Below are 57671 nucleotides of genomic sequence, written 5' to 3' on the forward strand. Positions count from 1 at the left end.
ACTTCTTGATGAAACTGTTCAGTAGACATTCCAGAATGGGTTGCCATAACAAGCTTCATTACACCTTCGAGTCCTTGTTTACCAATCCCCTCCATGTCACCTTTTAATGCGGAAGCAAAGGGTTCGGTTGTCTTCCAATCAGGATGCTCAGAGGCCATTTCTTTTACTCTATCGATCGCAAAAAACAACTGTAGATAAACAGGCTTTTCTGCCCAAAGTGTTCCATCATTATCAAACGTCGCGATTCGTTGGCTTTCAGGAACATAGGAATCCGAACCTTGGGTCGTTGTTTTCGTAACAAACGCCATAATAGCTTGCTTAGCGTCAGTGTTGTTCCATGACGGAAGTGGATCTTGCATATCAGCAGCAACAGCGTAACTAGACAGAGCAAAACCTGTTGCTAAGACAATCGTCTTTAACTTTATAGCCATCTTAATTCCTTATATTGAGGTGCTAGGTGCGAATCCAATCAAAAGTATAGTTCAATTGAAACAGGCGCATATTGAACTGACATATCCAACGGTCACCAAAGAGTGACACCGTCACAAAATTGGTTCACTATTTTATTGAAATAGGAACATGGAATTTACCGATTAGAGTTTAAATTCATTGGCTTCAACTGATGTAGAGGCACTTTTACGTCCCTTTTTCTGATTGAGCTCTTCAATAACATAGTCGGGAGCGACCTTCGTTAGCTCTGTTAAACAGTCATCCGTTTTAGGGTTGCCGTATCTAACATAGATGTCACACACGGCATACAATTGTTCTGGAGCACCGGATATCAAATACGCTTGCTCAAAAGCGTTGACAGACTTCTTCAAGTCTAACTCTTCTTGCAGAACACCACTTAAATACCAAAAGTAACTGTTCGTCTTTGCCATCGTCGCAGCTTTGTCTATTTCAAACGCCGCTTCTTTCTTTTTGTCTAATCTAACCAAAGCGAGAGATTTAGAATAATGCAGCGAGGCATCTTCTGAATTTAGCTTGATACCCTCGTCAAGCACGTTGATAGCTTTTTGGTCTAGCTGTTGCGCTCGGAAGTTGTCTGCATAGCTTAACCAAACTTGAGGGTTGTTTGGCTCAAGCTTAGTTAACTCTGGGTATATCAGCGCCGCTTTATCCCAATCACGATGCCAACGGTAAACGTCTGCAAGTAATAACTTGGAAACATTATCGTTCTTACTGGACAAGTGTGCTGTCAGCTCTGAAACAGGCCCCTCAAGTGACTGCTGTTGCTCCGAACTCAAATTGGCGTAATCTCGAACGAGGTTAATCGCTGCTGTAATTCGCACCATGGCGGCGTCATCACTCAATAATGGTGAAATCAAACGCCAACGGTGCTCAATCATATATGGCTGTGCTCCCACGATCGCAGCTTCGCGAATACCTGCATCTTCATCCTGCAACCCACGCGCAACTGCAACCAATGCATTTTGGCTTGGATAGTTGGCTAACTCACGTAAAGCATCAATACGTTTTTCTGAAGACAACTTTTTATTTTGCGCATCATAAGACAGCTTTTCGACTCGTTGCGCCGGTGTCATTTGAGCTTCTTGTGGAGTGACAACCGTTGTCGGCGATACCTGGTCTGGGTCTAGCAATGTTGTTTCTTGTGCCACTGCTGTTTGACTCGCAGCAATGCCGATCGAGATCACGAGTAATGATTTAGAGAGCAGCTTAATTTTTTGCATTCAATAACCTATATTCTTTCATTTCCGGGCCTGTAGCAGGCGTAGTGACTACCTTAAAACTTCGCTTCAAACACAGACTGTGTTTGAGTAGCTTGCTGGCGTAGAATCTGGTCACTGTATTTACCGTGAACCACTGGGTTACCTGTCGCTCGTAAGATGTACGCCATCGACTGATCAACATGGGTAAAAAACTTCTTCCAACCCGCGCAGAGATAATTAAGACCAGGCTCACCTTGCCTAGTACGGATAAAACGGTTTTTGGGACATTCTCCAAAACATGCAAATTGATAATCACATTGAAGGCACTGTTGGGGCAGCGTACGACTTTTAGCAAACCCAAATTTCTGCTGCTCAGAGCTATAAGCGAGCGTATCGAGCTTTTCGTGATGAATGTTTCCAACCTTATATTCTGGGTACACGTAATGATCACACGCAAACACATCACCATTAGGCTCCATTGCTAAGCCCTTCCCGCAGATTTCACCTAACGTACACAGTGGGTTTTTTCTGCCCATCCAGGTTTCGATACTGGCTTCAAAGTACTGCACAAACACGTTGCCGATATCGTGTAAAACCCATTCATTGAAAATCGCGATCAGAAAATTTCCCCATGCTTCATCCGCAACGCAAAAAGGCTCAATAACGGCATCTTTATGACCTGGGATCAACCGTTTATCTCCTTGCTTTAGTTGCTCGTTTGGCTCCCAAGTTTGAGGGGCGGTTGTTCTGAATGTTTTCTGCTCAACTATTGGAATAAACTGCATTTGAGGGGAGCGTACTTCATCTCGCAAGAATCGGTACACTTCAAGTGGGTTACGGCTGGTCAAGTTGTTAACACAAGTGAGCGTAGCAAACTTTACTTCGTGCTTATGTAATAATTCAACCGCATTCATAACTTGCCGGAATGTGCCTCTACCAGCTCGGTTTGTTCGGTAAGCGTTGTGCATCATTTCTGGGCCATCAATGCTTAAACCGACGAGAAAGTTGTTCGCCTTTAAAAACTCACACCATTCATCGTTAAGCAGTGTGCCATTAGTCTGGAGATCATTGGAGATCGTAATGCCATCGGGACGGTATTTATTCTGTAGATCAACAATTGTCTTGAAATAATCCAAACCTAGCATTGTCGGCTCACCACCCTGCCAAGAGAAAATGATTTCAGGTGTATTCTGTCCCGCTATATATTGACGGATATAGGTCTCTAGCGTCTCCTCATCCATGACTGGTGAGCAGCCTGGCTTGTACTCAAGTAAATCTTGTTTGCTTAGGTAATAACAATAGGTGCAATCGATATTGCACACTGCACCGATAGGTTTCGCCATGACATGTAATCGCTTGGATGCTTTTCCATTGAACTGCGGACCTTGAGTTATGTGCATTCATCACCTTCTTAGTTGCTAGCCTGTGCCCAACGGCGTTAAGACTAATCATTAAGTTAATCGCCTAGTGTGATGATAATGTTCAATTATTCGTGGCGCTTGTTATAGTGTGTATAACTGTTTTTCATAGACTTGCCTGATAAAATTCTTTGATCATAAATGTTGATGGAGCTCCCCTATGAAGCATTCCAAAAGTAATACTCTTTACCTTGGTGCCGCTATTTCGATTTCGCTAATTATGACTGGATGTGCAACAACACAACCTAACCCTCTTGCTCAAAAAATCGATCAAGATATGGTTCTTATTGAAGGCGGACAATTTACGATGGGCTCGGATAATCCATCAGCAAATAAATCCGAGCGCCCGGCCCGCACCGTTCGCGTGGAAGATTTCTATTTGGCAAAATTTGAGGTAACCCAAGAGTTATTCGAATCGGTTACAGGATCTTCTCTGAGCTATTTTAGAAACCCAAATACGCCCGTAAATAACATTAGCTGGCAACAAGCCAATTATTTTATAAAGAAATTGAATGAAAAAACGGGAGAGCACTATCGTTTACCCACCGAAGCAGAATGGGAGTTTGCTGCGAAAGGGGGGAATCTAAGTCAAGGATTCACTTACGCGGGGTCTGATGATATTAACGACGTTGCCTGGTATGCCAGTAACTCAAACAATAAAGCACACAAGGTAGGTCAGAAAAAACCGAATGAGCTTGGCTTATACGATATGACGGGTAATGTTGGTGAGTTTGTTATTGATGCCTTTGATGAAGGCTATTACAAATCGGCACCAAGTGATAATCCGGTAAACGCAAAAGATGAAAAAGAAAGCCTTGCACACAAGTCTGTACGAGGTGGTAGCTTTGCCTATGATGCTGACGAATCCGAAAACTATCGTCGCGATTTTGCTAGCCAGTCAGTCATCATGTCCGACATGGGGCTGAGATTAGCGAAAGACGCTGATTAAACTAAGTAAGAAAAAAAGTGGAGCGATAAAAGCTCCACTTTTGGTAATTAGCTCCTATTGACCCCAACAATAGAGGCTTTAAGCTGATCAATAGCTTGTTTAGGTGCATAGTGACTAAGCTCTTGTATGCACCTATCGAAAGCAAAAGCGACAGCACCTTTTTTATGATTTCTCGCTAGAACCTCGCATTGAGCAAACAAGTGTTGTGGATTGCCACCAACTTCAAATGCTGTATGCAACGCTTTACTGGCTTCTAGAACATCGCTTTTTTCTAAAGCTAGACCGTACACGTACCAATAATGCGCATTAGTTTCACCAACTTTTGCGGCGCGTCTAAGTAGCTTTTTCGCATCATCAGCTTTGCCTTGACGCAACAAAGAAAGACCTGCGCTGTATGGTAACGTGCTGGATTTAGGTTGAGCTTTCATCCCTTGTTGTAGCACCGTGAGCGCAGCTTCTTCTTTACCTAGGTGACGATACAAATCTGCTAGGTTAACGTAGCTATTTTCGAAATAGGGTTCGATGCTGATCGCTTGTTTATACAGCTCGGCCGCTTTGTCGATTTCACCTAAGCTGCGGTACACATTCGCCAAATTGGTTCTTCCGAAACCACGATCGGCATTAAACTCTTGAATTTCCATGTACTCTTCTAAAGGTGATTTAATGATATCTTTTTGTAAAGGGGTCATTTGTGCGTAGTTCGCTACCAGCACCGAGGCAGCTTCCGCTCTCACTGAAAGCACCGGGTCACCAAGCAATGGCTCTAGAATCCGCCACCGATCATGAAATTCATAACCAGACGAGCCTGAAATTGCCCCTAATCGAACCATTTCATTCTCATTCTTAACGGCCCTAGCCAAAGATACTGTTGTATTTTGGTCAGTGTTGCCCCCCATTCTCTCCAGGGCTGAGGCGCGAATAATGTCTTTTAAAGACGAATCCTGAGCAGAGTATGCCAACGCATTTGCTGCTCCTTGATGACCAATTGAATCCGCATAAAATGCGACAGCAAAATGTTGCTGATTACGATACTTCGAATTCGGGTACCATTCTGCTATCTGTTCATCGGCCCATTGATTGCTTTTATCTTCATGGCATGACATGCAAACATTGGGCGTTCCAATATGTTTGCTCAAATCCGGTCGTGGAATATGCCAACTGTGGTCTCTACGAGGATCGACTTGCATGTAAGTCGTTTCTGGCATGTGACAGGTCGTACATTGCGATGCTTCAGATCCAGCCTTATGAAAGGTATGCTTTTCAGGTGTATATTCATATGCAATATGGCATTGCGAACATACTGCCTCTTCTGGGATCGTTAATTCTGCCGTGTGTGGATCATGGCAATTAGTGCACGTGACCCCCTTCTCCGCCATTTCAGATTGAAGAAACGAACCATAAACATAATCTTCGTCGTAAATCTGTCCATCATGATAGTAGAGTTCAGGTGTTATAAGACTTAAGCGATATTTATCAAAAAAGGAACCTTTAACATGATCACCTGTTTCATTTAACTGGGTTCGGCGACTATGGCATTGAGCGCATGTTTGCACTTGATTGGTTGCTTCAATTGATTTCGGCTGTAACGTACTATGGCCTTCCTCAAACACCCAATCCGACACTGCTTTAGACAAATTTCGATCAAAGCCATAATGGCTGTCATGCTCAAAAGAAGTGCCAGCATTTTTGTATTTCTTGGCCAGTTCTATGTGCTGACTAGCGGGACCATGGCATGCTTCGCATCCCACATTAATCTCTGACCATGAGCTGTTGTAAGTGTTTTTGTCAGCGTCGTAATTCTTCTTTAGGTTCGTTGAATGGCAATCAGCACACATGAAGTTCCAATTTTGCCCGGTATTGGTCCAATAGAATTCATCCGTTGTTGTCGTTTCTGGATAAAGATGAAACCAACGCTGTCCCCCTTCAACTTTAGCTCTTGTGTCCCAAGCAAAAGGAATAAGCTGCACGCGGCCATCTTCAAACTCGACCATGTACTGCTGTAATGGTTCCCAGCCAAATGTATAGCTGATCTTATAGTCATGCCATTGCCCGTCAGAGCCTTGAATGTTGACCCAATATTCGCCGCCTTTTTTAAAAAAACGATTAGGCATTCCTTTGTGTGTTACAACATGGTTATCAAAATTACCACGCACAGAGGTTGTACTTGCATGCTTCATGGCCATATCGTGATGTGACCCTTTCCAGGCCGCTACCTCGTTTTGGTGGCAACCTATACAAGCTTGTGTGCCAGCATATTCCGGATTTAAGCCTGAAGGAATATTTGGTTTCTCTATTAATAACTCTTGAGAAAAAGCCATAAAACTGACAACAACGTTGACCAGCAATAAAATGCGAAACCGGCCTGCCCACTGACTCATAGATATCCTTATATTTATAATGTACAACCTAAATCAATATAGACACTAAATCACTGGTTATACAAATAATTACAAGCAATACATAACGACTTTAGTATTGCTTTAGGACCGTAAAACAAGCGAGCATCCTATTGTTTTTCATTTCCATCCCCTCTTCTACTACGCAATAAAAATAAGGCTCTTCAGTGATCTAAATCTACTTTACGAATCTCTACAAACTAACAGGACAACCCTATTTCTTCTTAATTAACAAATGGTTACTACCTAGCAATAACTTATGGTTATATCGAGTATAAGAGGATTTTTCTATATACATCATTAACTTATGCAGCAACTAAGCATAAGGCTCACTTGTGCTTATCTTTACTCTCAACAATCTGGAGTTTTTATGGCAAATCAATTGAGCAAAATCGCTGTAGGCGCAGGACTGTTAGCGGCGTCCAGTGCTGCTATGGCAGCCGACAAACCGAATATTCTGGCAATTTTTGGTGACGATATCGGCTACTGGAATATCAGCGCATACAACCAAGGTATGATGAGTTACAAAACGCCAAACATCGACCGTATCGCGAATGAAGGTGCGTTGTTCACAGATCACTACGGACAACAGTCTTGTACTGCTGGTCGCGCTGCCTTTATTACGGGTGAAGAGCCATTTCGTACGGGTTTGTTAACAATTGGTATGCCAGGATCTGACCACGGCATACCTGATTGGGCGCCAACCATTGCAGACCTGTTAAAAGAACAAGGTTACATGACGGGTCAATTTGGTAAAAACCACTTAGGTGACCAAGATAAGCACTTACCGACAAAACACGGCTTTGACGAATTCTTCGGTAACTTATATCACCTAAACGCAGAAGAAGAGCCTGAAACTTATTACTACCCTAAAGACCCAGAGTTTCGTAAAAACTATGGCCCTCGTGGTGTCATTAAGTCTTATGCCGACGGTAAGATTGAAGACACTGGCCCGATGACACGAAAACGTATGGAGCACGCAGATGAAGAGTTCCTAGAGAGCTCTTTGGCATTTATGGAAAAAGCAGTTAAGGCGGATAAACCCTTCTTTATTTGGCATAACGCCACTCGTATGCACGTTTGGACTCGCTTGCAGGAAAAATACCAAGGTAAATCAGGCGTAAGCATTTATGCCGATGGTATGCTGGAACACGATGATCATGTAGGTGTTTTACTCGACAAGCTGGATGAGCTAGGTGTTGCAGACAACACTATCGTTATCTACTCAACGGACAACGGCGCAGAAACCATGACTTGGCCAGATGGTGGCGCAACACCATTCCATGGTGAAAAAGGTACAACTTGGGAAGGCGGTATGCGTGTTCCTCAACTGGTTCGTTGGCCAGGCGTAATTAAGCCAGGAACCAAGATCAATGAAATGATGGCACACCAAGACTGGTTGCCTACATTATTGGCAGCTGCTGGCGTACCTGATGTAAAAGAAAAACTGGCAGAAGGCTACAAAGCAAATGGCAAAGAATGGCGTGTGCATTTAGATGGTTACAACTTCATGCCATACTTTGAAGGTAAGGAAGAAAAAGGCCCTCGTGAGTCGCTGCTTTACTTTACGTCTAATGGTGAATTAAACGCTGTCCGCTGGAATGACTGGAAACTTCACTTTGCAACGCTTGAAGGGAACCTAAGTAACGCAGTTCGTTTTGCTCCGAACTGGCCTAAAATCATCCACCTACGCGCTGACCCATTCGAAAAAGGCCCAAGCGAATCACAAATGTACTTGCGTTGGATGGCTGACAACATGTGGCTATTTGTACCTGTACAAGACGTTGTGGGAGAGTTCTTTAAAACACTTCCAGAATACCCAATGCAACGTGGCACAGCGATGAACCCTGCTTCACTAAACTACGACTCTCTAAAAATGCAAGAGAAGCTGCAACAACTAGACAAAGTTGAACAAGAAATCAGCAAGTTTAAGTAAACTAAGTTAACGTTAGTTAATCAGTAACATAAGCCAGCAGACCATTCTGCTGGCTTATGTGTATCGCCACATAGGAACTTACTTAAATCGCCTGTTTAGCCTATACAAAGTGGGCATTGTGAGTACAAACTGAAAAACAAAAAAGGAGAGCTAACCTGCTCTCCTTTGTATTTTAACCGTGGATAAACTAAGCCACATTAACCGATTTAGCTAAACTGCTACTTTGGAAAAACTCATCATGCAATGCGCAAATCGCGTGCTGGTATTCCTTATCACCGACAACAAATTGAACATTTACATTTCTCAATGATGAGTGCAGTGCAACTGGCGTAACGCCATTATTCATCAATGCAAGCACACCTTTCGCCAACGTCTTGTTGGTATCAATTTGAGAACCGATGGCTGAGATAAGCGCGACCATACGACCTTTAATCGAGGCATTCGGATAACGTTTCTCGGCTTTATACAATACTTTGTTTAAGCTATCAGTACTGCCACCTAGATAGTAAGTAATAGAGTTAGCGTTCATCTCTTTACCAACCAAACTTACACGAGCATCGGAGATGATTTCCATCAATTCGTAACTAACGTTATCGGCTTTTCCTACCATTGCTTGGTCAAACAAATGCAGTGCAAATACTTTTTCTTTACCTGCGATGATCTCGACTTTGTCTTCTTCTGGGCGGTAGCTTGAAGAGATCAAAGTACCTTCGTGTTCAGGTTCGAATGTATTTTTAATCTGTAGCTCAATACCACTTTCACGTAAACCCGCAGCGGCATTTGGGTGAATCGCTTCCATGCCAAGGTTAGCAAGTTGGTCTGCTACGTCATAGTTTGTACTACCAATTGGTAATACTTTTTCAGGGCCAACAACGCGTGGGTCCGCTGAGCTCAAGTGGTACTCTTTGTGAATTACTGCTAAATCCGCTTTTGTTATTGCTGCAATTCGGCTAAATGTCATCTCACTATAACCTCGGTCATAAGTGTGCATTAGGCCCTCTTTACAGTAAGCATAACCTGTCACGATTGGCAGTTCTTTTGATACATCGATATCAGCAAACGCGTCACTGATCGACTCATCAAGGCTTCTTGGCGCTTGATTATCCCAACCAGACAGGTCAACGAACTTAGCGTTAATACCCATATTTTTTAGTTTTAGTGCTGTGTTGTAAGCACTATGTGCCTCACCGATAGACGAGAGAAACTCTCGAATTTGAGGCAAGTACTGGCGCAACGAAAATTGACCGTACTGACAGGTTTCTAAAATATTCGCGATACAGTTTTTCGCTTCAGCAATGCGGGAGCGAATGAATTTATCCGCACGGATACGATTCATTGGGTCCGCAAAAATATTTTCATTGGTCAGCAACATACGGCTTTCAACGTACGCTAACGCTTCTTCCCATTTGTCGTCGCGTTTCGCGATAAGCTGATAAACGCCTGGTTTACTGGTTTTTTTACACTCGAGCAGCGCATCGGTCATACCACCGTATGCAGATACGACAAAAATACGATTGTATGGTGTTTTGGGACGAAGAATAATATTGTCGAGAACAGCATCAAATGCTGTCATTGATGTACCGCCGATTTTTTCTACGGTAAATGTCATGATAAGCCTTTTTTGATTGGTAACTTTAAAAAGAAAAAAGAAGAGATAGTAAAGTGTGGGGTGGCAAAGCACCCCACCATCATCTTTTAGTCAACGAGAGGATAAACACCGTTTTCATCGTGCACTTCAGCGCCAGTAATCGGTGGGTTAAACACACACGCCATTACCATTTCTTTATTCTTATAAGCTCTCAAGTAGTGCTCATCGTGTTTATCAAGGATGTATAATGTACCTGGTTTAATTGGGTACGTTTCTCCACCTACAACTTCAATCTCACCTTCACCACTCATACAAAACACCGATTCAAGGTGGTTTTGATAGTGAATATGAGTTTCTGTATCTTCATAAATCGTTGTGATGTGGAAAGAGAAACCCATGTTGTCGTCTTTCAACAACATGCGGACACTTTCCCAGTTATCTGAAACAACACGTCGTTCGCTGTTGCGGCATTCATCTAGAGTTCTGACGATCATAATTAAAATCCTTATTAAGATGCTTGTTTGAAATGTTTCGCAGCGATAGTCTCTACTGCATTTTCAAAGATGCTTAGTCCTTGATCTAGCTCTGATTCGCTGATGGTTAGTGGACAGAAGAACTTCACAACTTCATCTTCTGGACCCGCTGTCTCTATCACCATTCCATTCTCGAAACAGTTTTTCGCAATTTCAGATGCCATGTCACCATTGATACATTCAACACCAACCATCATGCCGCGGCCTTTTTTCTGCACAAACATTTGTGGAAAGCGACGAACACAACGGTCAATCACTGCACTTACCTTGTCTGAACACTGCTTGATGTGTGTTTCAAAATCATCGTTTGCCCAGTAAATTTCTAGTGCTTTTGCAGCAGTAATAAAGGCGTGATTATTGCCACGGAACGTACCGTTATGCTCGCCTGGCTTCCACTGGTCAAGCTCAGGCTTAAGTAATACGACAGCCATCGGCAAACCGTAACCACCGATCGACTTCGATAGCGTCACGATATCCGGTTGGATACCAGACGGCTCGAAACTAAAGAAAGTACCGGTACGTCCACAACCTGCTTGAATGTCATCGACAATCACAAGAATGTCATTGGCTTTACAGATTTTGCTCAAACGTTGTAACCACTCGTTTGAAGCAGCATTTAAACCACCTTCACCCTGCACAGTTTCAAGAAGTACAGCGGCTGGTTTATCCATACCTGCAGAGTTATCATTTAGCATGGTTTCGAACAGCGCAAGACCATCTACGCCAGCGTAACCTTCAAATGGAATACGAGTGACGTTACTTAGACTAGAACCGTTACCTTGTCTGTGATGCTGGTTACCCGTTGCAGCCAGTGCGCCAGCAGTACAACCATGGAAACCGTTAGTAAACGCAACGACGCTGTCGCGGCCTTTTACTTTTTTAGCCAGCTTCAATGCCGCCTCAACAGCGTTAGTACCTGTTGGGCCCGTAAACTGAACCTTGTAATCCAAGTTTCTTGGTTTAAGGATGTAAGTATCCAACGCTTCCAGAAACGATGCTTTCGCTTCTGAGTGCATATCCAAACCGTGAGTAATACCGTCCATTTCAATGTACTCAAGCAACGCTTGTTTTAGTACTGGATTGTTATGGCCGTAATTTAGAGATCCCGCTCCAGCAAGGAAGTCTAAGTATCGTTCACCTTGTTCTGTTTCTAGCCAGCAGCCTTTCGCTTTACGAAAAACGACCGGGAAATTGTTTGAATATGAGCGTACGTTGGATTCCTGCTTTTTGAAAATATCCATGATGAGACCGTTTTTAATTCCTATTGTTTGAGGATTATTTGAGAGGAATGCGATACAAATATTCTGTATCGTGTTTGCCTTTAAAGTGGGCTTCTTCATCCAAAAATGTGCTTACTTGGCCAGAATTGCCGTTCATCGCATCTAACTTTTTGAACAGTGCCCAAGAGGCTTTATTATCTTCCGTGATGGTAGTTTCTACCGATTTAACACCGCCTAATTCCTCTCGGGTGAGAAGTTCTTTCAACATGCGGAATGCTAAACCATGACCTCTAAAGCGAGGTGAGACTGCAACTTGCCAGACAAATAAAACGTCTTGCTCGTCTGGTTTCTGATAACCGGAAATGAAACCTGCGATTTCGCCTTTTTGCTCAACCAAAATACTGGTTTTGCTGAAATGCGTAGACTGTAGGAAATTGCAATAAGATGAGTTCATGTCCAATGGAGGACAGTCTGCAATCAAGCTGTAAATGTCGTCACCATCAGAGATTTCAGGCTCACGAAAAATCCATTTTTTACTTGAGTCTTCTCCAATCTCTGGATAAAGGACCCAAGGTGCTGATGTGATCATGTGAAAATACATATCCTTTGAGGTCTAATTAAATTTCCTTTTTATTATGGGCATCCCTCGCGACTAAAAATCAAATAATCCGCCTTTTTATCGGTATTTTTGTGATTCAAATCACAAAAATAAACCTATTAACCAAAAGTTAAAATAGTTCGAGGTCTAATTTATTAAATAGTCACCTAAATGCACAGTACAAAAAACAACCAGAATAAGACCGTTTTCCATGCTGTTCATTTCTCAGAGAAAAATAGAAATCCAAAAAAAAGCGGCATGCTTTCGCATACCGCTTTTATCAATAATTTAACTGCTGATACTAGTTATTTTGATTTCTTAGAAACCGCCTTTGGACGAGGTTCATCCATCAAACCTTTTATCAAAGATACCGTTGCAACAAGTAAAACAATAGTAAACGGTAAACCAGTCGTCACCGCCATTGCTTGAGCAGCAGCTAGACCACCACCCAACATCAATGCAATCGCAACCAAACCTTCAAACGTACACCAGAACACGCGTTGTGGCGTTGGTGCATCGACCTTACCGCCCGCAGCAATAGTATCAATAACCAGTGATCCTGAGTCAGAAGAGGTAATGAAGAACACCACGACTAAGATAATGCCGACAAAAGATGTTATCTCAGCCAATGGCATAACATCTAACATGGCAAAAAGTTTTAAAGGTAGTTCTGCGTTAAACACCGCCTCGTAGCCATCATTAACGTATTGGCTAATTGCGTTACCGCCAAAAGCCGTCATCCATAACACACAAACTGAAGATGGGATAAGAATAACGCAAATAATAAACTCACGAACTGAACGACCGCGAGACACACGTGCGATGAACATACCCACAAATGGTGACCAAGAAATCCACCACGCCCAGTAAAACGCCGTCCAGCCTTGAGAGTAATTCACATCCTCTCGACCAAATGGCATAGATAAGGCAGGGATATTAGCCACATAGGAAACGATGTTCTCGAAGAAACCAGTTAAAATCGCAATCGTCGGGCCAACAACAATAACAAATAGCAATAGCAGCGCTGCAAGACCCATGTTGATTTCAGATAAGATTTTCACGCCCTTATCGAGTCCAGCCACAACAGAGATTAAAGCGAGCGCAGTAATACCAATAATCAATATAACCTGCGTGGTATTGGTCATTGGGACATCAAACAGGAAGTTCAAACCCGTTGCGGCTTGAGACGCACCGTAGCCTAGCGATGTTGCTAAACCAAAAACCGTCGCTACCACTGCAAGAATATCGATAATATGACCAGTCCAACCCCATACACGCTCACCAAACAAAGGGTAAAAAATTGAGCGCATGGTGAGTGGCAAACCTTTGTTAAATGAAAAGATAGCCAGTCCAAGAGCCAAGAGCGCGTATATTGACCACGGATGAAGTGCCCAGTGGTAAATCGTCGCAGCCATCCCTAATGCCGAAGCTGCAGTTGCATCGCCCTCTGCACCACCTAGCGGTGCCCAGTCAGTACGTACACCATTCTCAACGCTCACGCCACCAATCGCAGAACTAAAATGGGACATCGGTTCTGATACACCGAAGAATACGAGACCAATGCCCATACCTGCAGCAAATAGCATTGCCAACCATCCGGCATAGGAGTAATCCGGTGTTGCTTCAGTACCACCGATTCGCACACGGCCCAATGGTGTGAAGATCAATCCGACACAGACAATGACAAAAATATTACCTGAAGCGAGAAAAAACCAGTCTAAATTGTGTAACAAACCCGCTCGTAGGTCTGCAAAAAACGGCTCTACCTGTTCTCGGAATAATAGTGTTATCACAACAAACATGACGATTGCTAAGCCAGAAATTGCAAAAACACGGTTGTGAATATCAAGGCCAAATGGGCCTACCTTTAGCGCAACGTTATCCTGACCAATTTGATAGTCAGTATCTATTGCGTTTACTTTTCCATCGGGGCGTTGAATGCCACCGTTATTATCGGTGCTCACGGATAATCTCCTTAAAAATACGTGACCAAGTTTAAATTACTTTCGTCGGAGTTCGAGTAATGAAACGTCTTCATCACTACCAAGCACATGTTCATAAAACATTGTTCTTATAAGCGGTTACTCAATCCGCCATCATAATCTTAAAGCCCCCTATCTCTCATTGCATTTTATTGTTTTCACCATAAATAACGCCTATTGCCAAACCGAAGATATTGGCATGTTTCGATTAAAGTGATACTGCAGTTGTGCTTGAAACAGCTCCGCAGTTGCTAACGCATCCGTCAGGGCATGGTGAGGTTGATAAGCAGGGAGGCCATATCTTTCACGAGCGTGCCCTAATCGTACAGAACCGGGTTTCTTGCCTTTCAACTTATTGATAAAACCTCTGCATTCACGGCGTTGTATCGCATACTCAATATCTAACGTATCAACAACAGGAAACTGTATCCCCTCTCCGATGCTATTTAGCAAGGCGTTATTAAAGAACTGCCTTTCAATGTTCTTGTAGTGAACAAGTACCACTTTGCCTGACAACGCATCCAATATTTCACCCAAGATCTGAGACAGCTGCGGCGCGTTTTTAACCTCAGAGTCAGTGATACCGTGAATAATGACAGACTCGTGGTTTAACTCTCTGTTTGGGTTAACGACCCAATGAGCAGAACCATTACATTGAACACGATCAATAGTGAACGGCACAAGTCCGATCGTGAGAATGACATCCTCTTCCGAGTTCAATCCTGTTGTCTCAAAGTCTACCGAGACAAATGGCACTTGTTCAATTGGTGTTTCCCCATTAACCATCGGTGTCGAATAGTAGCGTTTGAGCCTCTCGTCTTTCGCTTCTTTAGCTAGTTGTTTGAACAACATTGACCACTCTAGCGTCTGGGATGTATCCAACAACGGCTGTTCTTTTTCTACTTTTTTTGAGAACCACATTATTTGCTACTTCTCTGGTATCGAAACTTAATGAAGTTCTGAGCGTTACTTAGAATTTGAAATGCTGCTTTTAAGTTTCGACGTTCAAATTCAGACATGTTCTCCGGCTCAATATTGTTGTCTGGCTCTTCTCCATTTTCTATATCAAGGGCTTGGTGACGAATTCGAACCATGTAGATTAGCTCCATCGCATCCCTTAAATCCAAACCTCGACCTTTCGGTAAAATGCCAGCATCATTAATGTCATCTAAACGGTCGAAAGAGTTTTGCGATCGCGAACCGATTGCCAGAGAATGCACCCGTATTAAATCGGCCAACGGAGCCGTCCCCCTTCGCTTCAAGTTAATCGAGTTGCGATGACGACCATCTTTCTCCATCACAAAGTCTTTGAAAAAGCCCAGTGGAGGCGTCCTACGTATTGCGTTATACGCCATACAAGCAAGAAAGCGGTTATTTCTTTTCGCTCGTCTCACAATAAAGCTGCTTAATTGCTCCGCCCATTTCACTCGCCCATGCACACCGAGGAGATCAAAAAAGATATTACTATTTAACAATCTCTCAGGGGTTGGATTGTCTATCCAGTTTCCAAAGCATTCTTCCCATTCTGCACGAGTTTTTCGCCATTCTGGGTTGGTAGCCATAATGTCTCCAGTACAATAAGCATAGCCGCATGCCGCTAAACCATCACAAACAAATTTAGCAAACTTTTCAAAGTACTCTCCGTGAATCTCAACGTCATAACTGTTATCGAGAATAAGGGCGTTATCTTGATCCGTTACAATTAGCTGCTCATCCCTCGCCATTGAACCCATTGCGACTAAACAATAAGGAATGGGCGCTGGGCCGAACTCTTGCTCAGCTAATTCAGCGAGGCGTTGTTTGAAACTACTGCCTATAACCGACATGGCTCGACCAATCATGTGCGCGTTGGCATCTTCATTGACCATTCTTACGAAACAGTCTTTTACTTGTTCAGAAACCTGCTTGAGATCCTCGACACTGGTTTGCTGAAAAATAGAGCTCACTAGCAATAGGCTGTTCTGAGATTCGTAACGAACGATGTCCGTCATGCCAATAATTCCTATCGGCTTTTTATCTTTTAAAATTGGTAAATGATGCACGTTGTAACGCAACATGGTTAACATGGCCTCAAACACATAGGCGTTATAATCCAATGAAACCACGTCATAACTCATGACCTCACTCACTGGAATATTGGTATCAATACCTTGAGCTAGTACGCGAATGCAAAGATCGCGATCAGTCAATATTCCAAGCAGCTGTTCATCATCTTCTTCTGTGAGCTCCTCTGTCGGGCGAATAATGAGCAGAGAGGTGACATTTTCCTCTGCCATTAGTATCGCAGCTTCCTGAATTGAAGCCGTTGCCTCCAGAGTTACTGGATCTCTTGCTAAGATTTTACGTGCCTTAGCGGTGGTAAAGTCATTGCTTTCGGAGCGGCTAGATATTGCGCTTCGCAAACGCGCGCTATCTTCCAGTTCCATGTAGTCCGCAAAGTTTTCAAACTCATCACAAAGTTCATTGAAGATGTTTTCCGGAATACAGTAAACGAGAGTGTCTTCTATCGCTTTGGCTGGCATACGTACGCGGTTGTTCATCAACAATCCCATCTGACCAAACAGTCCACCAGCATCAATCCTGTTGTAAAGTTCACCTTTACGTCGATAAATCTCTACCGCCCCACTTCTCACCATATACAAGTCGCGGATCGTATCTCCGAAGTTAAGGATTTTTGTTCCTTGCCGAAAGTATGCAACCTCGGCATTGAGAGCAATTTTTCTAAGCTGCTCTTCAGGTAGGTCATCAAAAGGTGGGTACTGGCTAATGAAATTGAGCACTTCTAACTGTTCGGCTTCCATTTTTTATTCCATACGTTGCCTAAACTACAGCGATAAATATCACCCTGAGTGAAATCAAGCAATAAATAAATCTAAGGATAACAGTACCTAACCGATTTCACAGGACCAAGCCTTAACCAAAAATTAGAGCTCTAACCTTTTTATATGTAGAGTTCTAAGCTATCACAGCTTATATCTATGCAAGCGAGTTGAGTTGAAATGTACAAAAAAATTCAAAATAAATTCAACCCTACGTCAGGGCAACGTTATGGCGAATAAAAACACATCACAAGCAATTGTTTTAAATATAAAAAAGAAGAATTGAACATACCTTGCTCAACGAATTCTCTATGCACGGCAGAACTAGTTAACCAACCCCCTTTCGTTGAAAGTTGAACTAAAATTAATTAGAGTACAAATCGTTAAACAGTTATAAACACACGAAAAAGGACAGATAACATGGATCCCATACTGGAAGTTAAGGGACTGTATAAAGTGTTTGGAGAAGACCCAGAGAGAGCCTTCTCGCTTATCGACAAAGGCGTCGATAAAGACGGTATTTTTGAACAGACAGGTTTAACAGTCGGCGTAAACGATGTATCTCTCACCATAAATGAAGGGGAAATTTTCGTAATCATGGGCCTTTCTGGCTCCGGGAAATCCACCCTTGTTCGACTTCTTAACCGGCTCATTGAGCCGACTAAAGGTAGTGTTTATCTCAAAGGAAGAGATATCGCCCACATCTCCGAGAATGAACTTCGAGAAGTTCGTCGTAATAATATCTCAATGGTGTTTCAAAGTTTCGCACTCATGCCACACATGACGGTGATTGAAAATGCCGCCTTTGGTTTAGAACTTGCCGGCATCGATGTTAATGAGCGTCAGAAAAGTGCCCTTTCCGCCTTAGAAAGAGTGGGTTTAGACCCTTATGCAGAATCTTTCCCTGACGAATTATCCGGTGGTATGAAACAGCGCGTTGGTTTAGCGAGAGCGTTAGCCTGTGATCCTGACATCCTATTAATGGACGAGGCGTTTTCCGCTTTAGACCCATTGATCCGTTCTGAGATGCAAGATGAGCTTATTCGTCTACAGAACGATGACAAACGCACAATTGTCTTCATTTCTCATGATTTGGATGAAGCAATGCGCATTGGCGACCGTATCGCCATCATGCAAAACGGTGAGGTTGTTCAGGTTGGTACACCTGATGAAATATTACACAGTCCAGCAAATGATTATGTCGAAGCCTTTTTCCGCGGCGTAAACATCGCAAGTGTCTTGACAGCAAAAGATATCGCGCGCAAGAAGCCAGCGGCTGTTTTTAAGAAATCGGAAAATGACGGTCCAGGCTCTGCGATGCAGATTCTGATGGATCACGACCGTGATTACGGTATTGTCGTCGATAAATCTAGCCGATATTCCGGCATCGTATCTCTTGATTCACTACGTTTGGCTCATAAAGAAAACCGTTCGTTAGCCAGTGCTCAATTACCGGATGAAGTTACTCTTCAGCCTGATCAGTCAATTAATGACATTTTGGGTCTGGTTGCTGGTGTTCCTTATGCCGTGCCTGTCGTAGATGAGCAAGGAACTTACTTTGGTGTCGTGACTAAATCACGTCTTCTACAAACACTAGATAAGGATTAACACGATGTCTTCAGAGCAAACTAACAATGATCCCTGGTCAAATACTGCTCCTGCGCAAGATGATCCTTGGTCGCAAGGTACAGAGGCCGCGCCAAGTAATGATTGGCTCAACTCAGAAACTGTAGAGCAAGCGCCATTCGATATTATGAACCCATTCCAAGATGCGGTTTTACCCCTCGATAGCTGGGTAGAATCCGGTTTGAACTGGCTGGTGGAACATGGTCGACCTGTTTTCCAAGCAATACGAGTTCCAATCGACTTTATTCTAACGTCGTTTGAAACTGCTTTGGTGTCTACACCTGCGCCTATAATGGTACTCATTTTATTTTTGCTAGCGTGGCAGTTTTCCAATGTAAAACTTGGTTTTTCTACTCTTGTATCCCTTGTTTTCATCGGCCTAATTGGTGCGTGGTCACAAGCGATGACAACGCTAGCACTGGTGTTAACCGCCGTTTTCTTCTGTTTGCTTATAGGGCTACCAATGGGGATATGGTTGGCAAGGAGCCAAACCGCTGCCAAATTTGTTAGGCCAATATTAGATGCAATGCAAACGACTCCCGCGTTCGTTTACCTTGTGCCAATTGTTATGTTGTTTGGTATTGGTAACGTTCCTGGCGTAGTAGTAACGATCATTTTCGCCCTGCCTCCCGTTGTGCGCCTGACTATTTTAGGTATTCAGCAAGTACCTGAAGAGCTTATCGAAGCTGGCCACTCTTTCGGGGCAAACAAAAAACAGATGCTTTATCGCATCCAGTTACCGTTGGCGTTACCAACTATCATGGCAGGTGTAAACCAAACCTTAATGCTGTCACTTTCTATGGTAGTGATTGCTTCAATGATTGCTGTTGGCGGCTTAGGCCAAATGGTACTTCGTGGTATTGGCCGACTTGATATGGGTCTTGCTGCCGTTGGTGGCTTAGGCATCGTTATTCTTGCGATTTTGTTAGACCGTATCACCCAGGTGTTAGGGGTTAATGCGGGCAACACTAAACTTCGCTGGTATCACACAGGTCCTGTTTCATACCTATTAAAACTGAAAACAAAGACGAACCAAGACGATCTAAAACTTAGGAGAAACATCAATGAATAATTCATGGAAGAAAGCGCTCTCTGTTGGAGCTCTAAGTACTATCGCATTTTCAACTTATGGTGTGGCAAGTGAACTACCGGGTGAAGGTGTCACTGTTCAGCCTGTTCAATCAACCGTTGCAGAAGAAACATTTCAAACGTTGATCGTAAACCGCGCACTTGAAGAGCTTGGTTACGATGTTAAACCGACCAAAGAAGTGGACTACAACGTAGGCTACACCTCTATTGCTAAAGGTGATGCTACTTTCTTAGCGGTTGGTTGGTTCCCTCTTCACGCCGATAAGTACACGATGTCGGGCGGTGATGATAAGTTCTTCCGTAAAGGCCAATACGTAAGTGGTGCTGCGCAAGGTTATTTGATCGATAAGAAAACCGCGGAAAAATATAACATCACTAACATTGGTCAGTTAAAAGATCCAAAATTGGCGAAGCTATTCGATGCAAACGGCGATGGCAAAGCGGACTTAACTGGTTGTAACCCAGGTTGGGGGTGTGAAATGGTTGTTGAGCATCAGTTGGATGCTTTCAAACTTCGTGGCACAGTAACACACAACCAAGGTAACTACGCGGCGATTATCGCTGATACGATCTCACGTTACAAAAAAGGCGATCCGATTCTTTACTACACTTGGACACCGTACTGGGTAAGTGGCGTTTTAGTTCCAGGGAAAGATGTTGTGTGGTTAGAAGTGCCATTCTCTTCACTTCCTGGTGAGCGTAAGGACATTGATACGACACTAGAGAACGGTAAGAACTACGGCTTCGAGATGAACTCTATGCGCATCGTTGCCAATAAAGAGTTTACGGAAAAAAACCCTGCTGCTGCGAAGCTATTTGAAATCATCAAACTAAATATCAATGATGTTAGTGCTCAGAATATGATGATGAGCCAAGGTAAGAACAGCTCAGCGGACATCGAGTCTCATGTAAATGGTTGGATCAAAGCGAACCAGAAAAAGTTCGACGCATGGGTCGAAGAAGCGAAGAAAGCCGCAATGTAATCATGCCTTTATCAACCTCTAGAGCCAGTTGGTGTTATCAACTGGCTCTTTTTTTACACAAACGCCCCTCCCCCTTACATAGACATACCAACACTTACACTACTCGACCATAAACCCACATTATAATTCACGTTTATTTCACGCTTGCTTTGCTAAAAACAACACAACATAACAATTAAACTATTCGAATAAATATGAAAAACTTATCAAAGAGCTCTGTGTGGGGGCCTTTGCAGCCAATTGCTGCCTTTTCTTTGTTTTCGCTTCTATTTCTGTCTATCTCAAGAGTTTTGCTAGCTTTTTGGCAGATTGACCGTATTGACTCTCTAAACGACTTAATTTACATCCTAGGTCAAGGTTTGCGCGTAGATATTGCAACGCTTTGCTGGTTATTTATTCTTCCAGCACTGTTTTCAACCTTCATGCCATTAACCGGTAAGATGGGAGAGTGTTGGAAGCGAATATTACGCATATGGATGGTTTTAGGGCTTTGGGTGCTTGTATACATGGAGCTAGCAACAGCGCCATTCATTCAGGAATACGACCTACGTCCAAACCGCCTGTTTGTGGAATACTTAATCTACCCAAAAGAAGTCTTGAGTATGCTCTGGACTGGCTACAAATTAGAACTGTTTATTGGTGCGTTAGGTACAGTTTTAACCATCACTTTAGGTTGGAAGTGGAGTAAGAAACTGACCGATAAGGCGCAGCAGGTCAACTGGAAATGGCGACCACTATTGGCACTTTTCGTTGTTCTTTTTGGGGTTGCAGGTGCTCGCTCATCTTTAGGTCACCGCCCGCTAAATCCTGCTATGGTCGCCTTTTCTAACGATCCACTGCTTAACGACTTAGCACTGAACTCATCTTACTCATTGTTGTTTGCGGTTAATAGCATGAAGTCAGAAAAGAGCGCGGAGCAGTTCTACGGAAAAATGGACACTCAAAAGATGTTGGAATTAGTTCGCACTTCATCAACAAAGTCCGACTTCACCCCTTCATTACTCCCAACCATGAACAGTAACCCCGCGACTTACCAAGGTAAACATAAAAACTTAGTGATTTTGCTACAAGAAAGCTTAGGCGCCCAATTTGTCGGTGCTTTGGGTGGTTTGCCTCTAACACCAAACCTTGATGAACTCATGAAGGAAGGTTGGCAGTTCACACAAATGTACGCCACTGGTACTCGTTCTGTCCGTGGAATTGAAGCCGTAACCACGGGCTTTCCTCCATCTCCGTCTCGCGCGGTAGTGAAGCTGAGTAAAAGCCAAACGGGTTTCTTTACTATCGCGGACTTACTAAAAGCTCAAGGCTATCACACGCAATTTATTTACGGCGGTGAAGCCAACTTTGACAACATGAAAACTTTCTTCTTTGGTAACGGTTTTGATCAAATAGTAGAAGAAGACGATTATAACAACCCAAGCTTTGTTGGCTCTTGGGGGGTTAGCGATGAAGATCTATATAACAAAGCAAACGAAGAGTTTGAACGCCTTTCAAAAAGCGACAAACCTTTCTTTAGCTTAGTTTTTACGTCAAGTAATCATAGCCCTTATGAGTATCCGCAAGGCAAAATTGAGCCATACGATTCAGAACATATGACGCGTAACAACGCCGTAAAATATTCCGATTACGCTTTGGGCACTTTCTTTGAAAAGGCGAAAAAGTCATCTTATTGGGATGATACCATTTTCATTGTAATTGCAGATCATGATGCACGTGTTTCTGGCGCTAACCTTGTTCCGGTTAAGCACTTTCACATTCCAGCATTGATCCTTGGTAAAGGCATTCAACCACGTAAAGATGACCGCATAGCAAACAACATAGACATGCCGCCTACACTGTTATCTCTAATTGGGGTAGATGCTAAAACACCGATGATTGGTCGTGATTTAACGAAGCCACTGGCTCGCGAAGATGAACGCGCAATGATGCAATACGACAAAAACTTTGGTTATTTAACGCGCGACAATCTCGTTGTGCTTTCCCCTGGTGAAAAGATATCGACCCTGGCGTACGACTTTAAAGACCAAACCATGAAGCCGCTAGAGGTGGACGAGTCTATTATCGAGCGTGCAAAAGCAAACGCATTATTTGCATCTAAAGCGTATCAAAACAACTGGTATTCTTCCAAAAACACTCATTAATACCAATGATTGCGCTGATAAAAAGGAGCTAAACGGCTCCTTTTTCTTATTCTTTCACTTACCTTCGAGAATGTGCTACTGACAACTCCTGTCGTTCCTTTCCGTTAGATTGCCCCTACTATTTCTAATTGATTAAGGAACAAACCATGCTGACTATCAATTCATTCGTTCTCTACGTTGAGGACATCCACATAAGCCAAGTTTTTTATTCGAAACTGTTCGAACGCAAAGTCACGCAGTTGTCTCCAACCTTCGCCGCTATTCCACTGACCGAAGGCTTAACGTTGACACTCAAGCAAAGAGATAATCTTTCACCCTACAGCGGCATTCGAGGTGGTGGTACTGAGTTGTCTTTATCAGTGCCCAACAGGCATACGTTAGAGCGCATTTACAAGCGCTGGAAAGACCTAGGTGTTGAGTTTGTTCAACCACCAGCGACATCAGTGTATGGGTTAAATTTTATGGCTATCGATCCAGATAAGCATCGCATTCGCGTTTTCATAAATGAATAAAAATGCGTTAAAAATGCTTTTTACCCATTCCCAATGTGACTTCAATAAATTAGACTCAAGGAAACATCAAAAGCGGCGTAGTAATAAGAAGGAATGCCCATGAGCTCAAGTATGATCCTTAGCGAATCCCTAATCGAGAGCGGAAGAGATATCCCCCTCAAAGAACTGCTTTATGCAAAGCGCGTGCTGGATAACTACATGGCAGTAGCCAAAGAAAGTAGCCCGCTTGAGCTATTAACTGAGATGAAATCGGCAGCAAAGCAAGTAGAATACTTTACAACGACGAGTAACCCGTGTGAGGCTCGTAATGTCATCAGTCAGATGATTGATAAAATCGACACCGCGGAATCTTTTGCTTCGTTCAAAGCATTAGCAGGTAAGCCATCTCAAGCACTCAATGAACTAATTGAAGATCGAGCTCAGCTGATTAAATACGAACGAGAACTCCTGCTCGCCTCAGGCTATGACGCCTCACGAATCTAATATACGCGACAGGCTAAAAGTCATAGCTAACAACGAAAAAGGAGCTCTTAAAGAGCTCCTTTTGCTTTTCAAAAATCGGATACAAAAGACTTAAAGGCCGATATCTTCCGTTATTGCTTTGATTTGTTTGAGGTCCATTTTATAGACTTCAATCATTTGATCGACCTGACTTAGTCGTGAATTAGCTTCATCATGTTTATCACACGCGTCCGACTTCACGTCCCAAGATTTGCCTTCTAAAAATACGTCACACTCTTTCTTGAGTTTCTCAATCTTAGGTAATAATTTTGACCGTTCTTTCTCGAGAGACTCTAATTCTTGCGAAATTTTTAGCTCTTTCTGGAATACTTCGCGGGACCGCTCAAACATAGTCGCTTGCATATCCGCTTGACGACTCAACTTCTCATTTTCTGACTTCGTCGTGTTGATCTTATCTGCCTGCTGCTTCAATTGAGACTCTAGTGACAAGTTGACCTTCTCGACCTCAGTCAATTGCTTTTGCAACTTCTTAAGTGCTTTCTGATGAGCTTCATCTTTCGCGGCGAGTAACTCACTAACTTGGTTTTGTATTTCTTGGTCGAGCGCCTCTTCACGCACTTTTACTTGAGATGCCAACTGGGTTTTATCTTGCGTTAGTGCTTGATACTTTTCTTCTAATACGTGGTAAGTCGATTCCCACTTGTTCGCAGTGACAACCGATCCAACAAGGCCACCAAATGCCAAGCCTAACACCGCAGCGATTGCGATATAGATATGCGTACGTTTGTCACGCTCTTCAATGACAACTACGTCGTCTTGCTCTTCCATTTTGTTCTGAGAACTCACCGTATACTACTCCAAGGACTCTTTTACTTTGCTAGCGGATCAATTCCGCAAACATAATTGATGCTGTATAAATCAGAAATGCGCCAATTAATGTTATAACGGTCGCTTTTTGGACTTTTTCATTGGTTCGATAACGAAACAGCACAAATGCTACTGCAATCAACACCGCAATGGCTAATAATCTGGTCATACCGCCTCCTTGTCCACTCATGAAAAACTGCCTAGGTCCGTAGACTGTTTCACAAAGATTCATTGTAACCCATTTATACGTACCATAAGGTCAACTTAGCGTAGATTTTAAAATAAGTGCTCCGATTTTAATCAATTTTGTGTCCTTAATTGAATAACTTATGTCGTAACAATCGAAACACATTTATCGTTCTGAAGTATTTTTGGGTTCCATTCCCTAACCCAATAAATTTTATTTATGCCGTGACTCGCACAAAAAGATTGGCAAACATACCTTCATGAAAATTGATGAGGTTATTTCATTGAAAATAAATTGACATAGGGTGTTGAAATGGACCAAAAACATGATAGAGTTCACACGTTAATGATGACCAGCATCATTAACTAACCTTTACTCATTTAATTGAGTAATTGTTCCGATGAAGACTGCAGGAGAGTGGTTATTAATCAAATTTTAACATTTGATTAGCATAACTCGCCGAAGAATTAACTATTTCAGGTGCTACCTAGGTAGCGGGGACTGTAGTTGGAGGAACCTCTGGAGAGAACCGTTAAATCGGTCGCCGAAGGAGCAAGTCTTGCACTCACGCAAGGTGAAACTCTCAGGCAAAAGGACAGAGGAGTGGAAAGTTACAACCTAACTATTTTGCTTGGCCTTCCCGCCTACAACCAATAGCTTAGTTCTTTTAGAGATCGTTGATCTCGTCCTTTCCCTCTTCTCCTTATTAGTTGTTTTATTAAGGGGAAATCATGAACAACCTACAATCTTTACTACAAACCATCGATAATTTTGTCTGGGGTCCACCGCTGCTTATTTTGCTAGTGGGTACAGGTGTTTACTTCACTTTTAGCCTTGGCTTGATCCAGTTTAAACACCTCCCAACAGCGCTAGCGATGGTATTCAGTAAAGATAAGTCATCTAATACTCAAGGTGACGTTTCTAGCTTTGCAGCTCTTTGTACTGCACTCTCAGCAACAATTGGTACTGGTAACATTGTTGGTGTTGCCACAGCAATCAAACTCGGTGGACCAGGCGCTCTATTCTGGATGTGGCTCGCTGCCCTTTTCGGAATGGCGACTAAATACGCCGAATGTTTGTTGGCGGTTAAGTACCGAAGAGTCGATGATAAAGGCCAAATGATTGGTGGCCCAATGTATTACTTGCAATACGGTGTTGGCTCAAAAGCTCTCGCGATCATGTTTGCAGTGTTTGCTTTGGGTGTTGCTTGTTTTGGTATCGGTACGTTTCCACAAGTAAACGCGATTCTGGATGCAAGTGAGATATCTCTTGGTGTTAACCGTGAGCTATCTGCCTTTGTACTAACTCTTTTGATTGCTTTCGTAACTTTGGGTGGCATCAAATCCATTGCTAACGTTGCAGGAAAAGTGGTTCCTACCATGGCTGTATTTTATGTGTTGGCGTGTTTAAGCGTGATCATCATGAATGCAGACCAATTGTTCAATGCCGTTGAATTAGTGCTGGTTTCAGCCTTTACATCAACAGCAGCGACGGGTGGTTTTTTAGGTGCAAGCATCATGCTGGCAATCCAATCAGGTATCGCTCGCGGTGTGTTCTCAAATGAATCTGGTTTGGGTAGCGCGCCTATGGCAGCAGCAGCAGCGAAGACAGACTCTTGTGTTAAACAAGGCCTAATTTCAATGACGGGTACCTTTTTCGATACCATCATTATTTGTACCATGACAGGCCTTGCTCTAATCCTGACTGGTGCATGGCAAAGTGACTTTGCAGGTGCCGCGATGACGACTCATGCTTTTGCGGTGGGTTTAAATGCAGATACATTTGGTCCTATGCTCGTCTCAATCGGTTTGATGTTCTTCGCTTTTACCACCATTCTTGGTTGGAACTACTACGGTGAGCGTTGCGTTGTGTTCCTGTTCGGAACTAAAGCTGTGCTTCCATACAAACTGATTTTCGTCGGCTTGGTGGCATCTGGTGCATTCCTTCACCTCGATATGATTTGGCTACTGGCTGATATCGTAAACGGTCTGATGGCAATTCCTAACCTAATTGGTTTGATCGCACTGCGTCACGTCGTACTGGCAGAAACCAAACTGTTCTTTAGCTCAACATCGCAATCAGGTAAAGTTGAAGCAGTGAAAGCTTAGTGAAACGGCAGGTTTGCGGTCACAAACTGTCAGTCACAGAGAGCAAGACACATTAGAAATGGTAAAACACAAAGCCCGCTATTATTTAGCGGGCTTTATTTATCTTCGGTTAAATGGTTAATCTCTCAACCATTGATGCTCAACGTTTTCTCCACGTTCTTCAAAAAACTTCGCATTTTTTTGCTTGAATTGATCCGCTTTCAACTCTGATAGCGGCCAGTCTAAAAATGCTTCTGTTACAAACGAGTCGCCGACACCAACTTCAATCGATTCCAGATGTTTCCCGATGTAGCGATAAAAGTAGCCTTGCCCAAACGCATCGCACACCATAGGTACATGCCTGACACGTTGATGATTGACAGAGACCGAAGCCCAAGTCGTCGTTTTAGGTTCACAGGTTTGCTCTTTTACAACGTCGACCTCAAATTTATTGTCCATAGTTGTCGAAACAAAAACGACAATAGCGTCATGCAAATACACACGCCTGAGCAATAACTGTTTAGTGTCTTGAGTTCGCGTTTGTTGTATTCCATTAGCAAAAGGCTCGAAGTAGCCCCAGTGCCAAGACCAGATCATGCCGCGTTGCGCAAACTGTACTTGTGGCCACGTATGCCAAGCTACAGCGGCACCTATCCCCACAATAAATACAGCGAGTAGTATCAACAATCGATAAATATTACGCATTAAACGGGTTTTTCAATTAATAACTTCACACCAAGTGCGACTAATACTGCGCCCGTCGCGCCTTCCATCCACTTCATAAAGCTTGCATTCTTTAGTAGATTTTTAGCCGAGTTAAGCGCGCCAGCTAAACCACACTGCCAAACCATCGCAATAGCAAAGTGTACAGATGCCATCATCATTGATTGAAGCAAGGGTGAACCTTCTGGATTCACAAACTGTGGCAAGAAAGCCAAATAGAAGACCGCCGTTTTCGGGTTCAAGACGTTAGAAAGAAAGCCCTCTCTAAAAGAGCGCTTACCATTAAACACTTCGTGAATCTGCTCGGTCACGGTCAATCCATCTTTCGACGACATTAGCGCTTTTAAACTGCTCAAACCAAGCCAGATAAGATAAGCTGCGCCAATCATTTTTACGATTTGGAACAACTCTGCTGATTGCGCAAGAATCGCCGAGATACCAACCGCAGAAAAAAAAGCATGTACGAATAAGCCAAAGCAAATCCCTAGACTGGTTGTACATCCATCTTTTAGGCCCGATCGGCTAGTGTTACGGATAACAAGTGCAGTATCTAAACCTGGCGTTAACGTTAAAATCGTAATGGCAATAATAAATGCCTCGAAATTCAAAATATCCATATTATCGTGATAATTAATTGTTAATCCTTCATCAATACCGCCAATCCACAAGATTCGCAAGCTTCTTTTTTAAGAGAGCTATACAACTGGGTGAGTTTATGGACAATGGGTTGGAGTTAATTGTTAATTATTAGTAAATTAACGCAGGTTGCTTAGTGCAACACCATATGAAGGACCCGTTATCGGGTGTTTAGGGAAAGAACAAAAGAATAAGAGTAGTCACATGAACGCATTTACAAAACTCGTTGAACATTCCAAAAAAGTGGCAAATTTTGAGCATCTATCAGCCATCATAGATTGGGATCAAGCGGCGGTCATGCCACCTGGTGGCGCTGAAGCACGCTCGAATGCCACGGCAGAGCTCGATGTACATATCCATTCTTTAATGACTCAACCGCACTTGGGAGAGCTTTTCGCTCAGGCAGAAGAAGAGACGCTGTCTACAAAAGAAAAATCTATCCTAAGAGAAATGAAGCGTGGGTGGCAGCAAGCTAACTTACTACCAGAATCATTAGTTCAAGCTCAATCTCTTGCTGGCTCCAAATGTGAACATGCATGGCGTACACAACGTGGAGAAAATGACTGGGCTGGTTTTGAAAAGAACTGGGCTGAAGTCGTAAAGCTATCGCAGGAAGAAGCGCAAATTAGAGCCGAAGCAAATGGCACGACTCCTTATGATGCCATGCTCGATGTTTATGAACCTGGCACAACATCTGCGTCGTTAGACATTCTTTTTGCTGACGTGAAAACCTGGCTTCCTACTTTGATCGATGAAGCGCTTGAAAAACAACAATCAGACAACATCTTATTGCCAACTGCACACTACCCTGCGGAAAAGCAAAAAGCGCTCGGTTTGGAAGTCATGAAGCTACTTCAATTCGATTTTGAACACGGTCGACTTGATGAGAGTACCCACCCATTTTGTGGTGGTGTACCGACAGATGTGCGTATTACGACACGTTATAATGAAAACGAGTTTGTCCAATCACTGATGGGGATTGTCCACGAAACTGGCCATGCTCGATACGAGCAAGGGCTACCAAAAGATTTATCAGGAACACCCGCGGGAGAAGCTCGCTCTATGGGTATTCATGAATCACAATCACTCTTCTTTGAAATGCAAATAGGACGAAGCAGCGCGTTTATCGATCACCTCGCTCGACTGGCTTCTAACCATTTTTCTGGTAGTGAATTCGAAAAAGACAATTTAGCCAAAATTTACACTCGCGTAGAAAAAGGCTTTATTCGCGTAGATGCTGACGAACTAACATATCCTGCTCACGTTATTCTTCGATATGAAATTGAGCGAGATCTCATGAACGGCGTCATCAAACATACAGATGTACCAGAACTCTGGAACGAAAAGATGAAAGCGTACTTGGGGCTATCAACCGAAGGAAACTTCAAAAATGGCTGTATGCAAGATATCCATTGGACAGACGGAAGTTTTGGCTATTTCCCGTCCTACACGCTCGGTGCGATGTACGCTGCACAATTTATGGCAGCAATGAAACAAACCGTCGATGTAGATGCGGTTATTCGTTCTGGCGACTTAGCTCCGATATTCAATTGGCTCTCGGAAAACATCTGGAGTAAAGGTAGCTTATTCACCACTGATGAGTTGGTAAAACAAGCCACGGGTGAAACACTGAATGCTAAACACTTTCAAGCTCACCTAAAAGATCGCTACTTATAAAGCGAAAAGAATAGAAAGTAAAAGCCCAAGGTTCGTATGTTCCTTGGGCTTTTTGTAGGCTCTCTATGTGTTATGCCAAGCTAGGGATGAGCCTAGGCTTGTACAAACAGTCCTCACCCTCTGGTCTAGTTTTAAACCGACGATGAAGCCACATATACTGGCTCGGACTTGCCATGATTGATGTTTCAACTATTTGATTCACGAATGCGGCGGCACGTTGATGATCCTCTTTCGGGAAACCTTCGACGGGCGCACTAATGGTTAGGGTATAGTGTCCGTCTTTTCCTCTTACCATCGTAAAAGGCACAATGGCGCAATCTGTAGAATCAACCAACAAACTTGTACCTGTCGTAGTACAAGCATTTTTAACGGCAAATAACGGTGCAAATGTCGAGCGTCGGTTACCATAATCATGGTCCGGTGCATACCAAACCCGCTCACCCGTTTTAAGTGCTTCAAGCATGGCTTTGACGTTTTTACGATCAATCAGTGTACGATTAGAGCGAGAGCGTCCCTTATACTGAAAATAATCAAAGCACGGATTATTGTTTGGGCGATAAACACCGGTTCCAGACTTTTTAATGCCAAAAGCTCGAGCACCTAACTCTAGATTCATTGAGTGTACGGCCAACATTAATGCACCTTTGCCTGACTTCTCTAAAGCCTCTAGATGCTCCATGCCTTTTATCGTGACGTGTTTGTTTACCCGTTTATCTGACCAAAACCATGCCATTGCGGTCTCAAAAAGTGCGATGCCAGTATTGTCGATGTTGTCTTTTAGAATTGCTTCGCGTTGGCATTTTTCCATATGAGGGAAGCAAAGCTCAAGATTGCGTCTGATCGTAACTTGACGTTTTCTCATGAATCGCATAGCTAAACGACCAATGTTGCGTCCCAAAGCTAGTTGAACTTTAAAAGGAAGGAGGCTAAGTAAGTACATCACGCTAATGATAATTAACGTTCCCCAGTAACGAGGCAAAAGAAATTCGGCCTTGAATGCAGGCTTTTTGTATTTGTTCATGTAAGTATTGTCAGATGTGCCCATCTATAAGTGATAAAAACAATGATAATGGACTGCACTTTTATCATTGATAACGCTAATAACATAAATTAAAGCGCGCGGATTCTATGGTTCTTCGACACACTACACAATAAGAACTTTGCAGAAATATGTAGGGAATGAAAAAGCAGTAAAGATGAGTCGCCACGTTAACATCTATCGGAGTGATTTATCTACTGCCCTTTCCTAAAGTTTGAAGAAACATAACTTTGTATTTTCAATGCGCTAAATAATGTCTATTTTTCAATCACATAATGCGACTGTTATGAATACAACAATAAGACGTCATATCAATACTCGCCATTAGCGATTGAATTTGCACTAAAAAGCCGCAGCAATTTCTCGCTGCGGCTTCTTATTCACTTAACAAGTAGAGTGGCGTTATTCGTGCCCTACAGTTTTGGATAATAAATTTACGATCAACACACCAGCGATGATAAACCCAATACCAACTAGGGCTGGTAAGTCTAGACGCTGTCCGTAAACAAAGTAACCAACCGTCGCAACCAAAACGATCCCAGCACCACTCCATATGGCATAAACAACCCCAACAGGCATTGTTTGCACTGTGACGGAAAGCAAGAAGAAAGCGATGCCGTAACCAATCAAAACGACTGTGCTCGGCATTACTTTCGTAAATTGCTCTGTTTTGGGAATATAAGAAGTGGCAATCACTTCACATACAATCGCGATCGACAGCGCCAACATTGGTGGCATAGAGACAAGCATTTTGAACATAAGGCATTAACGCTCAACAGAAATGTAACCGACAACATGTCCGGATAATTAGGCCGCGCATTATACCCAACTCATCTCACGATGGAATACCACTAACGATGTTTACACACCATCACTTTCGCTTACTTTTTGATGACCAGGTGAAAGGCTGACGTTTTGGTGCTGACGAGAAATTTCAAAGTAGATATGCATATCAATCGGCTCAGGTGTATTGAGTAGCATCTTACCTACTTCACGTTGGAAATGACCATAATTACCTAGCTCATCCGTTAGTTCTAGGAGCTCGTAAGAGGCTTCATCGGCAAACATTCCATACGCATACTGATAATGACTGATATCCTTGCTCTTATCATAACCCAGCTTTTGAAGAGCTTGATCAATCTCTTCCGGCGTATAAATGTCTTTATCACCAAACGAATGCAGTAGCACGCAAGGAACTTCTTGAGCGATGCTCTGAATCTTTGTCTTTCTCTTGAAAATACCGAACATAATGTCCTCCACTGACGATGTTTCCAAATATGCACATTAATGCAAAATGGTGAGCTGATTGTTTTTAGTATGGCTCATTAATTTGAGACTTCCTTACTACGAAGTCACCTTCACATATTAACGTGATCGCATAATTACCAGCAAATAGTACACACTGCGTTTCAAACCTATCTCATCAGAAACTCTGCTTTAGTCACAATTGTGTGACAACCCCGAGTACGGTTTACCATAATGTAAAGAGTAGATTGAAAAGTCGGATTTCGTATCGACATCTAAACTTAATTAAGTTAGCTTTAGAAGTATAGACGTCTAGATTGACTATACTTAGGGAGAGAAAGTCGTGCCAATTAGAATTCCAGATCAATTACCAGCTACCGATGTATTAAGGACAGAAAACATCTTCGTGATGAGTGAAACGCGTGCAGCGAGTCAGGAAATACGTCCTTTAAGAGTGCTGATCCTTAATCTGATGCCAAAAAAAATAGAGACTGAAACTCAGTTTCTGCGTCTACTCTCAAACAGCCCACTACAGGTTAACGTCGAATTACTGCGCATTGATAACCGCCCGAGTAAAAATACGCCAACTGAACATTTAGACACGTTTTATCGCCAATTTGAAATGGTGCGAGATAAAAACTTCGATGGCATGATCATTACTGGGGCTCCATTAGGTTTGGTGCAATTTGAAGATGTCATTTATTGGGATCATCTCAAAACCATCATGGAGTGGGCAAAAGATCATGTGACATCCACTCTTTATGTTTGCTGGGCTGCGCAAGCAGGGTTAAAGCTGCTCTACAATCTACCTAAAAAAACGCGTAAAGAAAAACTTTCAGGTGTTTATCATCATCAAATCCATCATCAGTTTCACCCTATCTTACGCGGATTTGATGACACGTTTTTGGCTCCTCACTCGCGTTACGCAGATTTTTCGCCTCACTTTCTAGAAGAGCATACTGACTTAGACATTTTAGCGACATCGGATGTCGCAGGTGTGTACTTGGCCACCACAAAAGACAAACGCAATGTCTTTGTCACAGGACACCCTGAGTATGATTCTCACACCTTACATAATGAATATACCCGAGATTTAAGCGAAGGTATGGAGCCCGCTATTCCTGTCAACTATTACCCAAACAACAACCCAGATAACCCACCAATTGCAAGCTGGAGAAGCCATGGACACCTCCTCTTTTTAAACTGGCTGAACTACTGTGTTTATCAGCAAACACCGTACGACCTCGATCACTTCAGTGAAGATGCTTTCACTAAAGACGATTAGCTTCAAAATAAGCAAACAAAGCACTCATCATTACCGAAATGTAATATGTGAACCAAGCCGCCATATGGCGGCTTTTTCATAACAGTTTGCAAACCTGATCGCATAGTGTTTTTTCCTCAATAGGCTTTTGCTAAGTAATTCATATCATGCAGAAAGATTCAGGGATGTAGGGATAAAGAATGAAAACAGCAAAGCTCGGTGCACTAATATTATTGTCTCAGTTTGCACTCGTGGGTTGCGTGACGGTGAAAGAAGATGGAAGCCCTGTCGTTAAAGCAGATCCTGTGGCAATGGCAGAATCACGTATCGCACTTGGCTTAGGTTATTTAGACGGCGGTAACATGATTCGCGCGCATGATAACTTACAACAAGCCTTAAACCACGCACCTCAATACTATCGCGCGCAATTATCTATGGCTCACTACTACGAAACGGTTGGTGAAGATATTAAAGCCGAACAGATGTATAAACGCTCTCTACGCCAACACACTAAAAACGGAAATGTGCTCAATAACTACGGTACTTTTCTTTGCAAGCGAGGTGACTTCGAAAAAGCCGATCAGATGTTTAATCGAGCCATTGAGCAGCCTTATTACTACCTTATTCCAGCAAGCTATGAGAATGCAGCTTTTTGTGCGCTAAAATCACAAGATAAAGACAAAGCGAGATACTACTTTACTAGAGCTATCGATCATGACCCTCATAGACCAAAATCGATTTTGCAACTCGCTAAAATAGAAATTGATAGCGGTGATTATACTGAAGCTAGAATTCGATTAATGAGATTCAATCAAATGTATGGCGTGAAGAAGCCCTCTTTGCAACTCATGATTCAACTTGAGCGTGCAGCAGGCAATGAAGCTCTCGAGAAAAAGTATCAAAAACAATTGGAAAAATTTTCTTAGTACAAAATAGCGATACATAAGGCGCATTAGCTCACAGCCAATACAGCGCTTGACCAAGAATCCAGTGAATTCAGACTCACGGTGATACATTCATCCTGTACATAAACGTCAAATTCGGTACTATTTGAACGGAATAAGTGACCAAGTCACATTATAAAAAGTGCGCACACAACGAAATTTGTACATCATACTGTTTTTAAGATTGATTTCGGCACATTGATAAATACTAAATATTACTGACATGCACCAGAAGGAAGTTGAAGCCGGATGAAACCTGCCTGCACTCTGTTATTACTCACTTTGCTGAGTTCACCTTTTGTCGTCAGTGCACAAGAAAATATTGAGAAAACATTCACATTTGGCATTGTGTCCAATAAAGCCCAAAGCAAAATCAAAAAAGCGACGCCCCTTACTCAGTATGTAACTGAAAGTATGGCTGAATATGGTTACGCAAAAGGGGCGGTAAAGGTATTTAAAAATTATCGTCAGCTCGCGGTTGCGCTTGAAAATGGCACCGTTCAAATTGCAACGGCGACCCCCTTTAATGCGATGACCTTAGAAAAGCAGTCTAATAGCCAAGTCCTTGCTATACGATGGAAAAAAGGCCTGCAAAAATATCATACGGTGTTCTTTACTAATAAAGAGAGTGGCATTGAGTCATTTTCTGACCTGCGAGGAAAAACGCTTGTTTTCGAAAAGCGCACGTCTACCAGCAGCTATTACCTACCTGCGATTACATTGCTGAACCACGGAGAAAAACTGCAATACCTTCCCTCTCCTGATGACAAACCGGCCAAAGACAGTATTGGTTATTTATTCCTTGATGAGCAACTCGCTCAGTCAAATGAAATCAACCTATCTGTATGGGTATATAAACAGAGAGTTGCAGCAGGAGCATTCAGTAACTTCAACTGGAACAATCCCAAAGATTTGCCAGAGAACATGAAAGACAAACTAGCGATTTTTTCTCGTTCTGTTGAAATACCCAGGGATTTAATTCTCGCTTCTCCAAGCATGAGCCTAGAGCAACAGCGTAAAATCACGTCAATACTGCTTGATATGGATACAACTCACGAAGGCTCTCTCGCACTTAAAAAGTTTCAGAACACCAAAAAATTTAGCGCGCTTACTCCAGAAATGCGAGCCTCCTTAAGTACAGTGCGCAAGTCAGTTCACTTGTTACCGAAGGTGGATTGATGTTTCAAAAGCTCTCACTCGAAACCAAATACATTTGCTCGACAATGTTCGTTGTCTTGTTTGTTGTGGTGATAAATCTTGCGTTATACATGCACGGTTACGATGCGTATTCAAATAGCTTAACTCAACAAATCACGAACAACTCTCAAGAAAAAACCGAATCTTACGTTAAGCAAAAAGGGTTGGTTTATGCAGAGCTATTATCAAAACAGCTTTTTGATCCACTCTATACAGACAATATCAGTCAAGCGTATGAGCAAATTAAGGCAACATTGAGCCAGCCAGATGTCTCGAAAATACATGTTGTTGACAATGAAGGGCTAATCTTTCACGACGGCACTACTCAGCTAAGGATGTTTGCCCAACCCCATTACCGCTCTCCTTTTATTTTGAAAGCAATAGAAGAATCTAGAACTCTCGTTTCCTTTTCCAAGCATCAGTTGGAGATCGCAGCGCCGATTCAGCAATCAAACATAACTCTTGGGGCGGTATATCTTGAGCTTAACTTGATACATCTACTGGAAGAGAAAGAACAGAACATTGAACAAGTCCAAGCGATTACCTCAAACGATAAACAGAAGATGTTTAACTTGCTGCTAACGATCAGTGGGATATCCGTTCTATTCGGTAGCATCATCGCTTATGCTTTGGGGCGGTCGTTAACTAAGCCACTCAAGCAACTAAAAGATCAATTTTCAGAGTCAAATACCCAAGCGCTGCCAGTCACCGACATACAAAGCAAAGATGAAGTGGGAGAACTTATTTCGGCGTACAACAAAATGTCAAACAAAGTGAACCGATACACCAGCCGAGTTGAGTTCATGGCGTACCACGATATTCTGACTTCCCTGCCAAACCGAGAAAAGTTACTCATTGATATTCAAACGCAAATAACTGACCACAAATCCCCCTCACTTGCGGTTGTGTTTATTGACTTGGATGACTTTAAGCACATTAACGATAACTACGGACATAACATTGGGGATAAATTGCTAGGCCATCTTGCTTCAGAGCTTCAAGGCCGTTTGCCGAGTTATTTTAAGCCGCTTTACCGCCTTTCTACCATCGTAAGTCGAGTAGGTGCGGACGAATTTGTACTGGCCTTTCCGTGCTCGGACAATCATGAAGCTAGAGAAAAAGCGCACGCTATTCATCGCCAACTACTCTCTCCCTTGAGTTTGGAAGAGAACGATATTCAAATTACGGCAAGCCTCGGAGTTGCTGTGTATCCAGAATTTGGTTCAAACGCTGAGTCTCTTTTACAGCTTTCTTCTCTTGCGGCGCAGGAATCCAAAAGACGCGGTAAAGACATTATGACGATATACGATTCCACGTTTGATGAAACGATTAAACAACGTTTATACATAGAACGAGAACTGCGTCGTTCAGTACGTGACTTGTCTCAATTCGAGCTGTGGTATCAACCACAATTTGATCTAAAAACCTATCGCCTAATTGGGGTCGAAGCATTGGTTAGGTGGAATCATCCCGAGAAAGGCTATATCAGTCCAGAATCGTTTATCCCGATCGCAGAGCAAAGTGATTTAATATTGGAGCTTGGAGAACATATCATTGAGACGGCAATTGCTCAGCGGGCAATGTGGGCAGAACATTTCGGTACGGATTTTCACATCGCATTAAACTTGTCCCCAAGACAAATCTATCGCCAAGATTTAAGTCAATTATTTTCTAAGTATTTACGACGACATGATGTCGCCCCTCAAACCATTCATGTTGAAGTGACAGAGTCACTTTTTATTGATGATACAGAGAAAGCTCAATATGTGCTTAAAAAACTACAAAGTATCGGAGTGGAAGTTTGGCTAGATGACTTTGGTACGGGGTATTCAGCCCTTGCCTACCTACAACATATGGCTTTTGACGGGCTCAAGATTGATCGTTCATTTATCGCTCAAATCCGAAAAAGCGATCAAGACGATTCATTAGTTCGCGCGATTGTATCCATGGCTCACAACCTAAGAATGAAAGTAGTAGCCGAAGGCGTAGAAACTCAAACTCAACTCACACGAATGGAGTCTCTCCACTGTGACATCGTACAAGGTTTTTTCTTAGGTAGACCTGTACCTGCCGAGGAATTGATTGCATTTGAATACCAACGAGGGAGTGGCGCTCAAAACGTCAATCACTTTGCTTAGAACGCCGTTTTGTTAACTATTGCCGCTTAGCGCGTTAGTACTCGTAATGCAATATCGGTCACACTTCCCCCACCTCATTAATATGAATTTTCTCTTAAAATCTAACATCTGAGATAAATAAACTACACTTTTCATATCAACTTCTTGGATATGGAAATGCGCGTGGTAGGAATCTTTTCTTGGAACAACCTGTCGGTAAAACAAAAGCTATTTGGGTTGGTTTTGCTGCCAATTTTATTGTTGCTTGTCCTCGCGGGTAAACATGTACAAAGCCTTTCTATCCAGGCTCAGGAACTACAAAAAGCACAGTTATTCTCTGTCTACATAGACCGCGTATCTTCGCTTTATCACCTACCGAATAACCCTGATGTAATAGATAAGCAACTAAAAACTCAGCAGATATCTCAATTGTTACGCGACACCGCTGCGCCAGTATTCGGTGAAAACGCTGAGATACTAAACCAGTTGATAAGCTTTGAGGAAGCAACCCTCTCGATGCTCTCTTCGCAAAATCAAGAAGAAAAGTTAGATGCGGCAGAGTGGCGAGCTGATACGTTCAAAGAAATCCTCATGAGCTTAGACAAAGTCTATTTTAGAAATGTGAGTTATGAAACAAACACTCACCTTTCTTCTTTGATGCAACTTGAATGGTTGATGTTTTGGTCCACTGAAGAGCATAGATTAAGCGAATATTTGATTCGATCTTCAGAGGAAAATAACGAGTATGACCTCACAACACAGGCTTCTATCCAATCTTTAATCCAGAACCAACAACTATTTCTAGAGCGTTTTGTGACGCTAAATGCCAATCAACAACAAGTAGATCTGCTCATTGAGACGTTTACGGGTGAAGTCTTTATCAAAAGCCAAGAGTTTCGTGCTTATTTATTGCAACCAGCTCAACTCAAATCATTAACCCCGGATGAGATTGATGCGGGGTTATCTGCACTCAACAAACGCTTATCGTTATTACAAAGTGTTGACGACAAAATGGAACAACAGCTGAGTGATGATATATCAAAGACAATCAACACGACGACACAGCACCGCTTTACCTTTATCGCAATGATGAGCCTTTTAACGCTGTTGGTCGTAAGTTTAACGCTAAGATTGGTGCGAAAAGTTACTGGAAACTTGAATCTAGTCCTCAAATTTCTCAGTAACGAAAGCAATGAACAAAGTAACACTGAAAATTCACCTCTTGCTCAACTAATAAAGGGTAAAGACGAGCTGAGTAAGTTTGCTCGAGAGGTAAAAAAGCTTAGTGATGAGCGGATGTTGTCCAGACTAAAGCTCACACAAGCTAAAGAAGATGCAGAACAAGCAAAAGATGATGCAATTAAGGCGAGTAAAGCCAAAAGTAGCTTTTTGGCCAACATGTCCCACGAGATCCGCACGCCGCTAAATGGCGTTATTGGCATCTCTGAAGTGTTATCCGATACTTCCCTGACTGCCACACAACGCGATTACGTCGATACGATTGAAACCTCCTCCCAACTGCTTTTGAGTTTAATTAATGACGTTCTAGACTTCTCAAAAATTGAATCTGGGATGTTGCTCATTAGCCCACATTCAACTTGTGTTCGAGAGTCTATCTATGACATTGCTTCTATCATTTCACCGAAAGCAAAGGAAAAAGGCATCGATGTGCAAGTCAACATTAGCCGTAACACGCCTTACCACGTAATGTTGGATGACCATCGTATACGCCAAGTTGTCATGAACTTCATGTCTAACGCGGTAAAATTTACCGAACAAGGCAGTGTAGAGCTATCGGTCATCACCCGCGAAATAAAAAATGGTGAAGCGGTCATCGAGTTCTCTGTTAAAGATTCAGGGATTGGTATTGATGCCCAGCAGCAAAAGAAAATATTTGCTCCATTTGCCCAAGAGGATAACTCTACTACCCGACAATTTGGGGGAACTGGACTTGGGCTTGCCATTAGCACGCAATTAGTTGAGCTAATGGGTGGAGAAATTCAACTTGAATCCGAGAAAGGTAAAGGCAGTCGCTTCTTCTTTGAACTAACTGCTCCTGTTGTGACGCAAGAGTTTAACGCTTATCACGCTCTGAATCACAACGACATATGGATTGTATGCAGCAGTACTCAACTAGAACAAAAACTGCGTAACGAGTTAAGTTTTTTCAACATCAATATAACGCAGTCAGTAGATACCTTAAGTGCGTTGCCAACGTGGATTGATAACGAGCGCGTTATCGTTATTCATGTAGAAGGATCACCAAATGCAGCGGCGATGCATATCGATGAGATAGAAAGCCTTTGTAAACGAAACATTCGTGTCTGCCTCATCAAGCACCTTCATAGCCCACAATTCGACTTTAGAAGCAGTATCAGCGCCTTGGTCACTCAGCCACTACTAGGGCAGCGCTTAATTAAAGCACTTGAAAGTTGTGCGGCAAATTTCTCGCACGCACAACAAGAGAGCATTTCAGCGCAACATGTTAAATCTTTGCCGAAAATTTTGGTCGTTGATGACAATACGGTCAATCAAAAAATCGCGGGGCTACACGTCACAAAAGCTGGCTTCGACTTTGATGTCGCAGTAAACGGACAAGAAGCGGTTGAGAAATTTCAACAGAATCAATACAGCCTAATTTTAATGGACTGCATGATGCCCGTAATGGATGGATTTGAAGCCACCCAAATAATTCGTCAAATAGAAGTAAAAGAAAAACGCGCTTTCAGAATTCCGATTATTGCTCTAACGGCAAGTGTGGTCGATGACGATATACAAAAATGCTTTGACGTTGGAATGGATGACTATGTGCCCAAACCGTTTAAAGCAGGGTTGCTTAAAGAGAAGTTAGATAAGGCAATTGGGTTACGTGTTTCCAACACGACGCCTGCTGAACCACACCAAGAGAACACTACTCTCGATACAACTCATAAACTACCTGCGAGTTCAGAGCAACCAGAAGCAACGGTAACGCCTATTCGCTCCGAACGTATCTTGCTTGTCGAAGACAATAGAGTGAACCAGAAAGTGGCTTCTCTATTGCTATCTAAAGCAGGCTATCAATTCGAAGTCGCAGAAAACGGACAAATTGCAGTCGAAATGTTCCAAAAAGATGGAAAGTTTGATGTTATTTTGATGGATTGCATGATGCCCATAATGGATGGGTTTGAAGCTTCTAGGCAAATTAGAGCTTATGAAGCGAGTAAAGGATTAGCTAAGACGCCCATTATCGCATTAACAGCAAGCGTCGTTGATGATGATATTCAACGCTGCTTTGATTCAGGAATGGATGCCTACGTACCAAAGCCTGTGCGCAAAGAAAAACTGTTGTATCAAATTGAACAAGCAATGTAGGTGGATTCTATGAGTAGAAATCATTCTCGCGTTGCTTTTCCTTTGCGTTACATAAAACGCTATCTGTTTATTCTGATTGCCCTTCTTTCATTAAATTGCCAAGCTCTCGCTGCAGAGAGCTACGCCGTTTTCTCATTTAATGACGAATTCTCTCCGCTCACTGTCAATAAAGCGCGAAAGTTGTACAGAGGGAAGACGCAACTTTTACAAGGCCAGCGAATTGAACTCTCTGACTGGCCTGCGACATCAACAGAAAGAGCTGAGTTCTATCGTTATCTTCTCAACAAAAATTTAGCGCAAATGAACGCGCATTGGGCAAGCTTGTCTTTTTCAGGTAAAGCTAGACCGCCAAAAGTGATTGCACGCTCCAGCATTGATGACCTCATAGCATGGATGCAAGAGAAGCCGAATAGAATTGGTTATGCCCCAACATCGAGCGTCCCTAGTAATGCTCACGTTTTATGTGTGGTTAGCTCGGAGAACTGATATGAAAAAATATTTAACCATGTTATCGCTGAGTATCGCGACCTTTCCGAGCTCAGCCACGATTGAACTAACAGAACAACTTTCTTTAAGTGGTTTTGGCTCTACTTCGTGGGCAAAATCCGATAACCCAACTACGTTACTAGTTAACCGCTTTATTGGCGATGAATCTTGTTTCGATTGCGATACCACTTTCGGCATGCAGCTCGATTATTTTCACAAGGCATTTCGGGCATCCGCACAAGTCGTAAAGCGCCCGCAAGACCATTGGAGCTCGCCTCAGCTCGAGTGGGCGTATTTGGCTTATACCTATCAAAACATAGAAATACGAGGAGGACGCTTAAGACTGCCACTGTTTTTGATGTCTGAGTACAACTATGTCGGCCACGCTTTTACCCAAGCCCGCCCACCGAATGAGGTATATGACAGCATTCTAGGTATCACGGCTTATAACGGCCTATCTGCACGCTGGATTCATGACCTTAATGAGCAAATCGTACTTACCGCCATGCCGTTTGTCGGGTTTAAAGACAATAGTGACGTAACCATCAATGAACGTACTGAATTGGAAATTGAGTCAAACAACACTGCAGGGATGAACTTAACGCTAAGCGGAGAGAGTTATCGTTGGAATTTTTCCTACCTCCACGGCGATTATGATCAAACAACGACGCTCTCTAACATTGAGCAATCCACTCCCGGTGGCGGAACCACAATCATTGACCGTCTAGTTGAAACAGAAAAAAACAACACGATCGATCTGTTTTCTCTAGGGTTAAGATACGAGCTCGATAACATTGTGATTATGGCAGAAGGACAGACCAGCAATCTTTCCTCATCTTGGTACGCGACAACAAGTTATAATGTAAACAAGCTAACTCCTTATATTGTTTACGGTCAGCAGTTTAATAGTCGGGATAAAAAAAGTGGAGACAGTTTCTTACTCGGATTGAGATATGACCTAGATTACAACGTTTCCCTGAACGCAGAATGGCAAAGGTTCAACGCCTACAATAATAGCTCTGGCGCGTTTTCATCAGCCCCAAAGGATGACAGTGCGAGCCTTTATACGCTAATGCTCAACTTCGTTTTTTAATGTTTCTTACAGTACCAATTTCCACAACGCTAGAGGCTGTTGCATTAAGAAGGCTTTTTGCAACACGTAACTAAACGCTAAACGACTGGAAGGGATAGAATCGTTCAGATAGGTAAGTGGCAATCCAAACAGAGACAAAGGTTACTCTATTTCGGTTTGTTTTGATTGCCTTTTAACCGCTTTTCTTTGCGTCGCAGTGCCCGGAAAAACTTTGACTCTTCGTGGTACCAACCAAGGACACTAATTGGAAAGCCCACGAGCATCATAATAAAAACATCCGCAGGGAGTTGTTCCCAAATGTCGCTTAAAGAATGCAGCTCTCCAAAAATGAACAAACCGATGACTTTACCAAGCAGTAATGCACAACAAATCATAAAGAAGGACTTTAATATATAGTGCCATTTGCCTTTTTTACGCTCTTCTCTCCAATAGGCATATTTATATTGTCGGTCGTACATTCATCCCCCTAAAGTAAACTTGCCGTAAGTTTAAGTATCTCGATAGCGTAAAGTGCGTTTGCACCTCTTTAATCATAGTGCGTATCTAAAGTGAATGCTTGTCGTGGCAATAAGAAGGAGAGGTATTCTGTAGTAAGAGCTACATAATCTCTGAACGTTATATGTCTTGTGTCATTCGGATGATGCCTGATTTTGCTTATCGCTAGTGTTTTCTGAACACCCAAATCGGGCCGATGAGTAGAAACTGTAAATCCTCAAAAAACGACGGTTTTTTACCTTCAATCTTGTGACCGATAAATTGCAATATCCACAATACACCAAACAAGAGCATAGAAATATGCAGAACGGGCAACATCAATACCTCTAGAGACCAAATAAGGCCAATGCACGCTAATGTGTAGCCGATCATCATCATGAATACGCTCAGAGACAAACGAAAATAGAAAACCCAAGTGGGGATCACCGCTACCCAAACCCAATTAAGTTCGAAGCCTAATAATGAAATCTGGGGAATCGACCAAATAAGTCCAACCACAGAAAGGTAAATACCTGGAACTGCGATTGTGTGAATCTTTTGGTTGATAGGGTTTTGGTGACTCTCCCCGTATTCTTTTAGCCATTCAGATAATGCTCGCATATCATTCCCCTTTTCCACCTTCTTATTCTTATATAGCCCGAGGATGAAAAAGGTGCGAATTTTTCCGTAAAGGCTACGAGCAACGAGCGACAAAACAACAGAGGCCAGTGCGTTGCCGATTACTCACCAAGCAACGCTCGTTGTGCTTTCGGCAGCTTGGCAACGACAAGAGCATAAGAGCGTTCACACAAGTCTTGAATCAACCCATCCTCGACATCACCGTTAAAATAAACCGTTATCCAATGACGCTTATTTAAGTGATAACCCGGGATAATATCCGTAAACTGCGACGTTAAGACTTCTCCATCTTCTGGTTTTACTTTTACGCTGACATACTCCCGACCGTTTCTCTCTGCAATGATGGCAAACATCTTGCCTTTGATTTTGTATACAAGCGCTTCAGGCCCAAATGGGAAATCGCTTTCTGCACACATGAAGGTACTTAAGTATTGTTCTAGTTCTTTGCTTTTCATATCCCCTGCCTCCTTCTGCGTTCTCATTCAAATTGTGGCAATAGCAATTTTAACGCCTGGTTAACCTGCTCTTTTTCATTGCCTTCTAAACCATGCAATAACGATTGCTGAACGTCTACATGCTCCAAAATTAGCTTGTCAATTAAGGTTAAGCCTTGCCCTGTTAGTTCAACGGTGACGCTACGTCGGTCTTCTTTACTATGGGTTCTGGTGATAAACCCTTTCTTCTCTAGTTTATCTAAGCGATTAGTCATCGCACCCGAAGTGAGCATCATCGACTCCATTAACGCTGAAGGAGTAAGCCAATATGGTGAACCAGCTCGACGCAGTGTCGCTAACACATCAAATTCACCCATTTTCAGGTCGTACTTCTTATGTAGCTCGGCGACCCTAGATTCCATGTGTTTTGCAATTCGCATTAGTCGACCCATTATTGCCATCGGTTCAGTGTCGAGGTCTGGCTTCTCCCTAGCCCACTGCTCTACCACTCTATCAATTGCATCCATTATTTCTCTCCAAACATCATATATTTTTTATTTTAACATAAAGATACTTTACAAAAAGCCACCTTGCCGATATCGTTACATTTAATTATCTCTACATAAAGATATTTAACATGAACATTTTACTTGCGATGATTCCTGCCTTTTTTTGGGGGACGACTTACGCTGTTACTCAGTTTACTCTACCGGACTGGCCTCCCGTTTTACTTGGCGCTCTAAGGGCACTGCCTGCGGGTCTTTTGTTGCTGGCAATAAAGCCCTCGTTTCCAAAAAGAAGTGAGTGGAAGGTGCTGCTTGTTTTAGGAACCATCAACATCGCTTGCTTCTTTGGTCTCATTTTTGTCATGGCTTTGACGCTTCCTTCTGCCATCTCTGGTGTTGGTATGGTTTCGGTCCCCGTTTTTGCGATGCTGTTTGGTTGGGCGGTCTACAAACGTCAGCCTAGTGGCATTCAAGCGATAAGCGGCGCAACTTTGATTGCTTTAGCTTGGTTCTTATTTGATCCTAGCTCTATTTCTCTCGAACCCGTGGGCTTACTTGCGATGATCTCCGCCATTATGTGCATCGTGATAGGAAGTAGCGTAACAAAGTCACTAGGTACAAAAATGCACTGGTGGACAGTGCTAACATGGCAGCTCATTTTGGGTGGCGTGATTATGTCTATCGCAACAAGTGTGCTGGCGATAAACAATCCAGAGCCATATGTTACGGTCGTTCAGGACGTATCCATGACGAATATTCTAGGGTTACTGTGGGTAATTATTCTGAACACCGCATTAGGGTATGGCATGTATGTATGGTTATTACAGCGGATGTCGGTCGTAGATTTTACCTTTGGTGGTATTGCAAACCCAGTCGCAGGCATTGTTTCGGGCCTACTGCTATTGGGGGAAACGTTCACTCCTCTGCAATACAGCTTAATGCTAGGAATGATCGTAATGTCATTACTACCTCAGCTCATTACGTCGATCAAAGCGAAAAGAGCCGCACTCTCCCTAAGTAACGTTAATTCCTAACACTCTAGAAGTAATGAGAGTGTTAGGAATCCTCAAGTGTGACCCCATCAGCAGAAATCAGCGCTAACCTAGGCAACTGACACCTTTAAAACGGTACGTTTTGACGTTATGGCTGTTAAGCGCTTGCAAGGTTAGTCAGGGGCTCTGGTTTAGCGTAAACATAACCTTGAATAAGGTAAATCGCATGCTGAGCCAGGTATTCGACTTGAGCCTGGCTCTCTACACCTTCTGCAATCATCTCACATTCCGCTTTGTTCGCTGCAGACACAATTGAGTCCAGCACTTTCAATTTTTGGTCGTCAGATCCTATTGGATCAATAAACATCTTATCCACTTTTAAACATCGGATGCCCAAATCTTGTAGGTAAGAAAAGCCACCATATCCGGTACCAAAATCGTCAATTTTGAACTTGTAGCCTTTATTCGTTAAATACAAAATCTCTTTTTTCGCGGCCTCAGTGTCTTTTACTGGTATTCTCTCGGTCAACTCAAAATGAATTCTATTCGAGATTGGCCAATTTAACTCCGACAGCAACTTCGTTAATACGCCTGACTCTAAATGGGAGGAAACAATATTGATGCTGACCCACGTATGCTCGGGCAAGTCACTTAAGTCTTGTATGATTTTACGAATAAGCTGATTGGTCATCGGGATAATCAGGCCACTTTCTTCTGCAGCACCAATAAACATATTTGGTGGCACCATTCCATCACGCCGCGACCATCGAATCAGAGCTTCGTATCCTACTGTCTTACCATCGCGACTATCGACAATCGCCTGGTAGTAAGGAATAAATTCTGCATTACTAATCCCATTTTCAATTAGACCAGTAATGGATTTTCTCAAGCTTTTACCAGATATGTATGCAAAGGCAGTCGCAAGACCAGTAAGCACACTTACAAGACCGCCCCACAAAAATACTCTTTCCTGAGCATAATTTTTAAGTTTTTCACCGCTGTATATCTTGATGAGCATGTTGGCTTGAGACTCTCCTGAAAAGAAAAACTCTTTTGAGAGTGCGTTTTCTTCTCCTGCAATATTCGCTTTGCCACGGCTTATCGTTAAATCACCAAATATTGGTTCATCATACTTAAACTCTACAAATAGGCAGTCTTTGCAAGGCGTTTTTATTACCTCGTTAACCCAACTGTTATCAAGCACCCAGAAAACTTCAACGTGTTCATTATCATAAATGACCATCCACTCTATTTGGTCATTCTGTTGCGGCAAAATAAGTGATGCGAAAAAGTTCTCATCCATCTGAAATCGTTCACTACTAGATGGGCGAGACACTTCACTACCAACCGTGGAACACGTTTTTCCGCCTTCTGTGGTCATCGCAATAAAACGAATGTAACGGTTATAAAAACGTGGGTCGCGTAAAGTTCTTACATCACTATCACTACAAGTAAAATCTAACTGAGCAATCTGCTTCACTATTGCTCCGTCCAAATAGGCAGACCTTTGATTTAAATAATCTACGTAAGCATCTATTTTCGACGCTTTTACCGAGTTGACGTAAAAGTTGGTTATCGAATGAAAGGCCACTACAAATATGGCGATGGGAACTAAGCCGAGTAAAATGGCATACCTTGTATTCTTTGTTATCAAAGTTCGTCCTGCTAATCTGTCAAGCAACCTAAGTGGGATATGAATACTATCTCATTTTTATAGTCCAAAAAGTGAGGAATGACGCTCAATAAAATTATAGACTCAAGTGGCTTTCAGATGTCGGGATTTAGAATGTGAGCACCAAACCACATTCGAGGAGAACAAAGTAGCGACTAAGTGAAAAGTAAGAACGAGCCCAACTGTTAAGTCATCCGTAATAAAAGTGACAACTTGGATCTTGAGCAATACTTTTTAGATAGGCAGCAGATACGCTAAAAAACAAAAAGGAAACGATTGATGCCAACCGCTTCCTTTATTTGTTATTGCTATTTAAAAGTGCGTGAATTACGCCACTTCAAGAATCACTTTTTCCAACTTATCTAGGCCTTCATTTAGCACGTCAGATTCGATGGTCAGTGGAGGTAACAGACGAATCACGTTCGCTTTTACTCCACAAGAAAGCAGGATAAGGCCGTTTTCTTGCGCTTTAGAAATCACCGCTTTGGTCATCTCTTGCAGTGGTTTGCCTGATTCTGGGTCAGTAAACTCAATCGCCATCATTGCACCAGTAGTGCGGATTTCACCGATAGCAGGTACTGACTGTTGCAGCTTAGTCATTCGTGCATTGACCACTTCACCAATGCCCATCGCTTTAGTGCACAAGTTTTCTTCTTCGATGATTTTCAGCACTTCAAGACCAGCAACACAACCGAGTGGCGAGCCTGCATAAGTACCACCTAAACCACCAGGCAGTGCGGAGTCCATTACATCCGCTTTACCAACAACAGCTGAGATTGGGAAACCACCAGCAATGCCTTTCGCCATTGTCATTAGATCGGGTTCAATGCCTAGGTGCTCCGTCGCAAACATTTTACCGGTACGGGCAAAACCCGTTTGGATCTCATCCGCAATCAGCATGATACCGTGCTTGTCACACAGCTGACGCAAGCCTTGTGCAAACGCTTCAGGTGCTTTGTAGAAGCCGCCCTCACCTTGTACTGGCTCGAAGATGATCGCCGCAACACGTGATGGTTCAATATCACAAGCAAATAGATCGTCGATCGCTTGTAAGCTTTGCTCAACGCTGATGCCGTGAAACGCATTTGGGTAAGGCGCGTGGTAGATTTCGTTCGGGAAAGGACCAAAGCCCGCTTTGTACGGCGCAACTTTACCAGTTAACCCCATCGTCATGTTTGTGCGACCGTGAAAGCCGCCTTTAAACGCTATCACGCCGCTACGGCCTGTATGAGCGCGTGCCACTTTTACGGCATTTTCGACCGCCTCGGCGCCAGTGGTTAGAAAGATCGCTTTCTTCTTAGTCTCACCTGGTACAAGTTCTGTCAGCTTTTCAGCCAGCTCTACGAATGACGCGTATGGCGTAACCATCGCACACGTGTGTGAGAAATTGTCCAGCTGAGCTTTTACCGCTTCGCTAATGCGCTTGTGAGAATGCCCGGTGTTAGTTACCGCGATACCCGCTGCAAAGTCTATGTATTTGTTGCCTTCGATATCCCATACGTAAGCGTTTTCTGCTTTCTCTACGTAAAGTGGGTACAGTGCGCCCATGCCTTGAGCGATAACTTGGCTTCTTCTTTCGTGCAGTTGTTGATTTGTCATTGTTTTGTCCTTAATTAGTTGCCGCCAAAGCAGAGATATTTCACGTCCATATATTCATCGATACCTTGTTTTGCTCCTTCGCGTCCGATGCCGGACTGCTTAACACCGCCGAAAGGAGCGACTTCAGTAGAAATCATGCCTTCGTTAATGCCAACCATGCCGTATTCGAGCGCTTCTGCGATTTTCCAAACACGGTGAATGTTTTGGCTGTAGAAGTACGACGCAAGACCGTAGATGGTGTCGTTCGCCATTTCGATCAGCTGTGCGTCACTGTCAAAACGAATCACTGGTGCGACAGGACCAAAGATTTCCTCAGAGACAATCTTCATGTCGTGAGTAACGTCTTTGAGAACCACTGGCTGCATAAATAGACCATCGAGCTTTTTAAGTTCTGAAACCGGCTTCGCGCCTTGCTCGATAGCACCATCGATCAACGCTTGAATGCCTTGCTTCGCTGACTCGCTGATCACTGGACCAATGTTGACCCCCTCTTCCAATCCGTTACCAACTTTGAGCTGCTGAACCGCAGCGTCAAACTTAGCAACGAACTCGTCATACACTTTGCTGTGTACGTAGAAACGGTTCGCACACACACACGTTTGGCCTGCGTTACGGAACTTCGACGCCATCGCACCCGCCACGGCTGCATCAATGTCGGCATCATCGAATACGATAAACGGCGCGTTGCCACCGAGCTCCATTGAGGTACGTTTGATGTCAGCCGCGCTTTGCTGCATCAGCACGCTACCGACTTGAGTAGAGCCAGTGAAAGACAACTTACGAATCAACGGGTGTGAAGTGAAGATAGCACCGACCTGACGGGAGTTTTCCCCCAATACCACTTGCAGCACATCGCGTGGGATACCCGCTTGATAGGCAAGCTCTGCAACCGCAAACGCAGACAGCGGCGTAGATTCAGATGGTTTTACCACAAAGCTACAGCCTGCTGCTAAAGCTGGCCCTGCTTTGCGCGTGATCATCGCAATTGGGAAGTTCCAAGGTGTAATCGCACAGGCGACACCAATTGGCTGTTTGATGGTCACCAAACGCTTGTCCGCACTTGGCGCAGGAATCGTCTCACCGTAGGTACGCTTCGCTTCTTCAGCAAACCATTCGATAAAGCTCGCGCCGTAAAGCACTTCACCTTGAGCTTCCGCTAGCGGCTTACCTTGCTCTAACGTCATCAAACGGCCAAGGTCGGCTTTGTTTTCTAACAGGAGTTGGAACCAACGATTGAGCATGCCAGCACGCATTTTTGCTGGCAGTGCCGCCCACTCTTTCTGCGCCACACTGGCACGTTCAATGCCATTTGAAATGTCGTTTTCGGTTGAAACTGGTGCGTACCCGAGGAGTTCTCCGGTCGCCGGATTAGTCACTGCAATGCCCTGTTGTGGATTCGCTACCATAAACGAAACAAGGCTTTGGTTTTGTATCTGTTGCATGGTCATTCCTTTTGACAACTCATCATCGCCGCTAAGCCAGCGGCGAGTTTATGTTTAAGCAGGGATCTGCTGCGTAATACAGTGAATGTTCCCTCCGCCGAGTAGAACCTCTCTCGACGGTATCGCGATGATTTGGTATTCCGGCATCGCGTTTTGCAAAATATCGATCGCCATAGCGTCGGTCTCTTCGTCCAGCATCGGCAAGAACACATGCTCGTTGACGATAAGAAAGTTCGCATAAGAGGCACTTAGGCGTTCGCCAGCTTGTCGACTCATTCCTGAACTGGCGTCAATGCCATTGGCTTCGCGCTCGCTGTAATGCAACGGACCCGGTAATGGCAAACGGACAATTTCAATCTCGCGTCCTTTCGCATCGTGCTGCGATTTCAGTACTTGTTCCGCTTGACGAGATAACGCGTATTGCAGATCACTTGGGTCATCGGTCCAACTCAGTACCACCTTACCCGGTGCGATCACGTGCATCAGGTTGTCAACATGGCCGTCTGTTTCGTCATTGAATAAACCATTTGGCAACCAAATGACTTTTTCGATACCGAGATACGCCTTTAACTGCTCTTCGATTTGCGCTTTGCTCAATTGCGGATTTCGCCCCGGACTGAGTAAGCACTCTTCTGTGGTGTAAAGGGTGCCTTCACCATCGGTGTGAATCGCCCCTCCTTCAAGTACAAACGGAGCACGGTAATGATCAATACCGATGATGTCGCATACCGAGCCAGCGACAAGATCGTCCTGCTGCCAGTTATCGTAAAGCCCGTTGTACTCGCCGCCCCACGCGTTAAATTGCCAACTAATCCCACGGCGCTCACCCGCCTGATTCACAAGCACGGTCGGCCCAATATCGCGCATCCACGCATCGTTAAATGGGATTTCCACCAAACGTACGTCTGAGTGGAGCATTTGACGCGCTCGGTCAAAGTTGTGCGAGCATACCGCCACGCACACCTTGGTCACTTCCGCGATTAAGTTCGCGATTCTGGCGAAAGTCTCTTGCGCGGGTAACGCGTCATCACGCCAGTTGTCTTTCCTTTCAGGCCACGCTAGCCAAACTTCACTAACCGGCTGAAACTCAGCCGGAAAATAGAAGCCATCTTGCGCTGGTGTTGTCGATAACTTCATTTAAATGCCTCTTTAAACGGCTAGTTTGCCAACGCTGGTGTAAAGGTCTGGACGACGGTCGCGGAACAAGCCCCATGCGTGACGCGCTTTCGCTGTCGCAGCAAGGTCGATTTCTGCGTAAATGATGGTTTCACCTTCACGTGGTGCTTCGGCAATTTTTGCGCCAGTGTGGTCAGTGATAAAAGAAGAACCGTAGAACGTGGTCTCGATACCATCATCGACTTCAGTGCCCACTCGGTTTGACGCAATCACTGGAACGAGGTTTGCTGCCGAGTGACCTTGCATTGTACGTTGCCAGTGGTCACGTGAATCCAGTGTCGGATCTTGAGGCTCAGAACCGATTGCAGTTGGGTAAAAAATCGCTTCCGCGCCGTGCAGAGCCAAGCTGCGTGCAAGCTCTGGAAACCATTGGTCCCAGCAAATGCCAGCACCGAACTTACCGAACTTGGTTTGCCACACTTTGAAACCGGTATCGCCAGGGCTAAAGTAGTACTTCTCGCTGTAGCCCGGGCCGTCAGGAATGTGTGACTTGCGGTAGTTATCTAGTACCGTACCATCGGCATCAATCATCACTAGCGAGTTAAAAAACGTATTGCCCGCTTTTTCAAAGTAGCTGACAGGAATCACCACGCCGAGCTCTTTAGCCAACGCACTCATCTCTTTAATAAGACGACAATTCTCCGTTTCTTCTGCAAGCTCGAAATACTTTGCTTCTTGTTTTTTGCAGAAGTAAGGCGCAGCGAACAGCTCTTGCGGAAGAATCACGTTCGCACCGTTTTGTGCTGCTTCACGAATCGCCTTTTTTGCTTTGGCTAAGTTATCTTCCAGATCCCAGCTTTTCGTCAGTTGAAGGGCTGCAAATTTCACTACTTTGCTCATTGGATATTCCTTATCTCTTAAATCGCCAGTTTGTCACGTAGGTTATAGTAAGCCGCGCCCATTGCCGTAAACGGAATTTGGAAGTGGCGGCCCCCCGGGAAGGAGTAATGTTTCAGTGCAGCAAACGCGTCAAAGCGTTCTGCGTGTCCGGTCAGAGCTTCGGCCAGCAACTTACCTGCTAGGTGAGTACACGTTACACCGTGACCGCTGTAGCCTTGTAGGTAGTAAATGTTGTCTGCAAACGAGCCAAATTGCGGCATGCGTGAGTAAGTCAGCAAGAAGTTACCTGTCCAGGTGTAATCAATCTTGATGCCTCTCAATTGTGGGAAGACTTTTTCCATCTTCGGACGGATCAGTGCTTCGATGTTTTCTGGGTCACGTGCTCCGTAAACCACACCACCTCCGAACAACAAACGCTTGTCGGCGGTTAAGCGGAAGTAGTCAAGCAAGTAGTTACAGTCTTCAACGCAGTAGTCGCTAGTCAGCACTTGTTTTAGCTGCTCATCACTCAAAGGCTGAGTCGCCACCACTTGTGTGCCGCACGGGATCGCTTTGTTGCTGATGTTTGGTGCCAAACCACCAAGGTAGGCGTTACCTGCCAAAACCACGTACTTGCTCTTCACGCTGCCTTGCGCTGTTTTCACTACTGGGTTAATCCCTTTGTCAATCGATACGACCGCCGACTGCTCAAAGATTTGGCCACCCAGAGAAATAAACGCAGCGGCTTCACCTAACGCGAGTTTAAGCGGGTGAATGTGACCACCGCGCATATCCAACAAGCCACCAGTGTACACTTTGGTCCCTACCGCTTGTTCTACTTCTCCTGCGTCAAGCAGAGTCAGTTGGTCGTTGCCGTAACGCTCCCAGTTCTTCTTATGTTCTTCTAGCCCTTTGAGTTGTTTACTGTTCAGTGCCGTGAACAAGCCGCCTTGCTTGTAATCACAGTTGATGTCGTATTTGTCGATCAGACCACGGATGATATCGCCGCCTTCAAAAATCATATCGCACAGAGCTTTGGCTTGGTTTTGGTCGTAACGGCTTTCAATCACGTCAACATCTCGGCTGTAGCTGTTAACGATTTGGCCACCGTTACGACCAGTTGCTCCAAAGCCCACTTTTGCGCTTTCTAGCACAACAACTTTAAAACCTTTTTCTGCAAGGTGTAGTGCAGAAGAAAGACCAGAAAATCCCGCACCGACTACACACACATCGCACTCGATGTCGTTTTGCAACTGTGGGTATTCCGGCATGTTTGGCACAGAGTGCGCGTAGAACGAATCCGTATGCTTGTTCATAGAACTATTCCTTTATTTATCGTAATCGTCAGCAGGCTTAAGGATGGAGGCGAATCCAAGTGGTTTTGGTTTCGGTGAATTTTGCAATCGCGTGGAGAGACTTGTCTCGACCATTTCCGCTCATTTTGAATCCGCCAAATGGGACCGTCATGTCACCTTCGTTGTAGTTGTTGACCCAAACCGAGCCGGCTTGCAGTCGTTTTGCTACGCGATGAACGCGGTTGATATTGCTGCTCCAAAGTGCAGCACCTAAGCCGTACTTCGAATCGTTAGCGATCTCAATTGCTTGCGCTTCATCTTTGAATGGAATGACACACAGCACCGGACCAAAAATTTCCTCTTGAGCGACACGCATCTTGTTGTCGACGTTGTCTAAAATGGTTGGGGAAACAAATGCGCCCTGCCCATCGACATCGCCACCACAACGTACGTTTGCACCTTCTGATTCACCTAACGAGATGTATTCCAATACTTTTGATTTATGATCTTGGTCGATGAGTGCACCCATGGATGAACTTGGGTCCATTGGGTCTTTTGGCGTGAACGCTTTCGACGCTTGAATAACTTTTTCTATAAACTGATCTTTGATGCTTTCGTGAACAAGCAGGCGGGTTGCCGCGACGCACACCTCACCTTGGTTGTAGAAACACCCTGCGGCGGTGTCTGCTGCTGCGCGGTCTAAATCATCACAATCTTCAAACACGATGTTCGCGTTCTTGCCGCCCGCTTCTGCAAACACACGCTTTAGGTTGCTCTCACCCGATCTGACCATCAGTTGACCTGCAATGCGCGTCGAGCCTGTGAAGGCGATGCAGTCTACGTCTTGGTGTTTCGCCAGCGCGTCGCCAGCTTCATGACCAAAACCCGTAACGACTTGGAAAACGCCTGTTGGTAAGCCCGCTTGAGAAGCAAGTTGACCTAGGAATATCGCGGTGAGAGAAGATTTTTCTGACGGTTTTAGAATCACGCTATTACCAGCCGCTAAAGCAGGGCCAAGCTTCCAGCACGCAAGCCAAAGTGGGAAGTTCCACGGTACAACCGCAGCAACCACACCAATCGGTTGATGAGAAATAAAAGCGTGTACATCTTTTTCGGTTGGGGCAACTTCGCCGTATACTTTGTCGATTGCTTCTGCGTACCAGCGTAATGCACTCGCCGCACCAGGAATATCGGTAGAGAAGCTGTGAGAGATAGGCTTACCGGTATCAAGCGTTTCTAGCAGAGCCAATTCTTCTTGGTTTTGATCAATCAAGTCAGCAAACTGTTTAAGCACTGCTTTGCGATGAGCTGGGCTGCTCTCGCTCCACTGACCGGATTGAAATGCTTGGCGAGCGTATGAAACTGCGAGATCAACATCTTCATTTTGGCAACGGGCGATTTCGGTGAATATCTCATCTGTTGCTGGGTTAACTACCGGGATGGTTTGCCCTGTTAAAGCAGCACTGTATTCACCGTTAATGTACGCCCTGTTTTCGATGTTTAGATTGTTTTTTAGTTCAATCCATTGCTCTTGGGTTTTCATACGCTCTCCTTGTGATCACACAAGGCAAGCCCCCACTAAAATGTGGTTGGCGTATGCGCACTTATCATTCGACAAGCCTTGTCTGTGTGATTTGTAAATCGATGGGGCTTCGTCGTATCAATAATGTACGACTCGCCCGCTGTTATGACATGAGATTGCCCTTTATATTCCAGAGTGATTTCACCCTCTAATACGGTGCCAATCTCTTCGCCTTCGTGTTTGATTTCTGCCGCACCAGTGGTTCCATAAGGTGCGTATTCCTCGATCAAGAATCCGATGACTTGATCTTTGTCGCCATTCGTTACCAGTTTCATGGACACCGTCTCGCTCCCGATTTCCACAAGATCTGACGGCTTGATGACTACTTTCACTTCATCGTTCGAAGGTTGTTCAAAAGTGAAAAACTCTGATAACGATAAAGAAAATACATTAACGATTTTTTGTAGTGAGCTGACCGACGGGCTCACTTTGCCATTTTCAATGGATGAGATTGCACTGTGGGTAATACCAGCGCGCTCGGCTAGTTCCCTTTGTGACAATCCATGTTTTTTTCGTAACTGAACAATATTTTTACCAATCTCTTGATTGTCCATTCATACAGCTCCAAACGTTTAACGAGAGGTAGCCATCATAAATTCATTGAACAAAATTTGAGAGAAATGATTGGTTTTTGCTTCCCATTCTGGGTGCCACTGCACGCCAACGAAAAATTTTTGATTAGGAAGACTAAATGCTTCTACCAAGCCATCCGGGGCTTTAGCTTCTACTTGTAATAGAGGAGCAAGCTGATCGACGCCTTGGTTGTGTAGTGTGTTCACTTCAAAGAAGGTGGTATTTTCCCAATGATTTTGCACCAGCCATTGTTCAAATAAGCTCTGCTTTTGAACTAGCACAGCGTGTGCTGGCGCGTATTTTTGTTCGAAATCTTCAACAGGCGCTTCACGATGGTCATTGAAGCCGGAGTCATGAACGGCTGGGTTTAACGAGCCACCAAGTGCGACATTCATCTCTTGAAAGCCGCGGCAAATACCAAGGCACGGAATGTTTTGGTCAACCGCATGACGAATTAACGTGAATGAGAGCTCATCACGAGCTTCATCTTTGTAGCTCTCTTCGTGCGTTGCATTGTATCGATGTGGCGCAACGTTAGAGTGGCTGCCAGGAAAAAGAAAACCATCACATATGTCTAGGATGGTGGTTACGTCATCGACCGACATGTCGGGAGCCAACATAATCGGTAGTCCTCCAAAATCCTTTATGGCGCGAAGGTAAAAGTCGTTGACCGCTTGTATCTGATAGCCACCCAACTCTTTAGCGCAGCTAACCACACCAATGATGGGTTTGTGTGTATCTGCCATGATATGTCCGTGTTCAATTTATTTAACACAAACCCTACAAACCATGTACAAAATTATCAACACAGATGACCATTATTATCGTCACAACGTGATCTGGCGCACTTTTTAGGCTTCAAAACTGAATATTTATGCTCATTATATTGAACAAAACAAAACCAACCGTTACAAAATAGTTAACAGAAAGACATAAAAACCAGCCGTTAAACATCAAAAGCACAGTGTAAGTGCATGTTTAAATTAAAAATAACCTGAAAAACAAACAACTCGTTCAGAGTGCTGTAATTTATTTGTTAATTTGGTTATTTCTAATTTCTACTCGTCAGGCTATTTGGAGAAGAAAATGGAATCGTATCTACAGGAAGTACAAAATTTTAAACAAAAATGGCCCGATATTGAATTTATCGATCTCATCTTTACCGATATAAATGCCACCCCAAGAGGAAAACGCATCCCGATAGATGCTCTAGAAAAACTGAATAAAGGTGTTGCCCTCCCCCTTTCGACCATCACCCTAGATACCAAAGGTAACGTCGTTGAAACGGCCGGGTTGGGAGAAGATCTCGGAGAACCAGATAATCTCTGCTATCCAATCAGCGGCACCTTAATGCCGACGGCAAAAGAACAAGTTGGTCAGCTACTGCTTAGTATGATGGATGAAACCGGGCAGCACCCTAACCCACTGTTCATCCGAAACATTCTCGCTTCTATATTGCAAACACTGCATGCTAAAGACCAATATCCTTGTGTCGCGCTCGAGCTGGAGTTCTATTTAATAGACAAAACCCGCGGCGAAAATGGCGAACCATTAACGGCAATTAACCCCACGAAAAAAACTCGAGAAAAAGATACCGAGGTTTACGACCTTGATGGACTAGATGACT

50 protein-coding genes and 1 riboswitch (2 of these 51 cut by a window edge) are annotated in these 57671 nt (G+C 43.6%); of the genes, 19 read left to right on the forward strand and 31 right to left on the reverse strand.

Going from position 1 to position 57671, the window contains the following annotated elements:
* The 3 genes from IQP38_RS05590 to IQP38_RS05600 form a co-directional block, all read right to left on the reverse strand.
* Positions 1-431: the 5' portion of an HAD family hydrolase gene (locus IQP38_RS05590; protein WP_193837402.1), read on the reverse strand. 571 nt of this gene lie to the left of the window's left edge; 431 of the gene's 1002 nt are visible here — the first part of the coding sequence; its start codon is at positions 429-431; its stop codon lies beyond the left edge, outside the window.
* Positions 432-593: 162 nt separating this feature from the next.
* Positions 594-1691, reverse strand: a complete 1098-nt coding sequence (locus tag IQP38_RS05595) for a hypothetical protein (protein ID WP_132936628.1) — start codon at positions 1689-1691, stop codon at positions 594-596.
* A 53-nt stretch (positions 1692-1744) separates the two neighbouring features.
* Entirely contained in the window at positions 1745-3070 is a 1326-nt protein-coding gene (locus IQP38_RS05600) for an anaerobic sulfatase maturase (RefSeq protein WP_193837403.1), read from the reverse strand.
* A gap of 238 nt (positions 3071-3308) precedes the next feature.
* Between IQP38_RS05600 and IQP38_RS05605 the strand changes: the two genes are divergently transcribed.
* Positions 3309-4037: a formylglycine-generating enzyme family protein gene (locus IQP38_RS05605; RefSeq protein WP_416222587.1), complete on the forward strand. Its 729-nt coding sequence runs from the start codon at positions 3309-3311 to the stop codon at positions 4035-4037.
* Positions 4038-4084: 47 nt separating this feature from the next.
* On the opposite strand, the gene IQP38_RS05610 is transcribed toward IQP38_RS05605, so the two are convergent.
* On the reverse strand, positions 4085-6415 hold the full coding sequence (locus tag IQP38_RS05610) for a tetratricopeptide repeat protein (RefSeq protein ID WP_193837405.1): 2331 nt from the start codon (positions 6413-6415) through the stop codon (positions 4085-4087).
* Positions 6416-6803: 388 nt separating this feature from the next.
* On the opposite strand from IQP38_RS05610, the gene IQP38_RS05615 reads away from it, so the two are divergent.
* The gene (locus tag IQP38_RS05615) at positions 6804-8369 is read left to right on the forward strand and encodes an arylsulfatase (protein WP_005377767.1); all 1566 of its coding nucleotides are present in this window, start codon (positions 6804-6806) and stop codon (positions 8367-8369) included.
* Positions 8370-8556: 187 nt separating this feature from the next.
* On the opposite strand, the gene IQP38_RS05620 is transcribed toward IQP38_RS05615, so the two are convergent.
* The 7 genes from IQP38_RS05620 to IQP38_RS05650 form a co-directional block, all read right to left on the reverse strand.
* Entirely contained in the window at positions 8557-9978 is a 1422-nt protein-coding gene (locus IQP38_RS05620; protein ID WP_005377768.1) for an aspartate kinase, read from the reverse strand.
* 86 nt (positions 9979-10064) lie between these two features.
* Positions 10065-10451 carry an ectoine synthase gene (locus tag IQP38_RS05625; RefSeq protein WP_005377769.1) on the reverse strand — a complete coding sequence of 129 codons (387 nt, stop codon included), beginning with the start codon at positions 10449-10451 and terminating at the stop codon, positions 10065-10067.
* 14 nt (positions 10452-10465) lie between these two features.
* Positions 10466-11731, reverse strand: a complete 1266-nt coding sequence (gene ectB, locus IQP38_RS05630; protein WP_193837406.1) for a diaminobutyrate--2-oxoglutarate transaminase — start codon at positions 11729-11731, stop codon at positions 10466-10468.
* 34 nt (positions 11732-11765) lie between these two features.
* A complete protein-coding gene (gene ectA / locus IQP38_RS05635; protein ID WP_193837407.1) occupies positions 11766-12299 on the reverse strand; it encodes a diaminobutyrate acetyltransferase in 534 nt (177 codons plus the stop codon).
* Between the two features lie 314 nt (positions 12300-12613).
* Positions 12614-14272 (reverse strand): BCCT family transporter, encoded by a 1659-nt coding sequence (locus tag IQP38_RS05640; RefSeq protein WP_005377772.1) that lies wholly within the window; start codon positions 14270-14272, stop codon positions 12614-12616.
* 192 nt (positions 14273-14464) lie between these two features.
* Positions 14465-15211: a 3'-5' exonuclease gene (locus IQP38_RS05645; protein ID WP_193837408.1), complete on the reverse strand. Its 747-nt coding sequence runs from the start codon at positions 15209-15211 to the stop codon at positions 14465-14467.
* Positions 15211-17091 (reverse strand): DUF294 nucleotidyltransferase-like domain-containing protein, encoded by a 1881-nt coding sequence (locus tag IQP38_RS05650; RefSeq protein WP_005377775.1) that lies wholly within the window; start codon positions 17089-17091, stop codon positions 15211-15213. The genes IQP38_RS05645 and IQP38_RS05650 overlap by 1 nt, the downstream gene beginning before the upstream one ends.
* A gap of 438 nt (positions 17092-17529) precedes the next feature.
* Here IQP38_RS05650 and proV point away from each other — a divergent pair, with 438 nt between their 5' ends.
* From proV to IQP38_RS05680, 6 genes are all read left to right on the forward strand, one after another.
* Positions 17530-18717, forward strand: a complete 1188-nt coding sequence (gene proV, locus IQP38_RS05655; protein WP_017633996.1) for a glycine betaine/L-proline ABC transporter ATP-binding protein ProV — start codon at positions 17530-17532, stop codon at positions 18715-18717.
* A gap of 4 nt (positions 18718-18721) precedes the next feature.
* The gene (proW, locus tag IQP38_RS05660) at positions 18722-19807 is read left to right on the forward strand and encodes a glycine betaine/L-proline ABC transporter permease ProW (RefSeq protein WP_005377778.1); all 1086 of its coding nucleotides are present in this window, start codon (positions 18722-18724) and stop codon (positions 19805-19807) included.
* A complete protein-coding gene (proX, locus tag IQP38_RS05665) occupies positions 19800-20807 on the forward strand; it encodes a glycine betaine/L-proline ABC transporter substrate-binding protein ProX (protein ID WP_005377779.1) in 1008 nt (335 codons plus the stop codon). Before proW ends, proX begins: the two co-directional genes overlap by 8 nt.
* A 194-nt stretch (positions 20808-21001) precedes the next feature.
* Positions 21002-22951, forward strand: a complete 1950-nt coding sequence (locus IQP38_RS05670) for an LTA synthase family protein (protein WP_193837409.1) — start codon at positions 21002-21004, stop codon at positions 22949-22951.
* A 146-nt stretch (positions 22952-23097) separates the two neighbouring features.
* Complete coding sequence (locus tag IQP38_RS05675; protein ID WP_130546073.1) at positions 23098-23463, forward strand: VOC family protein; 366 nt, start codon at positions 23098-23100, stop codon at positions 23461-23463.
* Between the two features lie 99 nt (positions 23464-23562).
* The gene (locus IQP38_RS05680; RefSeq protein WP_193837410.1) at positions 23563-23946 is read left to right on the forward strand and encodes a hypothetical protein; all 384 of its coding nucleotides are present in this window, start codon (positions 23563-23565) and stop codon (positions 23944-23946) included.
* Between the two features lie 90 nt (positions 23947-24036).
* Here the strand turns inward: IQP38_RS05680 and IQP38_RS05685 are convergent, their stop codons facing one another.
* Positions 24037-24771, reverse strand: coding sequence for a chromosome segregation ATPase (locus IQP38_RS05685; RefSeq protein WP_017820934.1), 735 nt, complete (start codon positions 24769-24771; stop codon positions 24037-24039).
* Positions 24772-24802: 31 nt separating this feature from the next.
* On the reverse strand, positions 24803-24961 hold the full coding sequence (locus tag IQP38_RS05690; RefSeq protein ID WP_005377784.1) for a hypothetical protein: 159 nt from the start codon (positions 24959-24961) through the stop codon (positions 24803-24805).
* 527 nt (positions 24962-25488) lie between these two features.
* Positions 25489-25588: riboswitch (glycine riboswitch) on the forward strand.
* A gap of 122 nt (positions 25589-25710) precedes the next feature.
* On the opposite strand from IQP38_RS05690, the gene IQP38_RS05695 reads away from it, so the two are divergent.
* On the forward strand, positions 25711-27087 hold the full coding sequence (locus tag IQP38_RS05695; protein ID WP_193837411.1) for an alanine/glycine:cation symporter family protein: 1377 nt from the start codon (positions 25711-25713) through the stop codon (positions 27085-27087).
* A 117-nt stretch (positions 27088-27204) separates the two neighbouring features.
* Here the strand turns inward: IQP38_RS05695 and IQP38_RS05700 are convergent, their stop codons facing one another.
* The gene (locus tag IQP38_RS05700; protein WP_005385713.1) at positions 27205-27771 is read right to left on the reverse strand and encodes a hypothetical protein; all 567 of its coding nucleotides are present in this window, start codon (positions 27769-27771) and stop codon (positions 27205-27207) included.
* A complete protein-coding gene (locus IQP38_RS05705) occupies positions 27771-28406 on the reverse strand; it encodes a LysE family translocator (protein WP_017820932.1) in 636 nt (211 codons plus the stop codon). Before IQP38_RS05705 ends, IQP38_RS05700 begins: the two co-directional genes overlap by 1 nt.
* A 223-nt stretch (positions 28407-28629) precedes the next feature.
* On the opposite strand from IQP38_RS05705, the gene IQP38_RS05710 reads away from it, so the two are divergent.
* Positions 28630-30102, forward strand: coding sequence for a carboxypeptidase M32 (locus tag IQP38_RS05710; protein ID WP_005377788.1), 1473 nt, complete (start codon positions 28630-28632; stop codon positions 30100-30102).
* Between the two features lie 70 nt (positions 30103-30172).
* Here the strand turns inward: IQP38_RS05710 and IQP38_RS05715 are convergent, their stop codons facing one another.
* From IQP38_RS05715 to IQP38_RS05725, 3 genes are all read right to left on the reverse strand, one after another.
* Positions 30173-31123 carry an LpxL/LpxP family Kdo(2)-lipid IV(A) lauroyl/palmitoleoyl acyltransferase gene (locus IQP38_RS05715; protein WP_137281935.1) on the reverse strand — a complete coding sequence of 317 codons (951 nt, stop codon included), beginning with the start codon at positions 31121-31123 and terminating at the stop codon, positions 30173-30175.
* A 420-nt stretch (positions 31124-31543) separates the two neighbouring features.
* Entirely contained in the window at positions 31544-31879 is a 336-nt protein-coding gene (locus tag IQP38_RS05720) for a DMT family transporter (RefSeq protein WP_069593657.1), read from the reverse strand.
* A 123-nt stretch (positions 31880-32002) separates the two neighbouring features.
* Complete coding sequence (locus IQP38_RS05725) at positions 32003-32389, reverse strand: DUF6559 family protein (RefSeq protein WP_005377791.1); 387 nt, start codon at positions 32387-32389, stop codon at positions 32003-32005.
* Positions 32390-32729: 340 nt separating this feature from the next.
* On the opposite strand from IQP38_RS05725, the gene metA reads away from it, so the two are divergent.
* The 7 genes from metA (at position 32730) to IQP38_RS05760 (ending at position 42841) form a co-directional block, all read left to right on the forward strand.
* Entirely contained in the window at positions 32730-33671 is a 942-nt protein-coding gene (gene metA / locus IQP38_RS05730) for a homoserine O-acetyltransferase MetA (protein WP_193837412.1), read from the forward strand.
* 179 nt (positions 33672-33850) lie between these two features.
* A complete protein-coding gene (pilW, locus tag IQP38_RS05735; RefSeq protein ID WP_017820928.1) occupies positions 33851-34576 on the forward strand; it encodes a type IV pilus biogenesis/stability protein PilW in 726 nt (241 codons plus the stop codon).
* 267 nt (positions 34577-34843) lie between these two features.
* Positions 34844-35773 (forward strand): phosphate/phosphite/phosphonate ABC transporter substrate-binding protein, encoded by a 930-nt coding sequence (locus tag IQP38_RS05740; RefSeq protein WP_193837413.1) that lies wholly within the window; start codon positions 34844-34846, stop codon positions 35771-35773.
* Positions 35773-37929: a GGDEF domain-containing phosphodiesterase gene (locus tag IQP38_RS05745; RefSeq protein WP_193837414.1), complete on the forward strand. Its 2157-nt coding sequence runs from the start codon at positions 35773-35775 to the stop codon at positions 37927-37929. The genes IQP38_RS05740 and IQP38_RS05745 overlap by 1 nt, the downstream gene beginning before the upstream one ends.
* 156 nt (positions 37930-38085) lie before the next feature.
* Positions 38086-41262: a response regulator gene (locus IQP38_RS05750; protein ID WP_193837415.1), complete on the forward strand. Its 3177-nt coding sequence runs from the start codon at positions 38086-38088 to the stop codon at positions 41260-41262.
* Positions 41263-41271: 9 nt separating this feature from the next.
* Complete coding sequence (locus tag IQP38_RS05755) at positions 41272-41748, forward strand: hypothetical protein (RefSeq protein ID WP_017633987.1); 477 nt, start codon at positions 41272-41274, stop codon at positions 41746-41748.
* A gap of 1 nt (position 41749) precedes the next feature.
* A complete protein-coding gene (locus IQP38_RS05760; RefSeq protein ID WP_193837416.1) occupies positions 41750-42841 on the forward strand; it encodes a sulfate ABC transporter permease in 1092 nt (363 codons plus the stop codon).
* Positions 42842-42987: 146 nt separating this feature from the next.
* Here the strand turns inward: IQP38_RS05760 and IQP38_RS05765 are convergent, their stop codons facing one another.
* The 4 genes from IQP38_RS05765 to IQP38_RS05780 form a co-directional block, all read right to left on the reverse strand.
* Positions 42988-43299, reverse strand: a complete 312-nt coding sequence (locus tag IQP38_RS05765; protein ID WP_005377799.1) for a hypothetical protein — start codon at positions 43297-43299, stop codon at positions 42988-42990.
* Positions 43300-43501: 202 nt separating this feature from the next.
* Positions 43502-43936, reverse strand: a complete 435-nt coding sequence (locus tag IQP38_RS05770) for a DUF962 domain-containing protein (RefSeq protein WP_005377800.1) — start codon at positions 43934-43936, stop codon at positions 43502-43504.
* Between the two features lie 119 nt (positions 43937-44055).
* Positions 44056-44409, reverse strand: a complete 354-nt coding sequence (locus IQP38_RS05775; RefSeq protein ID WP_017633985.1) for an MmcQ/YjbR family DNA-binding protein — start codon at positions 44407-44409, stop codon at positions 44056-44058.
* Positions 44410-44432: 23 nt separating this feature from the next.
* Positions 44433-44915 (reverse strand): MarR family winged helix-turn-helix transcriptional regulator, encoded by a 483-nt coding sequence (locus IQP38_RS05780; RefSeq protein ID WP_193837417.1) that lies wholly within the window; start codon positions 44913-44915, stop codon positions 44433-44435.
* 110 nt (positions 44916-45025) lie between these two features.
* Here IQP38_RS05780 and IQP38_RS05785 point away from each other — a divergent pair, with 110 nt between their 5' ends.
* Positions 45026-45928, forward strand: coding sequence for a DMT family transporter (locus IQP38_RS05785; RefSeq protein ID WP_193837418.1), 903 nt, complete (start codon positions 45026-45028; stop codon positions 45926-45928).
* A gap of 115 nt (positions 45929-46043) precedes the next feature.
* On the opposite strand, the gene IQP38_RS05790 is transcribed toward IQP38_RS05785, so the two are convergent.
* The 9 genes from IQP38_RS05790 to IQP38_RS05830 form a co-directional block, all read right to left on the reverse strand.
* Positions 46044-47540, reverse strand: a complete 1497-nt coding sequence (locus IQP38_RS05790) for an EAL domain-containing protein (RefSeq protein WP_228009998.1) — start codon at positions 47538-47540, stop codon at positions 46044-46046.
* A 345-nt stretch (positions 47541-47885) separates the two neighbouring features.
* Positions 47886-49157 (reverse strand): 4-aminobutyrate--2-oxoglutarate transaminase, encoded by a 1272-nt coding sequence (gene gabT, locus IQP38_RS05795; protein WP_193837419.1) that lies wholly within the window; start codon positions 49155-49157, stop codon positions 47886-47888.
* A 14-nt stretch (positions 49158-49171) separates the two neighbouring features.
* Entirely contained in the window at positions 49172-50599 is a 1428-nt protein-coding gene (locus IQP38_RS05800) for an NAD-dependent succinate-semialdehyde dehydrogenase (protein ID WP_193837420.1), read from the reverse strand.
* A 54-nt stretch (positions 50600-50653) separates the two neighbouring features.
* Complete coding sequence (gene aguA / locus IQP38_RS05805) at positions 50654-51736, reverse strand: agmatine deiminase (RefSeq protein WP_193837421.1); 1083 nt, start codon at positions 51734-51736, stop codon at positions 50654-50656.
* Between the two features lie 12 nt (positions 51737-51748).
* Positions 51749-52615, reverse strand: coding sequence for an N-carbamoylputrescine amidase (aguB, locus tag IQP38_RS05810; protein ID WP_140100406.1), 867 nt, complete (start codon positions 52613-52615; stop codon positions 51749-51751).
* 17 nt (positions 52616-52632) lie between these two features.
* Positions 52633-53910: an NAD(P)/FAD-dependent oxidoreductase gene (locus IQP38_RS05815; protein WP_193837422.1), complete on the reverse strand. Its 1278-nt coding sequence runs from the start codon at positions 53908-53910 to the stop codon at positions 52633-52635.
* Between the two features lie 37 nt (positions 53911-53947).
* Positions 53948-55432, reverse strand: a complete 1485-nt coding sequence (locus IQP38_RS05820) for an aldehyde dehydrogenase (protein WP_176310937.1) — start codon at positions 55430-55432, stop codon at positions 53948-53950.
* A gap of 35 nt (positions 55433-55467) precedes the next feature.
* Positions 55468-56025, reverse strand: coding sequence for an HTH-type transcriptional regulator PuuR (gene puuR, locus IQP38_RS05825; protein WP_005377813.1), 558 nt, complete (start codon positions 56023-56025; stop codon positions 55468-55470).
* 18 nt (positions 56026-56043) lie between these two features.
* Complete coding sequence (locus tag IQP38_RS05830; RefSeq protein ID WP_017633975.1) at positions 56044-56790, reverse strand: gamma-glutamyl-gamma-aminobutyrate hydrolase family protein; 747 nt, start codon at positions 56788-56790, stop codon at positions 56044-56046.
* Positions 56791-57130: 340 nt separating this feature from the next.
* On the opposite strand from IQP38_RS05830, the gene IQP38_RS05835 reads away from it, so the two are divergent.
* On the forward strand, positions 57131-57671 hold the 5' portion of the coding sequence (locus tag IQP38_RS05835; protein WP_005377815.1) for a glutamine synthetase family protein. The gene runs 803 nt beyond the window's last position; the window shows 541 of its 1344 coding nt (coding positions 1-541); it begins with the start codon at positions 57131-57133; its stop codon lies off the right edge, out of view.

The organism is Vibrio sp. OPT41 (genome assembly GCF_015163595.1).
Classification (GTDB): domain Bacteria; phylum Pseudomonadota; class Gammaproteobacteria; order Enterobacterales; family Vibrionaceae; genus Vibrio; species Vibrio alginolyticus.

What these genes read in the sequence shown, in the direction of transcription:
- IQP38_RS05595 (WP_132936628.1), bottom strand. Translation starts at nt 1,691, where the DNA reads ATGCAAAAAATTAAGCTGCTCTCTAAATCATTACTCGTGATCTCGATC.
- IQP38_RS05600 (WP_193837403.1), bottom strand. Translation starts at nt 3,070, where the DNA reads ATGCACATAACTCAAGGTCCGCAGTTCAATGGAAAAGCATCCAAGCGA.
- IQP38_RS05605 (WP_416222587.1), top strand. Translation starts at nt 3,309, where the DNA reads ATGACTGGATGTGCAACAACACAACCTAACCCTCTTGCTCAAAAAATC.
- IQP38_RS05610 (WP_193837405.1), bottom strand. Translation starts at nt 6,415, where the DNA reads ATGAGTCAGTGGGCAGGCCGGTTTCGCATTTTATTGCTGGTCAACGTT.
- IQP38_RS05615 (WP_005377767.1), top strand. Translation starts at nt 6,804, where the DNA reads ATGGCAAATCAATTGAGCAAAATCGCTGTAGGCGCAGGACTGTTAGCG.
- IQP38_RS05620 (WP_005377768.1), bottom strand. Translation starts at nt 9,978, where the DNA reads ATGACATTTACCGTAGAAAAAATCGGCGGTACATCAATGACAGCATTT.
- IQP38_RS05625 (WP_005377769.1), bottom strand. Translation starts at nt 10,451, where the DNA reads ATGATCGTCAGAACTCTAGATGAATGCCGCAACAGCGAACGACGTGTT.
- ectB (WP_193837406.1), bottom strand. Translation starts at nt 11,731, where the DNA reads ATGGATATTTTCAAAAAGCAGGAATCCAACGTACGCTCATATTCAAAC.
- ectA (WP_193837407.1), bottom strand. Translation starts at nt 12,299, where the DNA reads ATGATCACATCAGCACCTTGGGTCCTTTATCCAGAGATTGGAGAAGAC.
- IQP38_RS05645 (WP_193837408.1), bottom strand. Translation starts at nt 15,211, where the DNA reads ATGTGGTTCTCAAAAAAAGTAGAAAAAGAACAGCCGTTGTTGGATACA.
- IQP38_RS05650 (WP_005377775.1), bottom strand. Translation starts at nt 17,091, where the DNA reads ATGGAAGCCGAACAGTTAGAAGTGCTCAATTTCATTAGCCAGTACCCA.
- proV (WP_017633996.1), top strand. Translation starts at nt 17,530, where the DNA reads ATGGATCCCATACTGGAAGTTAAGGGACTGTATAAAGTGTTTGGAGAA.
- proW (WP_005377778.1), top strand. Translation starts at nt 18,722, where the DNA reads ATGTCTTCAGAGCAAACTAACAATGATCCCTGGTCAAATACTGCTCCT.
- proX (WP_005377779.1), top strand. Translation starts at nt 19,800, where the DNA reads ATGAATAATTCATGGAAGAAAGCGCTCTCTGTTGGAGCTCTAAGTACT.
- IQP38_RS05670 (WP_193837409.1), top strand. Translation starts at nt 21,002, where the DNA reads ATGAAAAACTTATCAAAGAGCTCTGTGTGGGGGCCTTTGCAGCCAATT.
- IQP38_RS05675 (WP_130546073.1), top strand. Translation starts at nt 23,098, where the DNA reads ATGCTGACTATCAATTCATTCGTTCTCTACGTTGAGGACATCCACATA.
- IQP38_RS05680 (WP_193837410.1), top strand. Translation starts at nt 23,563, where the DNA reads ATGAGCTCAAGTATGATCCTTAGCGAATCCCTAATCGAGAGCGGAAGA.
- IQP38_RS05690 (WP_005377784.1), bottom strand. Translation starts at nt 24,961, where the DNA reads ATGACCAGATTATTAGCCATTGCGGTGTTGATTGCAGTAGCATTTGTG.
- IQP38_RS05695 (WP_193837411.1), top strand. Translation starts at nt 25,711, where the DNA reads ATGAACAACCTACAATCTTTACTACAAACCATCGATAATTTTGTCTGG.
- IQP38_RS05700 (WP_005385713.1), bottom strand. Translation starts at nt 27,771, where the DNA reads ATGCGTAATATTTATCGATTGTTGATACTACTCGCTGTATTTATTGTG.
- IQP38_RS05705 (WP_017820932.1), bottom strand. Translation starts at nt 28,406, where the DNA reads ATGGATATTTTGAATTTCGAGGCATTTATTATTGCCATTACGATTTTA.
- IQP38_RS05710 (WP_005377788.1), top strand. Translation starts at nt 28,630, where the DNA reads ATGAACGCATTTACAAAACTCGTTGAACATTCCAAAAAAGTGGCAAAT.
- IQP38_RS05715 (WP_137281935.1), bottom strand. Translation starts at nt 31,123, where the DNA reads ATGAACAAATACAAAAAGCCTGCATTCAAGGCCGAATTTCTTTTGCCT.
- IQP38_RS05720 (WP_069593657.1), bottom strand. Translation starts at nt 31,879, where the DNA reads ATGCCACCAATGTTGGCGCTGTCGATCGCGATTGTATGTGAAGTGATT.
- IQP38_RS05725 (WP_005377791.1), bottom strand. Translation starts at nt 32,389, where the DNA reads ATGTTCGGTATTTTCAAGAGAAAGACAAAGATTCAGAGCATCGCTCAA.
- pilW (WP_017820928.1), top strand. Translation starts at nt 33,851, where the DNA reads ATGAAAACAGCAAAGCTCGGTGCACTAATATTATTGTCTCAGTTTGCA.
- IQP38_RS05740 (WP_193837413.1), top strand. Translation starts at nt 34,844, where the DNA reads ATGAAACCTGCCTGCACTCTGTTATTACTCACTTTGCTGAGTTCACCT.
- IQP38_RS05745 (WP_193837414.1), top strand. Translation starts at nt 35,773, where the DNA reads ATGTTTCAAAAGCTCTCACTCGAAACCAAATACATTTGCTCGACAATG.
- IQP38_RS05750 (WP_193837415.1), top strand. Translation starts at nt 38,086, where the DNA reads ATGCGCGTGGTAGGAATCTTTTCTTGGAACAACCTGTCGGTAAAACAA.
- IQP38_RS05755 (WP_017633987.1), top strand. Translation starts at nt 41,272, where the DNA reads ATGAGTAGAAATCATTCTCGCGTTGCTTTTCCTTTGCGTTACATAAAA.
- IQP38_RS05760 (WP_193837416.1), top strand. Translation starts at nt 41,750, where the DNA reads ATGAAAAAATATTTAACCATGTTATCGCTGAGTATCGCGACCTTTCCG.
- IQP38_RS05765 (WP_005377799.1), bottom strand. Translation starts at nt 43,299, where the DNA reads ATGTACGACCGACAATATAAATATGCCTATTGGAGAGAAGAGCGTAAA.
- IQP38_RS05770 (WP_005377800.1), bottom strand. Translation starts at nt 43,936, where the DNA reads ATGCGAGCATTATCTGAATGGCTAAAAGAATACGGGGAGAGTCACCAA.
- IQP38_RS05775 (WP_017633985.1), bottom strand. Translation starts at nt 44,409, where the DNA reads ATGAAAAGCAAAGAACTAGAACAATACTTAAGTACCTTCATGTGTGCA.
- IQP38_RS05780 (WP_193837417.1), bottom strand. Translation starts at nt 44,915, where the DNA reads ATGGATGCAATTGATAGAGTGGTAGAGCAGTGGGCTAGGGAGAAGCCA.
- IQP38_RS05785 (WP_193837418.1), top strand. Translation starts at nt 45,026, where the DNA reads ATGAACATTTTACTTGCGATGATTCCTGCCTTTTTTTGGGGGACGACT.
- gabT (WP_193837419.1), bottom strand. Translation starts at nt 49,157, where the DNA reads ATGACAAATCAACAACTGCACGAAAGAAGAAGCCAAGTTATCGCTCAA.
- IQP38_RS05800 (WP_193837420.1), bottom strand. Translation starts at nt 50,599, where the DNA reads ATGCAACAGATACAAAACCAAAGCCTTGTTTCGTTTATGGTAGCGAAT.
- aguA (WP_193837421.1), bottom strand. Translation starts at nt 51,736, where the DNA reads ATGAAGTTATCGACAACACCAGCGCAAGATGGCTTCTATTTTCCGGCT.
- aguB (WP_140100406.1), bottom strand. Translation starts at nt 52,615, where the DNA reads ATGAGCAAAGTAGTGAAATTTGCAGCCCTTCAACTGACGAAAAGCTGG.
- IQP38_RS05815 (WP_193837422.1), bottom strand. Translation starts at nt 53,910, where the DNA reads ATGAACAAGCATACGGATTCGTTCTACGCGCACTCTGTGCCAAACATG.
- IQP38_RS05820 (WP_176310937.1), bottom strand. Translation starts at nt 55,432, where the DNA reads ATGAAAACCCAAGAGCAATGGATTGAACTAAAAAACAATCTAAACATC.
- puuR (WP_005377813.1), bottom strand. Translation starts at nt 56,025, where the DNA reads ATGGACAATCAAGAGATTGGTAAAAATATTGTTCAGTTACGAAAAAAA.
- IQP38_RS05830 (WP_017633975.1), bottom strand. Translation starts at nt 56,790, where the DNA reads ATGGCAGATACACACAAACCCATCATTGGTGTGGTTAGCTGCGCTAAA.